Source organism: Marinimicrobium koreense (genome assembly GCF_003762925.1).
Taxonomy (GTDB): Bacteria; Pseudomonadota; Gammaproteobacteria; order Pseudomonadales; family Cellvibrionaceae; genus Marinimicrobium; species Marinimicrobium koreense.
Window position 1 is genome coordinate 747,253 of sequence record NZ_RJUK01000001.1, and the last position, 56,663, is coordinate 803,915.

General features: G+C 54.4%; 53 protein-coding genes and 1 tRNA gene (2 of these 54 only partly in view). 38 read left to right on the forward strand and 16 right to left on the reverse strand.

What is annotated here, in order from left to right; all coding sequences use genetic code 11:
* The 25 genes from EDC38_RS03160 to EDC38_RS03280 all read left to right on the forward strand — a co-directional run.
* Window positions 1–133, forward strand: the 3' end of a protein-coding gene (locus EDC38_RS03160) for a class I SAM-dependent methyltransferase (RefSeq protein ID WP_123637290.1). It extends 1,226 nt beyond the left edge of the window; only the last 133 of its 1,359 coding nucleotides appear in the window; its start codon lies beyond the left edge, outside the window; its stop codon occupies window positions 131–133.
* Between the two features lie 34 nt (window positions 134–167).
* Window positions 168–2,378, forward strand: coding sequence for a glycosyltransferase family 4 protein (locus EDC38_RS03165; protein ID WP_123637291.1), 2,211 nt, complete (start codon window positions 168–170; stop codon window positions 2,376–2,378).
* Between the two features lie 24 nt (window positions 2,379–2,402).
* Window positions 2,403–3,212: a glycosyltransferase family 2 protein gene (locus tag EDC38_RS03170; RefSeq protein ID WP_170162839.1), complete on the forward strand. Its 810-nt coding sequence runs from the start codon at window positions 2,403–2,405 to the stop codon at window positions 3,210–3,212.
* A gap of 15 nt (window positions 3,213–3,227) precedes the next feature.
* A complete protein-coding gene (locus tag EDC38_RS03175; RefSeq protein ID WP_123637293.1) occupies window positions 3,228–4,472 on the forward strand; it encodes a nucleotide sugar dehydrogenase in 1,245 nt (414 codons plus the stop codon).
* A gap of 41 nt (window positions 4,473–4,513) precedes the next feature.
* Window positions 4,514–5,296, forward strand: coding sequence for a sulfotransferase family 2 domain-containing protein (locus tag EDC38_RS03180; protein ID WP_123637294.1), 783 nt, complete (start codon window positions 4,514–4,516; stop codon window positions 5,294–5,296).
* 6 nt (window positions 5,297–5,302) lie between these two features.
* Window positions 5,303–6,013, forward strand: coding sequence for a hypothetical protein (locus EDC38_RS03185; protein WP_123637295.1), 711 nt, complete (start codon window positions 5,303–5,305; stop codon window positions 6,011–6,013).
* A gap of 71 nt (window positions 6,014–6,084) precedes the next feature.
* A complete protein-coding gene (locus tag EDC38_RS03190) occupies window positions 6,085–6,879 on the forward strand; it encodes a sulfotransferase family 2 domain-containing protein (protein WP_123637296.1) in 795 nt (264 codons plus the stop codon).
* A gap of 103 nt (window positions 6,880–6,982) precedes the next feature.
* Entirely contained in the window at window positions 6,983–7,996 is a 1,014-nt protein-coding gene (locus EDC38_RS03195) for an NAD-dependent epimerase (RefSeq protein ID WP_123637297.1), read from the forward strand.
* 48 nt (window positions 7,997–8,044) lie between these two features.
* Window positions 8,045–8,590, forward strand: a complete 546-nt coding sequence (gene rfbC / locus EDC38_RS03200; protein WP_123637298.1) for a dTDP-4-dehydrorhamnose 3,5-epimerase — start codon at window positions 8,045–8,047, stop codon at window positions 8,588–8,590.
* Window positions 8,591–8,611: 21 nt separating this feature from the next.
* Complete coding sequence (locus EDC38_RS03205) at window positions 8,612–8,956, forward strand: MarR family EPS-associated transcriptional regulator (protein WP_211331030.1); 345 nt, start codon at window positions 8,612–8,614, stop codon at window positions 8,954–8,956.
* Between the two features lie 41 nt (window positions 8,957–8,997).
* Window positions 8,998–10,362, forward strand: a complete 1,365-nt coding sequence (locus EDC38_RS03210) for a hypothetical protein (RefSeq protein ID WP_123637299.1) — start codon at window positions 8,998–9,000, stop codon at window positions 10,360–10,362.
* Between the two features lie 48 nt (window positions 10,363–10,410).
* Window positions 10,411–11,655, forward strand: coding sequence for a glycosyltransferase (locus EDC38_RS03215; RefSeq protein WP_170162840.1), 1,245 nt, complete (start codon window positions 10,411–10,413; stop codon window positions 11,653–11,655).
* Between the two features lie 15 nt (window positions 11,656–11,670).
* Entirely contained in the window at window positions 11,671–13,695 is a 2,025-nt protein-coding gene (locus tag EDC38_RS03220; protein WP_123637301.1) for a glycosyltransferase, read from the forward strand.
* Window positions 13,696–13,727: 32 nt separating this feature from the next.
* On the forward strand, window positions 13,728–14,657 hold the full coding sequence (locus EDC38_RS03225) for a hypothetical protein (RefSeq protein WP_123637302.1): 930 nt from the start codon (window positions 13,728–13,730) through the stop codon (window positions 14,655–14,657).
* A gap of 23 nt (window positions 14,658–14,680) precedes the next feature.
* Window positions 14,681–16,285, forward strand: coding sequence for an aldolase catalytic domain-containing protein (locus EDC38_RS03230; protein WP_123637303.1), 1,605 nt, complete (start codon window positions 14,681–14,683; stop codon window positions 16,283–16,285).
* Between the two features lie 10 nt (window positions 16,286–16,295).
* Window positions 16,296–16,976 (forward strand): acylneuraminate cytidylyltransferase family protein, encoded by a 681-nt coding sequence (locus EDC38_RS03235; RefSeq protein ID WP_211331031.1) that lies wholly within the window; start codon window positions 16,296–16,298, stop codon window positions 16,974–16,976.
* Window positions 16,973–17,620 (forward strand): HAD family hydrolase, encoded by a 648-nt coding sequence (locus tag EDC38_RS03240; RefSeq protein ID WP_211331032.1) that lies wholly within the window; start codon window positions 16,973–16,975, stop codon window positions 17,618–17,620. Before EDC38_RS03235 ends, EDC38_RS03240 begins: the two co-directional genes overlap by 4 nt.
* Entirely contained in the window at window positions 17,620–20,796 is a 3,177-nt protein-coding gene (locus EDC38_RS03245) for a glycosyltransferase (protein ID WP_123637305.1), read from the forward strand. The genes EDC38_RS03240 and EDC38_RS03245 overlap by 1 nt, the downstream gene beginning before the upstream one ends.
* A 27-nt stretch (window positions 20,797–20,823) precedes the next feature.
* The gene (locus EDC38_RS03250; protein WP_123637306.1) at window positions 20,824–21,774 is read left to right on the forward strand and encodes a sulfotransferase family 2 domain-containing protein; all 951 of its coding nucleotides are present in this window, start codon (window positions 20,824–20,826) and stop codon (window positions 21,772–21,774) included.
* 104 nt (window positions 21,775–21,878) lie between these two features.
* Window positions 21,879–23,693: a hypothetical protein gene (locus tag EDC38_RS03255; RefSeq protein WP_123637307.1), complete on the forward strand. Its 1,815-nt coding sequence runs from the start codon at window positions 21,879–21,881 to the stop codon at window positions 23,691–23,693.
* A gap of 89 nt (window positions 23,694–23,782) precedes the next feature.
* Window positions 23,783–25,714 carry a glycosyltransferase family 2 protein gene (locus tag EDC38_RS03260; protein WP_170162841.1) on the forward strand — a complete coding sequence of 644 codons (1,932 nt, stop codon included), beginning with the start codon at window positions 23,783–23,785 and terminating at the stop codon, window positions 25,712–25,714.
* Window positions 25,701–27,116, forward strand: a complete 1,416-nt coding sequence (locus EDC38_RS03265) for a glycosyltransferase family 4 protein (protein ID WP_123637309.1) — start codon at window positions 25,701–25,703, stop codon at window positions 27,114–27,116. Before EDC38_RS03260 ends, EDC38_RS03265 begins: the two co-directional genes overlap by 14 nt.
* Before the next feature lie 58 nt (window positions 27,117–27,174).
* Window positions 27,175–27,945 carry an ABC transporter permease gene (locus EDC38_RS03270; RefSeq protein WP_123637310.1) on the forward strand — a complete coding sequence of 257 codons (771 nt, stop codon included), beginning with the start codon at window positions 27,175–27,177 and terminating at the stop codon, window positions 27,943–27,945.
* Entirely contained in the window at window positions 27,942–28,682 is a 741-nt protein-coding gene (locus EDC38_RS03275) for an ABC transporter ATP-binding protein (protein WP_123637311.1), read from the forward strand. Before EDC38_RS03270 ends, EDC38_RS03275 begins: the two co-directional genes overlap by 4 nt.
* 53 nt (window positions 28,683–28,735) lie before the next feature.
* Entirely contained in the window at window positions 28,736–29,302 is a 567-nt protein-coding gene (locus tag EDC38_RS03280; protein ID WP_123637312.1) for a hypothetical protein, read from the forward strand.
* 159 nt (window positions 29,303–29,461) lie between these two features.
* Here EDC38_RS03280 and EDC38_RS03285 read toward each other — a convergent pair whose 3' ends face one another.
* Together EDC38_RS03285 and EDC38_RS03290 are read right to left on the reverse strand one after the other, a co-directional pair.
* Window positions 29,462–30,247 carry a glycosyltransferase gene (locus EDC38_RS03285; RefSeq protein ID WP_123637313.1) on the reverse strand — a complete coding sequence of 262 codons (786 nt, stop codon included), beginning with the start codon at window positions 30,245–30,247 and terminating at the stop codon, window positions 29,462–29,464.
* Window positions 30,244–31,206 carry a glycosyltransferase family 2 protein gene (locus EDC38_RS03290; protein WP_123637314.1) on the reverse strand — a complete coding sequence of 321 codons (963 nt, stop codon included), beginning with the start codon at window positions 31,204–31,206 and terminating at the stop codon, window positions 30,244–30,246. The genes EDC38_RS03285 and EDC38_RS03290 overlap by 4 nt, the downstream gene beginning before the upstream one ends.
* 226 nt (window positions 31,207–31,432) lie before the next feature.
* Here EDC38_RS03290 and EDC38_RS03295 point away from each other — a divergent pair, with 226 nt between their 5' ends.
* Window positions 31,433–32,356: an NAD-dependent epimerase/dehydratase family protein gene (locus tag EDC38_RS03295; protein WP_123637315.1), complete on the forward strand. Its 924-nt coding sequence runs from the start codon at window positions 31,433–31,435 to the stop codon at window positions 32,354–32,356.
* A 198-nt stretch (window positions 32,357–32,554) separates the two neighbouring features.
* On the opposite strand, the gene EDC38_RS03300 is transcribed toward EDC38_RS03295, so the two are convergent.
* From EDC38_RS03300 to EDC38_RS03310, 3 genes are all read right to left on the reverse strand, one after another.
* On the reverse strand, window positions 32,555–32,923 hold the full coding sequence (locus EDC38_RS03300; RefSeq protein ID WP_342769058.1) for a type II toxin-antitoxin system RelE/ParE family toxin: 369 nt from the start codon (window positions 32,921–32,923) through the stop codon (window positions 32,555–32,557).
* Window positions 32,835–33,077 (reverse strand): CopG family ribbon-helix-helix protein, encoded by a 243-nt coding sequence (locus EDC38_RS03305; protein ID WP_123637317.1) that lies wholly within the window; start codon window positions 33,075–33,077, stop codon window positions 32,835–32,837. The genes EDC38_RS03300 and EDC38_RS03305 overlap by 89 nt, the downstream gene beginning before the upstream one ends.
* 115 nt (window positions 33,078–33,192) lie before the next feature.
* Window positions 33,193–33,441, reverse strand: a complete 249-nt coding sequence (locus EDC38_RS03310; protein ID WP_123637318.1) for a type II toxin-antitoxin system ParD family antitoxin — start codon at window positions 33,439–33,441, stop codon at window positions 33,193–33,195.
* A gap of 196 nt (window positions 33,442–33,637) precedes the next feature.
* Between EDC38_RS03310 and EDC38_RS03315 the strand changes: the two genes are divergently transcribed.
* Complete coding sequence (locus tag EDC38_RS03315; protein WP_246004324.1) at window positions 33,638–34,654, forward strand: MraY family glycosyltransferase; 1,017 nt, start codon at window positions 33,638–33,640, stop codon at window positions 34,652–34,654.
* A gap of 115 nt (window positions 34,655–34,769) precedes the next feature.
* On the opposite strand, the gene EDC38_RS03320 is transcribed toward EDC38_RS03315, so the two are convergent.
* The 4 genes from EDC38_RS03320 to rlmKL form a co-directional block, all read right to left on the reverse strand.
* Entirely contained in the window at window positions 34,770–35,174 is a 405-nt protein-coding gene (locus EDC38_RS03320) for a type II toxin-antitoxin system VapC family toxin (RefSeq protein ID WP_211331033.1), read from the reverse strand.
* Window positions 35,137–35,367, reverse strand: a complete 231-nt coding sequence (locus EDC38_RS03325) for a hypothetical protein (RefSeq protein ID WP_123637321.1) — start codon at window positions 35,365–35,367, stop codon at window positions 35,137–35,139. Before EDC38_RS03325 ends, EDC38_RS03320 begins: the two co-directional genes overlap by 38 nt.
* A 207-nt stretch (window positions 35,368–35,574) precedes the next feature.
* The gene (locus tag EDC38_RS03330) at window positions 35,575–37,494 is read right to left on the reverse strand and encodes a polysaccharide biosynthesis protein (protein WP_123637322.1); all 1,920 of its coding nucleotides are present in this window, start codon (window positions 37,492–37,494) and stop codon (window positions 35,575–35,577) included.
* Window positions 37,495–37,773: 279 nt separating this feature from the next.
* Complete coding sequence (gene rlmKL / locus EDC38_RS03335) at window positions 37,774–39,963, reverse strand: bifunctional 23S rRNA (guanine(2069)-N(7))-methyltransferase RlmK/23S rRNA (guanine(2445)-N(2))-methyltransferase RlmL (RefSeq protein ID WP_211331034.1); 2,190 nt, start codon at window positions 39,961–39,963, stop codon at window positions 37,774–37,776.
* A gap of 459 nt (window positions 39,964–40,422) precedes the next feature.
* Here rlmKL and rmf point away from each other — a divergent pair, with 459 nt between their 5' ends.
* Window positions 40,423–40,635 (forward strand): ribosome modulation factor, encoded by a 213-nt coding sequence (gene rmf, locus EDC38_RS03340; protein ID WP_024460100.1) that lies wholly within the window; start codon window positions 40,423–40,425, stop codon window positions 40,633–40,635.
* A 284-nt stretch (window positions 40,636–40,919) separates the two neighbouring features.
* Here the strand turns inward: rmf and EDC38_RS03345 are convergent.
* Window positions 40,920–40,996, reverse strand: a tRNA-Val gene (locus EDC38_RS03345).
* Between the two features lie 196 nt (window positions 40,997–41,192).
* On the opposite strand from EDC38_RS03345, the gene EDC38_RS03350 reads away from it, so the two are divergent.
* From EDC38_RS03350 to EDC38_RS03365, 4 genes are all read left to right on the forward strand, one after another.
* Window positions 41,193–41,636 carry a hypothetical protein gene (locus EDC38_RS03350; protein WP_024460101.1) on the forward strand — a complete coding sequence of 148 codons (444 nt, stop codon included), beginning with the start codon at window positions 41,193–41,195 and terminating at the stop codon, window positions 41,634–41,636.
* A gap of 271 nt (window positions 41,637–41,907) precedes the next feature.
* Window positions 41,908–42,306, forward strand: coding sequence for a type VII toxin-antitoxin system MntA family adenylyltransferase antitoxin (mntA, locus tag EDC38_RS03355; protein ID WP_123637323.1), 399 nt, complete (start codon window positions 41,908–41,910; stop codon window positions 42,304–42,306).
* Window positions 42,291–42,704, forward strand: a complete 414-nt coding sequence (hepT, locus tag EDC38_RS03360; RefSeq protein ID WP_123637324.1) for a type VII toxin-antitoxin system HepT family RNase toxin — start codon at window positions 42,291–42,293, stop codon at window positions 42,702–42,704. The genes mntA and hepT overlap by 16 nt, the downstream gene beginning before the upstream one ends.
* Window positions 42,701–42,949 (forward strand): hypothetical protein, encoded by a 249-nt coding sequence (locus EDC38_RS03365; RefSeq protein WP_123637325.1) that lies wholly within the window; start codon window positions 42,701–42,703, stop codon window positions 42,947–42,949. The genes hepT and EDC38_RS03365 overlap by 4 nt, the downstream gene beginning before the upstream one ends.
* 109 nt (window positions 42,950–43,058) lie before the next feature.
* On the opposite strand, the gene EDC38_RS03370 is transcribed toward EDC38_RS03365, so the two are convergent.
* Window positions 43,059–44,888 carry an ABC transporter ATP-binding protein gene (locus tag EDC38_RS03370; protein ID WP_123637326.1) on the reverse strand — a complete coding sequence of 610 codons (1,830 nt, stop codon included), beginning with the start codon at window positions 44,886–44,888 and terminating at the stop codon, window positions 43,059–43,061.
* 244 nt (window positions 44,889–45,132) lie between these two features.
* Between EDC38_RS03370 and EDC38_RS03375 the strand changes: the two genes are divergently transcribed.
* Window positions 45,133–45,525, forward strand: a complete 393-nt coding sequence (locus EDC38_RS03375; RefSeq protein ID WP_024460106.1) for a hypothetical protein — start codon at window positions 45,133–45,135, stop codon at window positions 45,523–45,525.
* A 157-nt stretch (window positions 45,526–45,682) separates the two neighbouring features.
* On the opposite strand, the gene EDC38_RS03380 is transcribed toward EDC38_RS03375, so the two are convergent.
* A complete protein-coding gene (locus EDC38_RS03380; protein ID WP_123637327.1) occupies window positions 45,683–46,534 on the reverse strand; it encodes a pirin family protein in 852 nt (283 codons plus the stop codon).
* A 44-nt stretch (window positions 46,535–46,578) separates the two neighbouring features.
* Window positions 46,579–47,184 carry an FMN-dependent NADH-azoreductase gene (locus EDC38_RS03385; protein WP_123637328.1) on the reverse strand — a complete coding sequence of 202 codons (606 nt, stop codon included), beginning with the start codon at window positions 47,182–47,184 and terminating at the stop codon, window positions 46,579–46,581.
* 129 nt (window positions 47,185–47,313) lie between these two features.
* Here EDC38_RS03385 and EDC38_RS03390 point away from each other — a divergent pair, with 129 nt between their 5' ends.
* The gene (locus EDC38_RS03390) at window positions 47,314–48,201 is read left to right on the forward strand and encodes a LysR family transcriptional regulator (RefSeq protein WP_024460109.1); all 888 of its coding nucleotides are present in this window, start codon (window positions 47,314–47,316) and stop codon (window positions 48,199–48,201) included.
* A 221-nt stretch (window positions 48,202–48,422) separates the two neighbouring features.
* On the opposite strand, the gene EDC38_RS03395 is transcribed toward EDC38_RS03390, so the two are convergent.
* From EDC38_RS03395 to EDC38_RS03405, 3 genes are all read right to left on the reverse strand, one after another.
* Window positions 48,423–48,671: a DUF4282 domain-containing protein gene (locus EDC38_RS03395; RefSeq protein ID WP_123637329.1), complete on the reverse strand. Its 249-nt coding sequence runs from the start codon at window positions 48,669–48,671 to the stop codon at window positions 48,423–48,425.
* Between the two features lie 299 nt (window positions 48,672–48,970).
* Complete coding sequence (locus EDC38_RS03400) at window positions 48,971–50,353, reverse strand: class II fumarate hydratase (protein WP_123637330.1); 1,383 nt, start codon at window positions 50,351–50,353, stop codon at window positions 48,971–48,973.
* A 74-nt stretch (window positions 50,354–50,427) separates the two neighbouring features.
* Complete coding sequence (locus EDC38_RS03405) at window positions 50,428–51,276, reverse strand: fructosamine kinase family protein (RefSeq protein WP_123637331.1); 849 nt, start codon at window positions 51,274–51,276, stop codon at window positions 50,428–50,430.
* Between the two features lie 55 nt (window positions 51,277–51,331).
* On the opposite strand from EDC38_RS03405, the gene uvrB reads away from it, so the two are divergent.
* From uvrB to uvrC, 4 genes are all read left to right on the forward strand, one after another.
* The gene (gene uvrB / locus EDC38_RS03410) at window positions 51,332–53,335 is read left to right on the forward strand and encodes an excinuclease ABC subunit UvrB (protein ID WP_123637332.1); all 2,004 of its coding nucleotides are present in this window, start codon (window positions 51,332–51,334) and stop codon (window positions 53,333–53,335) included.
* Window position 53,336: 1 nt separating this feature from the next.
* Window positions 53,337–53,987 (forward strand): alpha-ketoglutarate-dependent dioxygenase AlkB family protein, encoded by a 651-nt coding sequence (locus tag EDC38_RS03415; RefSeq protein WP_123637333.1) that lies wholly within the window; start codon window positions 53,337–53,339, stop codon window positions 53,985–53,987.
* Window positions 53,988–54,168: 181 nt separating this feature from the next.
* Complete coding sequence (locus EDC38_RS03420) at window positions 54,169–54,822, forward strand: response regulator (protein ID WP_123637334.1); 654 nt, start codon at window positions 54,169–54,171, stop codon at window positions 54,820–54,822.
* A gap of 145 nt (window positions 54,823–54,967) precedes the next feature.
* Window positions 54,968–56,663 carry the 5' portion of an excinuclease ABC subunit UvrC gene (gene uvrC / locus EDC38_RS03425; protein WP_123637335.1) on the forward strand. Its footprint extends 134 nt past the window's final position, so only the first 1,696 of its 1,830 coding nucleotides appear in the window; it begins with the start codon at window positions 54,968–54,970; its stop codon lies off the right edge, out of view.

The following is a 56,663-nucleotide window of genomic DNA, read 5'->3' on the forward strand; positions in this document are numbered from 1 at the left end:
AGTTTCTGAATACAAAGATGTTGATTCTGTGCCCAAAGAATACTTGGAGCGGGCAGGGGCTATCACTGGGCGTGAGAGTGATGTGTTTAAAGAGCTAGCGCGTCTTTTTGGGAAATTAAAGACCAATAGTTAATTGCACTTTGAATCATTATTGTTGGAGGGGTTTGGTGAACTTAGTTGAAAGGGCGAACAAGAGTCTTCGGTCCGGAAGAATAGACGAAGCAAGAGTGCTTTATGCAGAGGCTGTCCAGGCTTATCCTGAAATCGCGGCGACGCTGCAGTACAACATGCGATCTTCTGGAATGGTAGCTAAGTATCGTTTTGATGATCAAGTGTTGTCCAATCTAACTGCTTCGTCTTATGTTTATGAAGACTCCATGGTTCGCCATTACCTTAAGTGGCTTGAGAGTTTGGAGTTTTGTAGTCATGAAGATTTTTGTACTAGATACGAAAGTAATGAAAGAAAAACACTTAAGGTTTTGGTGGGTACGCTTTATTCTGGTGAGAATGAAATAGAGGAGTGCAAGAGATCTGTTAAAAGGCAAAGCTATCCTGCTGTCTTGATGGACCATGTCGTCATTGAGTATCTGCCAAAAAAGGAGGCAATGGATACTCTGTATAGAACCTTTCTAGATAGTGAATATGATGTTCTGGTGAAGCTTGATGCCGATATGGTCCTTGTTGACCGAGAATTTGTTGATAAGGTGGTTCGGCTTTTTAAGCATAATGATTCTGTGAGTTTGCTTCAATGCTCATTAACTGATTTCTACTCTGGCGGAGAAATGCAAGGAATTAATGTCTATGATAAAGACATGATATGGGAGACTAGCTCTCAAGATAACCTCTTTACCGATAAGACGAAAACTCCAAAAAGAAATAGGAAGATTGAATGGAGCAAGTTTACAAGATCGGTATTCCATAGTCCGAATCCTTCTGGTTTTCAAGCATTTCATTTTGGGGTTCATAGGGCAATTAAGGTGCGAGAGGCAGCTCTAGCTGGTTCAGTGGACAGAGCTGAAGAGCAGTTGATGTATATTGAAAGGACTTTTCGACATTATGAAGTAAGGAAGGATATTAGGCTTCTCTATTCCGTTCTGGGTGCCGAATTGGCCATGCATGGCCACTTTGATGTTGAACACTTGAACTACACGGATCCTCACCTAGAAACGTTCTTTGTTAACGAGATTGAAGCTTTTGGTAGGCAAAAGCTGGAGCTTCGGCTTCGGCTTCTTAGGGTTGCCGATACGCCTTTTGTGAGTCTGAATGACATTAGAAGAAATCGTGATGGTGTGGGTGCGAGTTTTGACGTTGCGACGGTTCTTCTTATAGTTCCTCATGCAGGTATTTATGGTGGGATAAATAGGTTTTTGGAAATTGGAAAATCCCTATCCGAAAAAGGAATATTGGCGACAGTCGGTGTTAGAAGTTTGGATAAAGATTCCGTTGAATACAAGAAGATGCGTGACAGCTTTCCCGAGGTCAACGTCAGCCTTCTGGACGAGTGTGTGGGTGCAGAATGGGATTTAGCTGTTTGTGGTGATTTTTCATCTGGCGTTTTGCTCGCATTGGGCGAAGTTAAAGCTAAAGTGACGGCTGCTTATCTTCTAAATGGTTGGCAGCATAGAGAGAGGAATATAAAACAGATTGAGCTGGTTAAGCCTGACGTGATATTCGCAAACTCCTCGTATGCGGAAAGGTGCTATGAGGATTTGTGCCCGACACCGGCCCAAGGGGCAGTTGATTTCTCATTGTTCAATTCCTCAGGTCGTGTTCAAAGGCGGCATTCAGACCCACTAAAAATAGTAGTCCCAGGCGGTAGGTTGAAGCCAAGAAAGAGGGTGAAAGATGCCGTCAAGGCCGTGAATAATCTTGTGAGAATGGGGTGCTCTGTAGAGTTACATGTATTTAACGCCGAGAATGCAAGTATCGATTGTCTAGCGAAGACAAAAGTATGGGTGGCTTTGAATAGAGAGGAGGTGGCAAAGCTTATGAAGTCCTCTCATGTTGTCCTGTGCCCAGAAGAAGATGCGGGTTGGAATAATCCTGCGGCAGAAGCTTTGGCTTGTGGCATCCCATTAGTATGCACACAAGCGGGAACTACCGATTTTGCTGAGCATGGTGTAACCGCATTTGTGGTGCCTGCGCGAGATGTCGATGCGATTACTTCGTCTCTCAAGTATATTTACGACCATCCGGAGAGATCTTATGAGATGGCACATGAAGGTGTCTCTAGGGTTAGGCAGTTTACTTGGAGTAGCGTAACGGAAAAGATCTTGCACGCTGTTGAGAAATGCCGACCAGCTGACGCTAAGAAAATTGACGAAAAGCGTATGAGGTTTTTAAAGAAAATACGGAAAACTTTTGATTCGCTAGTTTAGTTGAGGTTGTTGGCAATGAGATCTGTGGTCGTAATTATTCCAGTCTATAATGGCTTTGATTGTGTGAAACGGCTCGCAAACTGCGAGGGGCTTCGGGAGGTCGAGCATGAGGTTCTATTTATTGATGATGCCAGCACTGATTCAGAAATATCGACTCTTCTGAATGAGGTGTGCTCTAGTAACCATAATTTTCATATGCTTAGTAATAATAGGAACTTAGGGTTTGTTGGAACAGTAAACAGGGGGATGTCTTTGTGCAACGATTCTGATGTCATTTTGTTGAACAGCGACACGGTAGTTCCTGTCGGCTGGGTTGATTCTTTAGTCAAGATAAGAAAAGCAGAATCAAGGGTTGCGACCATTTCTCCTTTGAGTAACGCAGCAGGTTTTTATTCTGTTCCTGTGCCCGGTGAAAATAACGCTATGCCAGAAGGATTTACAGTAGAGGAGTGTAGTAAAGCGTTAAAGAACTGCTCAGGTTTTGACTATGAGGAGTCGCTGACTACATGTGGATTCTGTCAATATATTACTAGAGAGGCGATTGACGTCGTCGGATACTTTGATGAAAGCATTTTTCATAAAGGTTATGGAGAAGAAACAGATTTTTGTTTAAGAGCGATAGATGCTGGATTTAAGAACTATATTTGCCTCTCCGAGTACGTGTACCATGAGCGAGAAGTCTCGTTTGGTGCTTCAAAATTGTCACTCAAGAAACAAAATTCTGCTTTTCTCAAGGCAATGCACCCGTCCTTCATTGATCAGCTCAAAGCATATGAGAAGGGTTCACGAGTTTCATCTGTAGCCGAAAGATTTAATCAATTCATAAAGTCTTAATTCAAAGGTTTTGGCATGTTAGATAATGTTTGTATTGGCGTGATTGGGCTAGGTTATGTTGGTCTTCCTTTGGCTGTTGAATTTTCAAAAAAGTATGAGGTCGTGGGATTTGACATTGATCGGTCTAGAGTTGAGCAGTTGGTGGATGGTGTTGACCGAACGGGGGAGGTTGCCGAGGACAGGCTAGATGAGATGTCTAGTGTCTGTTTTTCTAGTGATCCTCAGTCGCTGAAGCGCTGCAATGTTTATATAGTAACGGTCCCTACGCCGATTGACATGAATAGGCAGCCTGACTTGACGCCACTAATTAATGCATCGAAGCTTGTAGGGACAGTGATTAGTAGGGGAGATGTAGTTATTTATGAGTCAACTGTTTACCCGGGGGCGACAGAAGATGACTGTATACCTGTCGTTGAGGAGTTCTCTGGGTTGACGTTCAATGTAGATTTCTATGCTGGTTATAGCCCAGAAAGAATAAATCCAGGGGATAAGTTGAGGCCTTTAACAAAGATTGTGAAAGTTACTTCAGGGTCTACGGAGGAAGTTTCCAGGTTCGTTGATGAATTATATTCTAGTATTCTGGAAGTGGGAACATATAGAGCAAAAAGTATAAGGATTGCTGAAGCGTCAAAGGTTATTGAGAATACGCAGCGTGATGTCAATATTGCTTTGATTAATGAGCTTGCAATGATTTTTGATGAGCTTGATATAGATGTCAATGATGTTATTGAGGCGGCTTCAACAAAATGGAATTTTGTGAAATTAAAGCCGGGAATGGTCGGAGGTCATTGCATAGGGGTCGATCCTTACTATCTAGTTCATAAGTCAATGTCAGTTGGGCATGTTCCGGATATAATTAGAACGGCTAGAGAAATTAATGATGGTATGGCCAAGTACTTTTCATCGAAACTTATCAAGTTGATGGTCAGAGATGGAGGGTTGAAAAAAGGGGCTAGGGTGCTGGTCTTGGGTGTTACTTTTAAAGAGAATTGTCCCGATGTTAGAAATACTAAAGTTGTGGATTTTGTTAGAGAGTTGGAGACTTATAACTTGAATGTCGAGGTCTATGACCCAGTGGCATCGAGCAGTGAGGTTCGCGAAATTTTCGGTATTGAATTATTGTGCTCCCCAAAGCATAAGGCATACTCTGCTGTAGTGTGTGCGGTTCCTCATAAATGCTTTTCCGAGCTAAGTCCTAAAACCTTGTTGGTCGAAGGTTCCAACGTTCTGATGAATGTTAAAGAGCGAATCTTGTCGTAGTTATTGGGCCAAGTTAATTTTTTGTATGCAAGAGGGTAGGAATGACTAGACAGTGTTATGTAGATCACGGCAAGAAAATTGTTGTGTTTTGGGCTCCTAAATCAGGATGCACATCGATTGTTGATATTTTTGCGGAGGGTGTTTTAGAGGGTCGTTGGGAGCTTAAGGGGAAGGCTTACTCTAGGAAGGACTTGGTTTATTTTGGGTATCATCACAATTATAGGCAAGCATACCAACTTTTGCGCTCAGGAGAAGGCTATAAAAGTATAGCTGTATTAAGAGACCCTTATGATAGGGCTGTGAGTGGTTACATTGAAAAGTTCGTCAGGCATTCAAGTGGCAGACCAATTCTAACATGCGATGACATGGAGCCTTTCGCAAGAAAAACATATATGAATATTTGCGAACATCATGGTTTGGGTGTGGCGGACGGGATTACCTTCAGACAGTTTGTCGACTATATTTGTGATTGTGTGTCAAAAAGGATGGAGAGCTTGGATCATCATTTCAATAGTCAGGTTCCACACTTTTACAGAGAGGTAGGCTTCTCTTATGACTACTTGTATAGGCTATCAAGCTTTCCAGACTTTGTGGAAAAGCTGAGTGAGCTTTCTGGAAATGATATTGATGTAGTCCACAAGCGAACCAACAAGGCTGTAATAGATCAAGATCAGTCCGGAGAGGATTACTCCGGTGCTACGAACTTCAATTTGGCGGCTATTGATGGAGGGATCAATAGAAGGCAGTTTAACGATGTTGGCTGTATGGATAGAATGACTAAAGATTTCTCAGATGATTATTTCTATTTTGATAAGGGATGTTGATTGGTAATGAAAGAGTTCGCTAACGTTCATATTGATCGAGGATCTAGCGGCAGAGTTTTTTTGGTGTTTGCGGGATTGGCGCAAGAGTATGCGATGCCTCAGTTTGAGTTTTCGAAGGCTCTATCAGGAGGTGGTGACACTTTTGTGTTTTTGAGAGATCCGTCTAGATCGTGGTACCAACATGGTATTGAAGGTATAGGTCAAAACAGAGCAGAAACTCTACAAGAGATTAAAAATCTCCTAAGTGAACTGAATTGTAATAGAGTGGTTACGATTGGTTCCTCTGCTGGGGGGTATGGAGCTATTGATTACGGTTTATATCTCGGTGCCGATGATTGCTTGGCTTTTTCACCTCAGACCATACTGTCTTCCAGTGGAAGAGCAAAGATCGGAGATGATCGATGGGAGAAGTGGTTAGGCAAGCTGTCAGATGTGTATAGGCGGGATATAAATGGTTGTTGTTTTAATGGAGCTAGGACAAGATTGCACCTGTACTATGGCAACCAAGACTCTTTGGATCGGATTCACGCCGAGAAACTGGTGGACTCTGTTAATGTTAGCTTGTATGAGGTTGTTGGAGCGAGGCATAATGTTCCTGCTTTCTTTAAAAAGCGAGATGCTCTGCGAGAAATTATCTTAAATGTAGGATCAGCTGACTACGATCCTTGTTCTACTTATGATTTCGTCGAGAATCGTACAAAGAGTTTCGACTTATAAATATTGTTGTTTTGCCGGGTTACTTCTTTGAATTGGAATTACAGTTGTATTCGCCTTGGGAGCTGTGTTTGATGGCTTTATTTAAGTATGCCTCTAACTCTAATCAAGAGCTTTCAAAGAATAGGGCTCATCAATTTGCTCAAAATCATGCATTGATGGTGTACGGAGCCAATGCCGTTTATTCATTTATTCCCAAGAATGCCTGCTCAACTCTTCGTTATTCATTAGCGATTCATAATGGTTGCATTGATGCTGGTGATGATGTTAATTGGATTCACTCCAATAACACCACTTTCCAGGCTACGCTTCGGGAAGCTGTTCAGGCGAACTATCGATTTGTGGTTCTCAGGTGTCCGTTCAAACGCGTTGCCAGTGTTTTTTTGGATAAGTTTGTTAGCAAAGACAGGCCTTCATGGGCTTATCATACATTGATGGGGCGTGACGTTTCTTTGGACGAGTTAACTTTCCAAGACTTTATTTCAACTCTTCATAATCCAAAGATTTTGTCTGGAGATGTGCATTGGACCCCTCAGGTTAACTTCCTTTTGTATTGCGAGTACTCTGATGTATTTTCAGTTGAACGATTTCCTGAAGCGGAATCGGTATTGAGCGAGAAGCTAAACTTTTCACTTTATGATGCTAGATCGCTAACAAAGCATGGACTTGATCAAGTTTCAGTGGTCGACGAAGGGATGTGGCATGGTGTTCCGGTCAAAGAGCTATATGCCATGAAACAATCTGGAATGCTTCCCTCGTATCGGGCTCTTTATTCAAACCAGTTGTTCAGAGAGGTTAAGGCTATATACTCTCGCGATGTTGACTTATATGCTAGCTGGTGCAATAGCAAAGATTTGCTCACGTTATAGAAAAATAGCAAGTATTGCTTTGCAAAGGAGATTTCAGATTCTGGCTTGAAGTAAAGATCGAGAACTTTACCCTTATGTTGTTTTATTGATTTCTGAGTTTTTTATGACAGATGTTTTAGTTACTGGTTCCGCAGGGTTTATTGGGTCCGCTTTATGCCTTGAGTTAATTAGGCTTGGTTATTCCGTAGTTGGCATTGACAACCATAATGACTATTATGATCCTCAACTGAAAGAAGCACGCTTGGCTCGGCACAATGATCACATGTCCTATGAGCATATCCGCATGGATTTGTCGGAACGCTCGAAGATGGCAGAGGTGTTTTCAGGGTACAAGCCTAGAGTTGTTGTTAATTTGGCTGCGCAAGCAGGTGTTAGGTATTCGATTGATAACCCACTGGCATTTATTGACTCAAACGTTGTTGGATTTGCTAACGTTCTGGAAGGTTGTCGTCATAATGGTGTAGAGCACTTGGTCTACGCTAGTAGTTCAAGCGTTTATGGTGCCAATGAATCGATGCCATTCTCTATCCGGGACAGTGTTGATCATCCTTTGAGCCTTTATGCTGCGAGCAAAAAATCGAACGAGCTAATGGCTCACGCATATAGCCACCTTTATAATTTGCCAACGACAGGTTTGAGATTTTTTACGGTTTATGGTCCTTGGGGAAGGCCGGACATGGCTTTGTTTAAGTTTGCTGACGCGATAGTCAAGGGTAATCCTGTCCAGCTGTTTAACAACGGTCAACATCGCCGAGATTTTACTTACATTGATGATATAGTGGAGGGGATAGTTCGTGTTCTTGCGAGGCCAGCCGCGTCTGATAGTAGGTGGAATGGACTGAATCCTGATCCTGGCTCTAGTAAATCTCCTTGGCGTGTTTACAATATTGGCAACCAGAACCCGGTGGAGTTAATGGACTATATTGCGGCGCTGGAAGAAGCCTTTGGTTTAGAAGCAAAAAAAGAGCTTTTGCCTATACAGCCTGGAGATGTTTTAGATACCTATGCAGATGTGAGTGATTTGGTAGAGAATTTTGGTTATCGACCCACGACTACAGTACAAAGCGGTGTTGGGAGCTTTGTAAAGTGGTACAGGCATTATTATGAGTGTCAATAGCACGTTTTGAAGATCCGAGCGGCAAATTTTTTAAGCCAAGAGGTGGTGATGGAATATATCAAATTGAGTGTTAACGATGTTTTTCTGTTGACGCCGAGGGTTTTTGGTGATGAGCGCGGTTTTTTTATGGAGACGTTTCGTCAATCAGAGTTTGTTGAGCACTGCGGTGACTGCCAGTTTGTTCAGGATAATCACTCAAGTTCAAGTAAAGGGATTCTTCGCGGGCTTCATTATCAGCATAAACAGCCACAGGGAAAGCTCGTGCGTGTTACCCGTGGTGAGGTGTTTGATGTTGCTGTGGATATGCGCAAGAGTTCTCCGACCTTTGGCCAGTGGGTGGGGGCCTTTCTGAGTGAATCCAACAAGCAGATGCTTTGGGTGCCGCCGGGTTTCGCTCATGGGTTCTACGTCACCAGTGAGATGGCGGAGTTTCAGTACAAGTGTACGGACTATTACGCACCCGGCGATGAGTACAGCTTGCGCTGGGATGACCCCACTGTAGGCGTCAAGTGGCCAGTTCAGAATGGCGATGTCAAGCTTTCTGACAAGGATGCCAATGGACTGGCGTTTTCCGATTGTCCTTATTTTGACTAGTAATGTGGTAAATGGCCGATCATGATGGATGACGAATATCGGTATAAGGTGCTTAAGGTCCTGGAGGATCAGCCGGAAATTACCCAGCGGCAGTTGGCCAAATCTCTCGGTATTAGCCTGGGTAAGGTGAATTATTGCCTGAAAGCGCTGGCGGAGAAGGGGATGATAAAGGCTGCCAATTTCAGGAATAGTGAGAATAAAAAGGCCTATGCTTATCTGCTGACGCCTCGCGGTATTGAGGAAAAGGCCCGGATGACCGTTGATTTTCTCCGAATCAAATTGGCTGAACATGAAGCCCTGGCTCGTGAAATTGCCGAGCTGAGAAAAGACGTGTCTGAGCTTCAGGATAAGCGGCGTCCCTATTAGTTTCGTACTCATATTTTATTTTTATTGGGAGCAATGTCTACATGGCCCTGGTTGTTGGAGCTTTACCCCATAGTCAATGGCAGCGGCTGTCACCCCTGTTGGAGGCGATGGGCTGGGACGGCCGGTCGTCCGATGCCGAACGTTGGTACTTAGGTGAACGCTCACCGGATCGTTCGGGTGATGTCAGTTACGTGCTGCTTCACAGCCGTCCGGAGCGTTGCATAGCGCAGGCCTTGGCGGATGGAAACGATCTTAAATCGGCGGTTTCCACATGGGTTACCTCTGGCGAGGCGCTATTGGCCTTTTACCGCAATAACCGTTCTAAAGCGGTGCTGTTGGATATCGACGCGGTATGCGGGAATCCGGATGAGGTGCTGAACTGGCTCGCTCATAATCACAGTGCATTGAAAACGGCGGCTAGCTCGGCTCGACAACGTTCCATTCAAGTGGGGGCGATTCGGGATGGGCAGAGTCTGGATCAGAATCTTGATCTACTGGTCGCGATTCAGGCTGTGGACCAAAGTGCGGATGTGCAAGGTTTACTGCCGTATTTCGAGGCGGCCTCAGTCCCGTTGGGGCAAGAGACCTATGCCCGACCTTTGGTGGATCTGATGTCTACCGTTGCGAATATTGAGTCCGTTAAGCGCAATAGCAAGATAGCCAAGGAAAGTATCAATGTCAGCCAAGAACAGATTACGGCTCTGGAAAAACAAGTTGGGTCTCTTAAGGAAGAAAACGACTTGGTTGTAAGAGAGCTGTTTAAAGTTCAAGAAGAGCTCGAGCGCTACTACCTGAAAAATAAGGACAAGGATTCCGAACTTGAGCGCCTAAGAGCGGATAATAAGACAATAAATGTAGAGTTGACTTCTCTGAAGAGCAAACTCGAGTACACCACTTCTGAAGTGGAAAAATTCAGTCGGGACAAGCAGAAAGAAATTGCAGCTATTCGGAAGACGTTAAGTGAAAAAGAGCGGGCGCTCAGTAAAGCGACCAAGTGGGCGAAGAAACTGGAACGTGAGCGCGATGAACTGAATACCGCGTTGATGGCGGTGCAGGGCAGTCTGTTCTGGCGTTTGACTTTCCCACTGCGGTGGGTGCTGGGCAAAGTCAAGCGGGTTGGTGGTCTGTTTCGTCGCCGTGGTATCAAGAAAAATGTGAAAGTGCTTCAGCAGTCGGAGCTGTTTGATGGTCAATGGTATCTGGCGCAATACCCGGATGTCGTACAGTCGGGATTGAAGCCGGAGGAGCACTATGTGCGCCACGGTGCCTTTGAGGGACGCGATCCGAGCCCGTACTTTTCCAGCAAGAATTATCTGCGTGCGAATCCGGATGTGGCCAAGGCCGGGTTGAATCCGTTGGTACATTATGTGTTGCATGGAAAGGATGAGGGACGGCGTGTTGCGTAAGTCATGCCCACAGGAGGTGTTGTGAAGGTTGGGGTTTGTGGATGGGAGTTGTCCCATAATGCGGCGGGTCGGGCGGTTACACTGCTCGATCTATATCGGCGGGTGCCAGGGTGCGAGGCATCGCTGATTGGCTGTATTTTTCCCCACTGGGGACGTGAGCTCTGGAGCCCGTTGCAGGGAATGGGGCTGGATCCCGACGTGGTGCTTGTGGAAGACCCCGCTCGCTTTCTGGCGCAAGCCGAGGAGCTGGTTAAGCGTCAGCGCTTTGATGTCGTACACTTGTCCAAACCCAAGTTGCCCAATATTGTTATCGGCTTGTTGTATAAGCTGATCTGGCAGGCGCAGGTTATCGTCGATATCGATGATGAGGAGCTGGCCTTTGTGGGTGCCGATCACCCGGTGACCGCCCCCTCGGAACTGGAGGTTCCCGTCGATGATCTGACCGGCAAGGCGGCCACCCAACTGGCGGTCGGGCTGTCCCGCTACTTTGACGGCATAACCGTCTCTAATCCCGCGCTGCAGCGGGTGTATGGCGGTGAGGTGATCCCCCATGCGCGCGACGAGGTCTCGTTCAGCCCTTCTCTGGCCCGTCGACGGTTCAATCGGGCCCTGTTTGGCGTACCGGACGACTGCAAAGTGGTGCTGTTCAGCGGTACACCCCGTAAGCACAAGGGGATTTTTGATATCGCCGAGTCGCTTGCCACCCTTGGCCGGGGGGATGTGCGGTTTGTCCTGGTGGGGGACTTTCCGTTTTCGGACGTCAAGGAGGAGCTGCTGCGCATTCGGGGTGTGAACTTTCAGCTAGTTGCGGGTCAGTCCTACCGGGATACGGCGGATGTGGTGTCGATCGGGGATGTGGTGGTACTGCTGCAGGACGCGGAGTCCCGGGCGGCGGAGTTCCAGGTGCCTGCCAAGCTGACCGATGCACTGGCGATGGGGCTGACGGTGCTGGCTCAGGAGCTGCCCGCATTGAGTGATTTGGCGGCGGCGGGCGCTTTCCAGCCCGTTACCCGGCAGAACCTGACCTCCGCACTCGCGGCGGCGTTGGATGCGCCCATTGATCCGGTTCATTCACCCGCCAGAAACCTCTTCCTGGAGCGGTTGTCCATGCAGAGTGTGGCGCCCCGCCTGGAACGCTATATCGTTGGGTGTGGTCGCAAACGCTTGACGACAAAACCCACTGATCTGGAGCCTTTTCGGAATCAGTTGCTGGAAACCGATAGCGCTGGCCGGAGCCGGGTTTCCAACGATTTTCTGCGGTTGGTGTCCGATACGCTTTCGACACTTGCCTGACGCTTAATTCATTCAATGAGTCACGCTATTTTGGTCAATTCGTCTTCACCCTCCGTGTCTGACTACTTCGATAACATTTATCTGGTGAACCTGGAGCATGAGACCGAGAATCGCTTCAAGGTGGCTCACCATCTGCGCGCCCATGGCATCCGGTTTGAGCTGTTTGCAGCGGTGAATGGTTACCAGGGAGAGGCGTATGCCAAGTGGCAGGAATACTCGGCCCGGCCCCTTGGGGCTCTGCGGCGCTTCCCGGAGTTCAACGAAAAGGAAAAAAGCCGGGGCAAGCACTTTATCGAGTCTGCCGGAGCGATCGGCTATATCCACACCTACATTGCCATTCTGAAAGACGCCAGGCGGCGTAATTTCAAACGCATTCTCATTCTTGAGGATGATGTCATCCTCGCCAACGATTTCGGCGAGGCCTTCCAGCGCTTTCTGACGTCGGTGGGTGATGACTGGAAGGTGTTGCAATTGGGGGCGTCCCAGTACAAGTGGGGCGATGTGGACCTGGATGCGGCCAAGGCAAACGGCTATTACTATCCGCGTAGCCTGGCGACCTGTGGTTCCTTTGCGATTGCCTTTGATCACAGTGTGTTTGATGAGCTGATCGAGATCGAATCCAGCTTTGAGGCGCCCTTTGACCACATTACCCTGGGCGAGCTCTATGAGCGGCACTTTGGTAAGTGCTATGTGGCGTACCCAAACATCGTGATGCCGGATGTTGGCACCAGTACCATTCGCGGTGCCCGGAATCAGTTTGAGCACGGTAAACGCATGAAATGGGATGTCACCAATTTCAACTATCCCCTGAACAAGTTCAGCGTGGGGTTACTGGTGCGTCATCCCGCTCAGGCACGAAATCTGTTGGAGGCGGTAAAACGGAATGAATTGCCGGTAACGCTGGCGGTATTGGGTGTTTCGCCCGATGGGGTGCGTCCCATTCATAACGCGGAACTGACCACCGTTGAAGACTGGCAGGGCGCCCTCCCGGAAGACGCCTTGGGAGAGCTCTCGGCCTACGATTGCTATGCTTATACCGCGTCGACTGCTGATGTAGAGATAAGCGACATTGTTCGATTGGTGGAGTCCAGGCTTGCGTTGTCCTCGTCTGACAGCGGCCCTCTGATTCCCTTCCAGCCTCGAGCTCGAGCGTTGGTGGCGGGGCGGGTGAGTACCATCATTCCGTCCTACAAGCGCCCGGAGAACCTGCTGCGAGCGTTGACTTCTGTGGCTGGCCAAAGCTGGGCGGACAAGGAAGTGATCGTGGTGTCTGATAACGGTGAAGGTAGCCCGTACAACGAAGAAACCCGCGCGGTCGTTGAGAAGGTGCGACGCAAGTATCCCGATGTCGTCATTCACTATGTCGAACACAGTGTCAATCGCAATGGGGCGGCGGCCCGGAACACCGGGTTGCAGTACGCCTCCGGGGAGTTTGTCACCTTTCTCGATGATGACGACGAGTATTTGGGTGGTCGACTGGAAAAGTCCGTTCGGAAACTGCAGGTTTTGCCCAAGGCCGTGGGCGCGGTCTATTGTGGCTTTCTGGGGTGGAACTCTCCGGCCAACAACGAGTCCCGGTACCCGAAAGGTAATGTGTCGGAACACATTTTAACACTGGATTACAAAAAACATTATCTTCACACCAATACGGCGACCTACCGGCGCCCGTACCTTGATATGATTAATGGCTTTGACGAAAGCTATCCGCGTCATCAGGACCTGGAGTTTAACCTCCGGTACATGGCGGTTTCCGGGTTTGAGACCGTACCTGAATGCCTGGTTCGCCTGAACCCTCAACCTTCGACGGTCAGCAACAAGGTTTACGGCACGCGCTTTCTGGCCATCAAGCAGAAGTTCCTAAACGAATTCGCCTGGCTGATTGACCGCTTTGAGGCGCCACTGAGAAACCGGATTTATCACACGCACTGGGATGAGGTGTACCGGTATGTGGCGGACCGCGATGAGGTGTTGTCGGCGCTTCGCGGCCAAGTCACCAATGGCGAGCTGCAACTATTTTTAAGACTGACAGGCGAGGCTTGATACGCTTCGCTTTATATTTATATGGATGAATTATGATCGTTAACGTAGGTGGGTTTGGACACACCGGCAATACAGCACTGTTGGACTTTCTGATCGATACGGGTCACTTTGCCCCCTTGGCCAGGGATTTTGGTGAGTCTTCGATTCTGCGGGGCAAGTGGTGTCTTAATGGCATGTTCAAGAGCCTGAAACAGGCGCAGTGTGATGTTCCGGTTTCGTTCTACACGGACGCCTTTTTGGGGGTCATTCGCGATGAACATGAGCCGTTCGGCCCACCGGATATCAATGATTTCAAGCGAAATGCGCGGGTGTTGCACCTGCTGGGCGATGGGTATCGGACGTTGGTCAAGCGGCTGGTCGATGACTTTGAGCAGGCCCTGACCAGCCGATCCGGGGAAGCGGCATTTGTCAGTCAGACGGTTGCGCCGTTCTATCGCGAGCTGGAAGCGCTGGTCAAAAGCAAAACCCCCACGGGTGAGCCGGGGTACATGCTGACCCGAAATGACCCGGCGGGCTATGCTATCGCGCTGTTGGACAAGATAGAATTCGATTTTCACTTGTCCATCATTCGTAATCCGGTGGATGTGGCCTATGAGTGGTGCCAGTTTTACCATAAAACCGTTGATGAGCCGACGATCCGAAAGTTCGCAAACCAGTTCTGCAAGAAAATCGATCGGTTTACTCGTGAATTTGAGGCGCTGACGCCTCGAAGCCGTGAGAGGGTAGCCTTGATTGCGTTTGAGGATATTGTGTCTTCCGTGCCGGTTCGCGCCTCGCTGTGCGAGCGCCTGGCGATTCCGGTTCCCTCCCACGCAGTGCGTTTCGATGCATCGAAGTCAGTCAAGAACGTTGGTGTAGGGCAGGTCATGGATGAAGACCTCAAGGCCTTTGTCTCGAAAGTTTGCGGTAAAAAGTACGAAGAATTCTCGCGGCGTTATGAGTCATTGCTCATTTCGCCTTAGTACACAGATTGGATGGGTGAGTTATGAAGGTTTTGGATTGCACATTACGGGATGGCGGCTATTACAATAGCTGGAATTTTACGACCACCCTGGCGAACGCCTACCTGAAAGCAATGGTGGCAGCCCGGGTGGATATTGTTGAGCTGGGGCTACGCTCGTTCATCAACAAGGGCTTCAAGGGGCCCAATGCCTACACGACGGATGACTATCTGGAGTCTCTGGAGATTCCCGCCGGGCTGGATGTGGCGGTAATGGTCAATGCCTCCGAGCTGGTGGGGGAGGCGGTCCTTGAAGAAAAGCTGGGCCGGTTGTTTCCCAAAGCGGCGTCGGACTCCAAAGTGGATGTGGTGCGCATTGCCTGTCACGTCCATGAGTTCAAAGAGGCCTTGCCGGCGAGCCAGTGGCTGAAAGACAAAGGCTTTACCGTCGGATTCAACCTGATGCAGGTGGCGGATCGCTCTCCGGACGAGATTTCGGAATTGGCCAAGGAGGCCAGTCAATACCCGGTGGATGTCCTGTATTTTGCCGACAGCATGGGCAGTATGACGCCGACGGATACCCTGAATATTCTTGGTCACTTCAGAACGCACTGGAAGGGCCCCATGGGTATTCATACCCACGACAACAAAGGGTTAGCACTGCAGAACACCATGACGGCCCTGGAGCAAGGCGTGGAATGGCTGGACGCAACAGTTACCGGTATGGGGCGTGGCCCAGGCAATGCCCGTACCGAGGAGTTGGTCATCGAGGCGGCGGATATTCGCAACACGGAGCTGAATCTGGTGCCGCTAATGACGCTGATTCGGGAGTTCTTCCAGCCATTGAAGGCCAAGTGCGGCTGGGGCTCCAACCCTTATTATTACTTGTCCGGCAAGTACGGGATTCACCCGACCTATATTCAGGAAATGTTGGGCGACTCCCGCTATAGCGAAGAGGATGTACTGGCGACCATTGATCACCTGAAACAGGAAGGTGGCAAAAAGTTCAGCTTTAACACCCTCGACGCCACGCGTAACTTCTATGTCGGTAAGCCGAGAGGGAACTGGAAACCGTCCGACCGGTTTGCGGATCGCGAGGTCCTGTTATTAGGTACCGGACCCGGCGTGGCGGATCACCAGCAGGCGCTGGAAGCTTATATTGCCAAGCATAAGCCGGTCGTGGTCGCCATGAATACCCAGTCGGCGCTGGATCAATCACTGATTGATGTCCGTATCGCCTGTCATCCGGTACGTCTGCTGGCGGACCGTGACCACTACTCGGAGCTGCCTCAGCCCCTCATTACACCGGCCTCCATGCTGCGTGATGACGTCAAGGCGGCCTTTGAGGGTAAGGAGCTTCTGGATTACGGACTGTCCGTCGAGGAAGATACTTTCCGGTTTGATGATTATGCCTGTGTGTTGCCGTCTTCGTTGGTGGTCTGTTACGCACTGGCGGTGCTGACCGCCGGAAGTGCTCGCCGTATCCTGATGGCCGGGTTTGACGGCTATTCGGCCGATGATCCCCGTAACGCGGAAATGAACACCATCCTCAGTCTGTATCAGGATCATGACCAGTCACGGGAGATCCTGTCGATTACGGATACTCGCTACGAGATGCCCGCTAAAAGTGTTTACGGGATGATGGGGTAGAGCCATGGGAATGAACGTATTTTTGCCCTGCCGTCAAGGCAGTGAGCGAGTGCCTAGAAAAAACATCAAGCCGTTTGCGGATTATCCGAACGGCCTGCTGCAGCTGAAGCTGGAGCAACTGAGCGATGCAACCCGGGTGGACCGGATTTACCTTTCCACCAACGATCATGACATTATCGCTTACGCGGAATCCCTGGATAACCCGAAGCTGGTGGTGCACCGTCGTGACGACGCGCTCTGTACCAGTGCCACCAGTACGGATGAATTGATGGCCCACGTCGTGGACCTGATCCCGGGTGGCGATGTGTTGTGGACACATGTTACCTCGCCGTTTGTCGGCTCCGACACCTATGATCAGATCATTCAGGCTTATTACGACGGGCTAGAGCAGGGCTACGACTCATTGATGACAACGACCCTGATCCGTTCCTTCCTGTGGAATGATAACGGTCCGATCAACTATGACCGAGCGGTCGAGAAATGGCCCCGTACCCAAACCCTTCCCGCCGTCCATGAAGTCAACAGTGCGGCCTTTGTGAGCAGCCACGATAACTATCAGCGTTTTCAGGACCGGATTGGACAGAACCCGGTTCTGTTTCCGTTAGGTCATATTGTGGCCCATGATATCGACTGGGACGATGACTTTGTTCTGGCGGAGTCAATCGTGAAAGCGGGACTGGCCAACCTATGATGGATCAGTACCGAACAATCGTGTTTGATTGCGACGGGGTCATTCTGGACTCCAACAAGGTAAAAACAGAGGCGTTTTACCAGGCCGCCTTGCCTTACGGGGAAGAAGCGGCGAGGGCGTTGGTGCAATACCATGTGAGTAACGGTGGTATATCCCGTTACGTCAAATTTGAAGCCTTTCTCTCGGAGTTGGCGCCTGCGGGAACCCCAGGCCCTGGGCTCGATGAACTCCTCGAACGCTATGCCAGCTCGGTAAAACAGGGACTGCTGGAGTGTCGAGTCACCGAAGGACTTGATGAGCTGAGGGCGGCAACGCCCAAGGCGTCCTGGCTGGTAGCTTCGGGTGGAGACCAGAACGAGCTTAGGAGTGTTTTTGCGCAGCGAGAACTCGCCTCTTTGTTTGATGGCGGGATTTTTGGAAGTCCGGATGACAAGAAAGTGATTCTGCAGCGTGAATTGGCGGCTTTACCCGATGACAAACCCGCTCTGTTTATTGGTGACAGCCGCTACGATCATGAGGTGGCTCAGACATTTGGCCTGGACTTCGTGTTTGTCAGTCAGTGGACGGAGTTCAGCGGGTGGGAGGCCTATTGCCGCAGCCATGGCATTCCGGTGGTGGATGCACCGAGGGACCTGCTGAGCTGATGATGGACGAGCGCCGAGCCGCGAAGGAGATCGCTGCATCCGGGTGGTTTGATGAAACCTGGTACCGCGAAGTATACGGTGCTGATGACGCATCGAGCCTGGATCCGGTAACCCACTACCTCCGCTACGGGGCAGACTGTGAAAGGGACCCGAGCCCCTGGTTTTCCACGTCTGCTTATCGGGATCAGGTCGGGCCGTCTGTTTTGGCGGGTATCAATCCGCTCTGGCATTACATGCAGTTTGGGCGGCTGCAAGGGCGAAGAATTTCGCCTTCGACACTGGCGAATGATAGGAAGGTGACCGCCCGTCATGCGTTGGAGCTCAGCGCGAAAGCACTGGAAAGCAAGCTCTGGGGTGGCTTTTCAGAGGCCGCGTTGTCGGCCTTGCAGGCCAAGGTGTGTATGCCGACGGTAGACGATGCTGAGCGAGCATCGGCTTGCTGGGCGCTTGCCCGTTGGTTCTCTGCCCGGGGCGAGTCTCTCAGGGCGGTGCGCTATCTCGAGCAGCGGGCCGTTATTGATGCTGACGCCTCCACTTCTCGCGACCATCTCATTCTTCTGGTTAACAGTCTGGCGTTGGCCGGTAATGGCGAACGGGCCTGGGCTCTGTCAAGTAAAGCGAGGCGGCGTTTCAGGGGAGCGGTGGATGTTCAGCTGATCAGCGCCAATGCGCTCTGGGCTCTGGATGACCTTCAGTATGAGAGCGAGCGCCTGTCGACCATTAACAGCGTATTCCAGTCAATTGGTGCCAGTGCTGTAAAAAAAGCCGATGCCAGTCAGCCGTTGGCACTGGATAATTTACGCTGCGAGCCTGCACCTGAGGTGGATGCTTCAGGCGAGCTTATTACCATCATCATGCCGGTATTCAACGCGGGCGACTCGGTGGCCTTTGCGATCGAGAGTATCCTGGCTCAGAGCTGGTCCCATTTTGAGCTATTGGTGGTGGACGACTGCAGTGAGGATGACACCGTTGCCGTTGTTGCCCGTTATTGTGAACGGGACCAGCGGGTTCGACTGATCCGGAATCCCCTGAACGCCGGAGCCTACTATTGCCGTAATCTAGCGCTTGTGGAAGCCAAAGGTCGGTTGATCACGGTGCACGACAGTGATGACTGGTCTCATGCCGAGAAACTGGAACGCCAGGTAGCCGCGTTGCGGAGTGCTCCCTCTGCGATGGCTTCACTGACCGATTGGGTTCGGGCCCGGAAAGACCTGTTTTTTACTGGTACCTACCGGTTCGGCGGCACGCTGGTTTCTGAAAACCTGTCGTCACTGATGTTTCGCCGCTCAATTCTCGATGAATTGGGGAGTTGGGATCTTGTCCGCGCCGGGGCGGATACCGAGTTTCTGCAGCGGATAAAAGCCCGATATGGCAAATCCTCTGTGGTGAAAGTGAATCCTGGCACTCCGTTATCATTGTCGTTGGATCAGCCCAGGTCGCTTACACGTACCTCATTGACCCACACGCGAACCCAGTTTTACGGCCCGAGACGAGAATACCGGGAGAGCGCCGCTGCATGGCACCGAATGGCCGCACCAGATCAGCTGTTTGTCTCGCCGGAAGCCAGTAAACGACCGTTTCCCGCTCCGGATGTCATGCAGGTAACGCCAGGACATCCGCGCCGCTATGACCTGGTGGTGGTCGCTGATTTCAATATGAGCGGCGGAGCCTATGGTTCCACAATGCAGTACGTTGAAGCCGCATTGACCCTGGGGCTGAGCGTGGCGCTTTGTCAGTGGCGGCGCTTTGATCTGGATACAACCGCTCCCTTCAATGAGGGACTACGCCGCCGAGCCCTGAGTGGGGAATTTGACGTTCTTGCTCCGGGTGATGAGGCCACTGCTGAGACCGTGCTGATTGGCTATCCGGTCATTCTGAATCACAAGCCGGATCTGCTTCCCGTGCTGCGGACGGAGCGGCTGCTGATTCTCGTCAACCAGATGGCATCCCGACTGTATTCAGGAGGGGATGCTCAATACGATCCGGTCGAGGTCACGGCCAACATTCATTGCTGGTTTGGCGTTTACCCCACGTGGGTTCCCATATCGGGTCTCGTTCATCGCCTGATGATTCAGGATGGGCGTTACTCAAGGATCCATGATGACATTTGGACACCGTTGCAGCCCGTCAATCTGGATTCTGGGGAGCATGTGCGTTGGCGAGGCGGCGAACGGACAGTTCCGGTTATTGGTCGGCACTCCCGAGATCATTACACCAAGTGGTCCCAAAGTGCGGAGCGAATCAGTCAGGCCTACTGCGCTGGTCAGGCCTGCGAGGTGCGTTTGCTGGGCGGTGCCGATTGTGCACTGAGTATACTCGGGGAGAAGCCCCGTAACTGGGTGTTGCACCCTTTCACGGATGATACCGCAAGCTTCCTGAGGGACCTCGACTTCTACGTTCATTATCCCTACGAAGACTATATCGAGGAGTTTGGCCGAGCGGTTCTGGAGGCGATGAGTTACGGAATACCGGTAATATTACCGCCGGTTTTCCGCGATACCTTCGGCCCGGCGGCGACTTACGCAGAGCCAGACGAGGTTTGGCAGCGTGTCACTGAGCTGTGGCAAAGTGAACAGGCTTACCTGGAGGCGGGCCGTAGATCCTACGAGTTTGTCCGCCGGAACGCCGGCTATGATCAGCTCGCCAATCGATTGAACCGGGAAATGACCACGATGAGTACGCAAGAGCAAACCGAATTTGAACTTCGCCGGAAGGTGGAATCGATGAAAGTTCGACTTGAGCAAGCCGAACGTGAGTTGTCACAAAAACACCGGGAAGTGGCCGCCTTGACACGCCTTTTGGAAAATCGTGACCGGGGCCCCGAACGCTCCTTTCCGGTTCGCCCCTGGCATGAGCGCTTCTGGCGTACCGCCAGTAAAAAACTGCCTGGCCGGGCCGTCAGGGCCATTGCCAACTCCTCATGGTTTGACGCTCAGTGGTATCGGGACCACTATCCCGAAGTGCAGGGTAGTGCACTGTTCAAGCTATCTCCTGCACTGCATTACCTGAGGGTAGGGGGCTTTGAAGGCAAGGACCCGGGACCGGACTTCGATAGCGATTGGTACTTGAACACCAATCCGGATGTCAAGGCGGCCGGTGTCAACCCCTTGTACCACTACATTCTTTTTGGCCGGAGCGATGGACGTCGCCCCCACCCGGGGAAATCCGGACTCTAATCCGATTATTGATTACGACATGTCACGATGAAACCTATTTATTTTGTACATATTCCGAAAACCGCGGGCACCAGCTTCCGGGTAGCCTCTTTGAAGTATTACGGTAAGCGTTCCATTGTGTGCGACTATGGAGAATCGGCGCCTGAAACGAGCGATCTGGTTAAACAGTATGCTTACCAGAACCGGGACTACTGGAAGCTTTTTGAGCAGATCAAGCGCGATGGCTCAGCCATGCTGGGCGGACATGTTTCGATATTGAAATACGTCACCGGTCTGGGTGTTGCCAATACCGTCGTTTTCTTTCGAGACCCACTACAGAGAATGTACTCTGAGTATCAGCATCTTGTTCGACACAAGAAGATTGGAGGGACGTTCAGAGACTTTTTCAGCCGGTCAGTCTATGTGAATGTTTTCAGCCGAAAGTTGGAGAATGTTCCGGTTGAAGCCGTCGGCTTGCTCGGCTTGACAGAAGCGTACGGGGAGTCTCTGAGTGTGTTTAACCGTACCTTTGACTCTGACTTGAGGGAGCTGGAGGAGAATAAAGGGCGAAAAGCACTTGATCAAACTCATCAGATTAATCAGGACGATATTGAGTATTTTCTTGAGCTGAATGACAAGGATATCGCTTTTTACAGTCACGTCCGATCACTTTTTGAACAGAGATTGGCCTTCCACAACAGTAATCTGGCTTACGCACATGCAAAGCTTACAAGCGTGACGACCAAGAAGATATCGGGGTGGGCCTGGTGGGCAGGGGATCAAACAGATCCCGTGGATGTTGTGGTAAGAGTTAATGGCCACCCCGTTGATACGGTGAAGGCGACGGCTCTCAAACCACAGCTGCTTCGATTCAACCCTCCGAGAGCCGGATATGTCGGGTTTTCCTCGGATGTGTCTATTGAGGCGGGTGACAAGGTTGATTGTATTGTGAAGAAAACCGGACAGGTGTTTCCGCTTACACCGGAAGTGGTGTCGTAGCGAATGATTTTTATCAGATATATTTAAGGAATTTGAGGATGAAGTTTTTTGTCGGAAGTGAAAGATTCACTTCAAGATTCAGGGAAGGTGCGTCGTTGGCCAGTATGGAAAAACTGTTCTTCGGAAACGGTTTCGTCGTAGGACTGACGGGAGAGTACAAGACTTTCAAGTCGACCCATATGACGTTCGGCGGTGCCAGATTGACCGAGGACTCATTTCTGGCCCACTGGAACTTTCAGAAGGCCTCAGATGAAGAGGTATATAAGCACTACGAGAACAGGTTGACAGATTTCAGCCTTGGCGCCTTTGGTTTGTTGGCCTGGACGGAAAGTGAGTGGGAGGTGGCACTTGATCAATTGGCGCAGTACGCCGTTTTTATCTGGCGTGAAGGGGATGACTATCTGATCAGTAATTCGCTCGAACTGATGATTCAGGTGCTTAAGTTGCATCGAGTAGTAGTCAGAAAGTCACCTGAAAATGCGGTTGAGGCATTGCTTTATGGAACTTCTTTTGGTGGTGCAACGGGCTACGTTGGAGTACGCCTGTGTTGCACGACGAGTCTGGTGTATTCGGAAGGTCAGCTTCGGGGCGATGACTACGATTTCTTGAACAAACTGTATGCCAGTGATTCTCAAACGTATGATGAACTGCTGGACAAAACAGTGACATTCCTCAAGTCGGCCGCGCGGAATCTCAACCCTGATAAGGTTGGAGGGAAGATTCTCTCGGATTTGACAGGTGGCGTCGACAGCCGGATGGTGATGTCCCTGTTGATGTGCTCGTCATTGCCAACCGAAGAGCTGGAGGTTTTTTGCCTCGGTTCGGATGCGCGGGCTGACAAGATCGTTGCGGATTATCTGGTTGAGAAATATGGGTTTAAGCCCGGAGTATTCTACAATGCCAAGTCCCCGGAGGGCGTCAGCCCGGCCGATTCAATTGAACGGGGCGTTCGCCGCTTTCATGGCATGAAGCTGGCGGATTTTGGTGATTTCGGTGATGGAAGAATCATAGGTCAAACCAAGCTTACGGGATACTACGGTGAACTGACTCGTCTGTTTTACGATTTTGAACCTGGTGCCAATGAGGCGTTGGCAGACAGGCTGGTTTCCGCTGCCGGTGTTCAGCAGTATTTCACAAGGGAGGTCATGCATGGCTTCAAGCGGAAGGTGTGTGGCTTTCTTGAGCGTATTGATGCATTGGGGGTCGGCTTCGAGGATAAGCTGAACGCGCTGTATCTCTTGAATAGAAACAAGGTACACTTCGGCATGTCGGCTTACTTGGCGGACAATACAAGGCAAGCCTTCCATCCGTTGTGTTCATCATTGTTCACAAAGCTCTCGGGAAAGCTGTCCCGGGAAGATCGCTCTGTCAATCGCGTGGCTTTTGATGTAATTGACGGCCTGTCAAAGAATCTTCTGTGTGAACCTATGGCAGAGAAAGTCTGGGCCCAGGAGCTCTTTGACACTGAGTTTGACTATGGCGCTTATCGTCAATCAGCCTTTGTCAGGAATGGTGATGATCCACTGTCCGATCGACGTTACAAATATGGCCAGCGAAACCTCCTTCATGCGGCACAGCCAAAGAAGCTGGTTGATTCCGGGTTCTCCGACCGGATGAGGAAGTCCGGAGCCCAGTATCACTGGGCTCTGCTGCCCGACGTGGTCAGTCGACTACGGTTCTATATTAACCGGCTTGATCAGTCCGAAATGGCGGGATCATTAAGCCAGGTGCTTGAGGTGGATCGCGTAAAGGGCTTGCTGGCTCAAATCAATTTCGACGCTGCGTCACACAAGGATGCGGGATTGACGAATGGTGAAGCCAAGTTTTTGCTCAAACTGTTATCGACATTTTCCTGGGTCCTGGGCGATGACAGGCTGCTCAGCGTCGACTATACGTTCAATGTGGGAACCCTTAACTGATGCGTCGGCTTTTCGATAAAGCCCTTCGTTCTGTGAAGATGTTCAGGCACGCTGTCAGAGCGTTTATCCGACGAATCCTGGATCGGAGAATGGTTCGATCCAGTGGTCTGTTTGACGAGGACTATTATCGAACGCAAGTCGACGCTCAGGTTCTGGATAGTGCATTTGATTCAAGTCTCCTTGAACATTACCTGGAAGTTGGTGGTTTTAAAGGGCTTGATCCCGGCCCGTCGTTTCGGTCTGGCTGGTATTTACACCGATACCCGGACGTAGAGCAGTTGGGGGTTAACCCGCTAGTGCATTACCTTCGCTTTGGCAAGGCGGAGGGTCGCCTTCCGTTTCACGGAGCGACACCGGGCGAGCCTGTCCCTGAGGGTGAGTCCTGGGTTTCTCGCCAACACTCATTGCTCTGGGGCGGCTTTGAGCATCTTGCGATGCCAGCTTTGATACGCTGCATTGAGAAGAAGCGGGACATGGACGCCATGTTGACCGTGGCGGAGTGGCACTACGCCCACGGAGACCTTCACAAGGCGTCCAATCTTCTTGAAGGCTGCCTGAGTAATGCAAAACCACCGCACTTAAAGCGTTGTCTTGTAGGGTTGAGCAAGTGCTATAGCCTGTTGGCGGAACGTGAATCACTCGGGGAGCTGCTTTCGAAGGAAGAGAACCGCCTGGCACTATCTGATGATCTTCCGTTTGTGGAATCCAACAGTGTGGTTGGCCGGGCAGAAGGGCGGCTGGAGCCGATCAATCGTTTGTATCGCGCCCATGGGTTGGCTCCTGTGGCGCCCCAGGAGAGCAGTCGGCCGCTCTCACTGAAGAATCTCACGGGCCTCGTTGACGCAGAGGATGATTTCGAGTGCGCCGACCCGCTGATCAGTGTTGTTGTGCCTGCGTTTAATGCGGAAGAGGGTATAGGGATCGCTTTAGATAGCCTATTGTCTCAGACCTGGCGCAATCTGGAAGTGATTGTGGTCGACGACTGCAGTTCGGATGCGACGTGCCGCGTAGTAGAGGCGTATGCAGCAACGGACGCGCGGGTTCGTCTACTCAGAAATGAGCGGAATAGGGGAGCTTACCCCAGTCGCAACAGAGGGATGCAGTCTGCAAGCGGTCAGTTTGTCACGGTTCACGACAGTGATGACTGGTCTCACCCACAAAAGCTTGAGCGTCAAATGCAACCACTTCTCCAGAATGACCGGTTGATCGCCACCGTCAGCAGCTGGGCCAGAGTGACGCCGGATATGCGTTTTGTGGGCTCCTGGATGCTGACTCAGGGATTCATTGAAGACAATTTCTCTTCCTGGTTGATAAGGCGGGACGTTCTGGACAGAATCGGATTATGGGATGCTGTGAATGTGGCCGCAGACACGGAGTTTTTGTGGCGTATGGAGCATCATTACGGCTACCCGTCCCTGTGCCATGTTTGTAAGGGCGCGCCTTTATCGTTTGCGCTTTCGGATGGATCGACATTGACACAGACCAAAGCGACTCACGTCAAGACAGTGTATTACGGACTGCGCAGATTGTACCGGGAGGCGTCATCCTGGTGGCATCGGCAACGTGGTTTTGCGCCTGTTATGGAGGAGGTGCGCCCGTTTCCTGCCCCTACTGGGAATTTTAAAGACGCGTCTCGCTACTTTGATGTGGTCGTCATTGGCGATTTTGCAGAGGTTGGCACCGATTTCAGCTCCATATTCAGTCAGCTCGATACCCTGTTGTCGGATGGACAGGCGCTCTGCCTGGTTCATTGGCCGGACCCTGAAGGCTGGCTTGGTCGCCCTGTGCGAGATGACGTGTTTGATTTCTGTCAGTCCCGACATCTGACTCTGGGGCACAGTGGGGTTACCGTTGAAGCGAATACGTTAATGTTGCTTGACGGCTCCTTATGGAGGCGGCGACCGACCAGGACCATCGCTATTGAAAAGCTGGACACTGTCATCATCGTGAACGGATTGCAGCCCGATGATGCTGATGCAATAAAAGACTACTTTGCACACGGTGGTTATGATTATTCGTAAACTCACCAATGACCTGTTGGCCTTGATTTGCAGGTTGTCCCCAAAAGCGGAAGACTTTGATGCCGCGTGGTATTGCGCAAGGTATCGGGATGTCGCGGACAGTGGTATCGACCCACTATTGCACTACTGCCGGTTCGGGTATCGGGAAGGACGTGATCCTAACCCGATGACCAGTCTTTCGGGTGAGCGACTCACCGAGTCATCACGGTTTAGTGTGTCTCGCCTGGGTGATAGCGGCATCCTGGCGATTTCGGGTGATAGGGAGCTGATTGACAAGGCTCCAACGATTCTGTGTTGCGGGCACCAGGCCGGTCATGAGCTTTACGGAGCAGAAAGGAGTTTTCTGGATACCCTGGCAGTACTGGCGGAGCTCAAGGTCAATCTGGTGGTAACCTTGCCGGAAGCGTTCAATGAGGATTATCTGGCCGCCATTCGTCCTCATTGTTCCCGGTTGTTGATTCTCCCTTATGGCTGGTGGGCATTCGGTACAGAACCTCAACCAGTGGTTGTCGGACGATTCCAGTCGATCATTGAATCGTTCGGCATATCCGCCGTTTATGCGAATACAGTCGTTCTTTTCGAGCCACTGATCGCCGGACGGATAATGGCGGTTCCGGTATCTGTTCATGTACGTGAGCTGCCGTATCAGGATCCCTCGTTGTGTGCGTTGATGAGAGCAGACGCCGAAGCGGTGATCCAGCACCTTCGTGAGACATCGGACTTCCAGCTGGTCAACTCCCGATTTACCGGCGAGACGCTGAGGTTGGATGACGCCATTGTTATTCCGAACTCAGTCAATGCCGAGGATTTCAAGAGCATCTCGCCACCTGACTGCGAGAGTCACTCCTTGCGGGTTGGGATGATCAGCAGCAATTTGCCTAAGAAAGGGCTGGATGACTTTATCGCCTTGGCGGGCATTTTTGCCGACGAGGGCTCTCCAATACGCTTCAAACTGATTGGCCCCGAAAATGAGCATACACGTCTGATCGAAAGACGGCAGGCAGCGGGTGAAATCTCTGATAATATTGACATCCTCGGTTATATCGCCTCGCCACAGGCGGCCCTCAACGAGCTTGATGTCCTCCTGAATCTGTCTCATTTTGAAGAATCTTTTGGACGAACCGTGCTTGAAGCGATGGCGGCGGCACGTCCCGTTGTTGTTTATGACAGAGGGGCTTTAAGTGAGCTTGTGAGGCATGAGGAAACTGGGTATTTGGTCCGGTTTGGTCATGTTGAAGGTATCAAGCGCTGTATAGAGCGTTTTTTGACAGACCCTCAACTGCTGCGTGCACTGGGGCAGAACGGCAAGCGACGGGCTACCGAACAGTTTGGTGTTCTGTCGGTCAAAGCCGGGCTGGAGCACTGGTTGGATTTGGTTTACAGCCCCCGGAAAACCGGTTAGCATCGCGTTCAACGGATGAACGTATGCTTGCCTTAAGAATTTGGATGAAATTTAATCAATGAACCCGCTTCAATTTATCAGTTTGCTGGATCTCAAGGCCCGGATGGCTTTGAAGTCTGAGGCATCCAAGCTGTACCTCAGTTACCTCTGGTGGGTACTCGAGCCGATGCTTTGGGTAATGGCCTTTTACTTTGTTTTTACCATTTTGTTGGAAATGGGGCGGGATATTGCCTTTCTGATGTGCGGAAAAATCCCCTTTTTGTGGTTTAGCAAGTCTGTGACAACGGGGTCGAATAGCATTGTTGCCAGTAAAGGATTGATAAACCAGGTCAACATACCGAAAGCCTTTTTCCCTTATCAGTCTCTCCAGGAAGCGCTATACAAGCAATGGCTGGTTTTCCTTGTGTTATTCGCATTGCTGATATTCTATGGTTATAACGCGTCCTGGCATTGGCTTTGGGTATTACCCGTTATTGTAGCCAATTACCTGTTAATACTGCTGTGTACACTGGTGGGCGCCTTCCTCGTCAGCTATGTGCGCGATATCAGGATGTTGATTAATATGGGTGTCCTGTTTCTGATGTTTGCATCCGGTATTTTCTGGGACGTCAATGACATCGCCGACCCGGCTAAGCGGGAAGCGTTGCTGACCTGGAATCCGGTGGCGTTCATACTGGATGCCTACCGGGCGGTACTGATGAGGGGAGAGATGTTTGATCATCAGCACATGATTGTACTTTCTGCGATTATGTTGGGAGGGGTAGTGTTGATGCACCTCGTATACCGATTGTTCAGTCAGTCCATTGCGTCGAAGGTGATTAATTCATGAGCAGCGGTGATGTCTTGCTCCAGGCAAAGGAGTTGAGGTACAGCTACGCCAGTCGTCTGTGGGGCTTCAAGCGCTTTGAATTTGAGGTCCTGAAAGGGCTCAACTTTAACGTGTATCGTGGCGAAACACTGGGCATCATGGGACGCAATGGCTGTGGAAAAAGCTCGCTGCTTCGCATTCTGAACGGCATTGTGGCGCCCACGGAGGGTGAGCTTAAACAGTCCGGCCCGCTGACAAGAATATTGCTCACGCTTGGGCTGGGTTTTGACAAGGATCTGACCGGCCGTGACAATGCAATGTTAAGTGCGATGCTTCAAGGGTACTCACGAAGTCGTGCCAAGGAGGCGCTAGAAGATATCAAGGAGTTTTCAGAGCTGGGTGATTTTTTTGAGCGCCCGGTCAAAACCTACTCCTCAGGTATGCGTAGCCGCCTCGGCTTTTCTACTGCGCTGAAAACAGAAGTGGACCTGCTTCTGATTGATGAGACATTGAGTGTCGGTGATCAGCATTTCAGCCATAAGGCTGAAAAGGCAATGATGGAGAAAATCAATAGCGAACAAACTGTGATTTTTGTCAGTCACAGTGGTGGCCAGGTCAAGAAAGTGTGCAGCCGCGCGATTTGGCTGGAAGATGGGGTCATCCAGGCCGAGGGCGACACAAAGGAGGTGGCGGCCGAGTACAAGGCATTCATGGATGAGTTGGATCGGTCGGGCGGTAAGTCTGCCTGGGAGCGATAGTCCGCAAACGGTTCTGCTTTTGGCGAACTCAGGTTATGGTTTAGGCGATTACTATGAAACGATTTGATGATATTTTTAATGCTGCGTCACCCAGGCGCGCGAGTGGCTTTATCGATGGTAGTATGGCCGTCGCGATATTTGCGGTTCTTCTGGTGGTGTTCCTTGTTGTGTCGACGCTGTATGGGTATGGTGTCTTTGATGGCGAAGAACAGAAAAAAGTGAGCTACTTTGATTTGGATAAAAGCACACTGACCCGTTGGGATGCCCAGATGAGCTGTGGTCCCGCGGGTACGAGCCCGGAATTTGAGGTCAGTCGATCTCTTTGGGTGGGCGAGGATGTCGTCTTGCTTGAACGCGGCAGCTATAAGCGGTTTTTTGACGAGACCAACAACGCTATTGAGATTCCCGGAGAGCTTCCTTTCCGGTTTGAGTGGTGGTTTGGACACATCGAAAACGGGATGATCGAGGTTAGTGGTTGGTACAACGAAGGAAATGACGTGGTCAAAAAGGTATCTTTCTCCGGGCGGCGTATAGAGGACCAAGTATCATTCGTCGGCCGTCGGGGACCCCGTCGCTGCGAGGTAAAGGCAGTGCCCGCGGACGAGTCTGCAGACGAGTAGGGCGGAACGCTCCGAAGCGTCGGCTTGCTCCGGTCCACGAGTGGCTCCGGGTCCGCGGTCTGCGTAGGGCGGATAAGCCAGCGGCGCATCCGCCGTAAATACACGTGATACAGCCCCGTAGGGTGGATAAGCGAAGCGTCATCCACCATGGATCCACCACTATTTCAACGAATCCACCCCAAGCAACGCGGTTTTGGCCCGCACCCACGCAAAGCGCAATGCGCTGGTCAGGTGCCACCACAAATGCCGGTTGTTCAACGTATGACTGGCCCGCTTACCCCGGTGAACCATCTTGGCGCCGGGAACATAGTAGGTTTTCTCGCCCAGCAAATGCCTCGCCCGCCAGCAGAAGTCCACATCTTCATAATATAAAAAATACCGCTCATCAAACCCGCCCAGAGCTTTGAAGGTGCTGGCACTGAACGCCAGACAGGCACCGGATGCCCAATCCACTTCACACGCCCGATCCGTGCAGCGGTCCACTCCGGTCCGATTTTTCCGGAATAGGTAGGAAGTGACCAGCTCCCACAGGTAGGGAAAGCGACGCACAGATTCCTCATGCTCCTCGAACTTCCTGTCCTTAAAGATATTGGGCGCGCCGATTTTTGCGCCGGTTGCCCGCATGTCGTCGATCAGGTGCTCAATCGCTTCGCGGTCGCACTCCAGGTCCGGGTTGAGGATGATGAACCAATCGTTCTCAATATCCATGTCCAGCATGTGCTGGCAGTAGTGGAATACTTTGTTGTGGTTGGCTCCGAAGCCCTGAATTTTTTCATTGGCCAGATAAGTCAGATTGTGCTCCGAGGCGTAGGTTTTCAGCTCTTGGGCAGGGCAGTTGTCCAGGATGACGATCTGGTGCTCGGGCGATTTCAGCCGATGAGGCTGAAGGTCGTGAATGATTTCCAGCGTATCTTCATGAGAGACAACAGAAATGTAGACGGTCATTCCGGCTTGACTCCTTTCGCCAGTACGATGCTCGCCCAGAGAGTAATATGGTGACGCATGTCACGGTGTTTCGGCCAGTGCCGAAGTATGAATGTGCCGCGCTGAATGATGTTGCCACGGAGGGCTCGCCGATAATGCTTAAAGAATCCCTGGCAACTGAGGGGTAATCCATCACCATAGTGATCCGCGAAGGCAGCGGCTTGTCGGAGTATTCGGGTGGCGATCGCACGACGATGTGAAAGGCTTCGGTTTTTACGCCCCGCTTTGTTCTGACTTCCCACCTGGTTGTTATCGTGCTGGCGATACAGAAGCGTCGGCTCCCGGATGTAATCAATGTGGCCCGTGCCGCTGGCGATCAGCGCGAGCCACCAGTCGTGCATGACGATGTCCGGATGTTCGGCGGTGGGTTCCATGGCGGCGATCAAGGATCGGTTGACACACGCCGAGGCACCTTGCACTGTGTTGTGAAACGCGAGCCGTCGCGGGTCCCTGGCGTTATCCGGGCGCAGTTGGTCCAGTTCCCAGAAGGAATGTTTTTCCTCTCTGTCGGGGTGCCAGACCCAGGCGTCGGAAAAAATCAGGTGCGGCGAATGTTCGCTGTGCATTTTTTCGGCGAACAGTGCGACTTTGTTGTCCAGCCAGATGTCGTCCTGATCCGCCAGAAATACGTAGTCGGCGGTGGTTTTCGGTAGGGCGGTCAGCACGTTGCGGATAACGCCTCGGCCGGGTCCGTCGATGATTTCGATCGGTATGGGCGAGGATTGTGCAACCTGGTTTACAATGGCGCGGGTGTTATCGGCGGAGTGGTCGTCGCTGATCAGCACGCGCTTCGGGGCGGGCTGTTGGCGAAGGATGCTGTGGAGTTGCTCTTCGATGAATTCTGCGCCATTGTAGGTGCAGACGAGCACGTCGTAGTCGATCCCTGAGGCGGGTTGTGCCGGGTTGGGCGTGTTAGGCATAGGGTTAAATCAGTTTTATCCGTAATTGGGTGGAGTATACCTGAAAAGTGGGTTGGATTGGTCGGGTTTGGGTTACGGCGGATGCGGCCTTTGGCCTTATCCGCCCTACGCAAACCGTGGCAGCTCGCGTAGGGCGGATAAGCGCGAAGCGCGCATCCGCCGTTACCACACCCCGCCACATCCGCCGTTACCCAAATTGATTGATTTGAAATAACGGAATAATGTGATGACGATCTGGATTCCCGGTGCGACCGGTTTTGTGGGACGTGCTTTGATGGCCCGTTTGCGGGCCGATGGACAATCGGTGGAGCCCATTTCCCGCTCGGCGTCGACGGTGGAGGGGGTGACGGCGCATCGCATTTCGGCGTTGGGCTCCTTGCTGTCCGCCGGTGATACGGTGGTGTATTGCGGGGGTAGGGCGCACGTTGCTCTGACCGGCAGTGCGGAGGATGAGTTGGCGGCGCATCGCCGGGCCAATTGTGAGGAACCTCTGGCAGCCGCTCGACTGGCCTCGGCCCGGGGTGCGCGGCGGTTTGTGTTTGTCAGCAGTATCAAGGTTAATGGTGAGCGAACTGAGGGCGTTCCGTTCAGTGAGCGGGATACCCCGCAGCCAGAGGATGCTTACGGGCGTTCCAAGTGGGAAGGTGAGCAGGCGCTCTGGGAGCACGCTCAGCGGGCCGGAATGGAGTTGGTGATTGTCCGGCCCCCGCTGGTGTACGGGCCCGGCGTGCGCGCCAATATGGCGACGCTGATGCGGGCGGTGGGGCGCGGCTGGCCGTTGCCGCTGGCGTCGGTGCGCAATAAGCGCAGTCTGGTGTTTGTGGAAAACCTGGTGGATTTGCTGGCGCTGTGCTGCACGCACCCGGCGGCGGCCAATGAGGTGTTCCTGGTGTCCGACGGCCGCGATCTGTCCACGCCGGAGCTGGTGCGTTTGATGGCCGACGCTCAGGGGCGCACTGCGCGGTTATGGCCGTTTCCGGTGCCGTTGTTAAAACTTGGCGCGGGCTTCCTGGGGCGCCGCTCAATGGCGGACCGGCTGTGTGGTTCCCTTCAGGTCAGTACGGATAAAGTGAAAAACCGCCTGATCTGGCGGCCACCGTTTTCGGTGGAGGAGGGGCTGCGAAGAATGGTGGGTGACGCTGGGGGATGACGGCCTACGTGAACGATGGCACCTGGTAGGTCGGATTAGCGAAGCGTAATCCGACAAGTTTGGTGGTGTTTTTGTCGGATTACGCTTCGCTAATCCGACCTACTATTGACTGCGGTTGGGGTAGGGTTGCATAAGCGGCGCAGCCGCGTCATCCACCGGAATGGGGGCGTGGCGGCTTGAGTTGTCGTAGTTATGCTTTCACCATCTATTCGGTGGACGACGCGAAGAGTGAAAAATGCGCAGGATTTCAATTCGCCGCAGCCTAGGTCTTACGCGGTAGGGGACAATGTATCGCGTATCTACAACGATCAATTCTCGCGTACCTGGAATGCGCCCAGGACGGCCGAGAGTGGGTGTTTCCGGTAGTAGGCTGATCGAATTTACGATTCGCTGGACCACCGTCCTTGCTGCAGCAGGGTCTTTTTCTGCGATGTATTCGGCCTCTGCGTCAAGATTTTGAAGTGCTTTCTTGAGCCATTTAACCTGCATTCGCTCCCCATCGGGTGAGCGTTTTCCTGACAGCTTGCTCAGTGGCGAAGTCCCCTTCATCGGCTTCTTTGATTCCATTCTTGATTTCCTGCATTTGCCATTCACTCAGCTCCACGAAGTCCCGAACCGCTTCGGCGGCCAAAATGGCTTTTGAGCGGTGGGTGCTCTGGGCGAGGCGATTAAGCCGTTCTTCCAGTTCCGGGTCCAGGCGAATTGTCATGGCGGTAGACATATCAGTACCTCAGGTAATATTCGGGCTTTAGTTTAGCACAGCTTGCCGCTCTCCCCAGATGCCAACGCCGTACGTCCAGATGTCTTGGAGGTCATGCTTGGCTCGAGGGGTAATTTTAAGCGTTTTTGCGTTCTTTGAATTCATTCAGCATACCTTCCTTGGTCTGATTGATGAATTGTCCCGCATCGGCTTGATGTAAACCCTCAGCAAGATGTGTTTTTAACGCCAGCAAGGAACGCTCTTCTTCAAGGTGTCTTAAAGCGTCACGAATGACCTCGCTGGCAGAACCGTAACGACCACTGCTCACTTCTTCACGGATGAATGTCTCCCAGTGAGCACCCAGACTCAAGCTAGTCGTTGCCATGATTCACACCTCATTTATATTCATAATGAATAGTTGAGAATATAGCGCGTAGTGGGGCGTGGAACAATAGTATGCTGCCAGCTCGTGCGTCTGGCGTCGGCCGTTAGACATCGATATCGCCGCCTCTACGCGTATAATGCCGACAAATTTGTGATAGGTAGGTCTGATTTTCTAACGGATGGTGGATAGGTTGACGTTGATTCTGATTTTAGTGGTGGCGCTGGGGTTGGCCTGGGGACTGACCGGGGTGTTGCGGGGTTATGCGCTGCACAAAAAGCTGATGGATATTCCCAATGCGCGCAGTTCGCATTCCGTACCGACTCCGCGCGGGGGTGGGGTAGCGATTGTGGTGGTCTGCCTGCTGGCCTTGCCGGCCCTGGCCTGGTTGGGCCTGGTGGCGGATGCGGTAGTTTATGGCCTGGCCGGTGCCGGGTTGTCGGTGGCGCTGGTAGGCTGGTGGGACGACCATGGGCATGTGCCGGCGTTGGTTCGCCTGCTGGTGCATTTTTCGGCGGCGGCCTGGGGGCTTTATTGGTTGGGCGGACCTATGGCCTTGCCCTTGTTGGGCTGGACGCTTGAGGGAGTATGGTTGTGGGCGCCGTTGCTGTTGTACCTGGTGTGGGTGCTGAACCTGTATAACTTTATGGATGGCATCGACGGTATTGCGGGCGTGGAAGCCTTGACCGTTTGCGTGAGCGGGGCACTGCTGGCCTGGTGGGCTTTGCCGGAAGCCAATGTGGCGCTGTATGGGCTGTTAGCGGTGGCGAGCCTGGGCTTTCTGATCTGGAATTTTCCCCCGGCAAAGATCTTTATGGGCGATGCCGGCAGTGGCTTTGTGGGGCTCTGGCTGGGGTTATTGTCGGTGTACGCGGGGCATCAAGCGCCGGAGCTGTTTTGGGGCTGGGTGATTTTGTTGGCAATGTTTGTGGCGGATGCCACATTGACGCTGTTCTTTCGGTGGTGGCGCCGGGAGAATCTGTTTGAGGCGCATCGCAGTCATGCCTACCAGCACCGGGCGGTGAATTGGGGGCATAAGGCGACGACGCTGTTTTACGGCACCTTGAATGTGATCTGGTTGTTGCCCATGGCCTGGTGGGTGGTGTCCGGTGGGATTGATCCATTGTGGGGTGTGTTGTTGGCTTATGCGCCGGTGGTGTTTTTGGTGTATCAGTTTGGGGCCGGGGTCCGGCATGTTGAGTGGGATGATTATTAGCGGGTTGGTGCGGGATTTTGGTTTTGGTTACGGCGGATGCGCCTTCGGCTTATCCGCCCTACGGGTGGCACGGTAATTCGCGTAGGGCGGATAAGGGCTAAGCCCGCATCCGCCGTTACCTGAAATTGATCGCCTTTGGTATGGCGTTCAACAAAGCGGTGTCGGCGGTTAATAATGCCAAGTTATGCTGAATGGCGGTGGCGCCAATTATTGCGTCGGGGAGTTTGAGGCCGGTGTCTCTCCGAATGCGGATTACTGTGTCCATCAGCTCATTATCATTGGAGTGTAAGCCAAAGCTCTCTACCCGCCTCAGAAAAGCCTCAAATACGGAACTGTCCTCTGAGGACAGGCCTTTGAAGCACATAAATTCTAGGTGGGATACAACCGAAATGCCGACGAGCTCCGCACCAGAGAGTCTGGTTGCTAATTCTCCATCGCCCTTCAGAAGTGCGATGATGGCGTTGGTATCCAATAAGTAACGGTTAGCTCCACTCATCTCTAATTCGCCGTTGAGCCTCAACGGCGTCTCCTTCCCAGGTCAGCTTTCCAGATAAGTCCTTGAAGTCGTACTTATTTGCCGGTTCCTTGATGGCTGTGGGCGCATCGGGAATCAGGATAATTGCCTTTAAATGCGTTGATTCCAGCGCTTTGTACTCGTCAGGGAGCCTGATCTGGCCGTCGATGACGTCTGCCTCGAACTCAATAGCGTACATTTTCCGCCCTCTGCCAGTCGCTTAACGTTCTGATGGTACCTTGAATTGTGATTGTTGGGCAATGTGGGTTGGGGATAGTTTGGGTGCGTGCGTTGGGTTGGGTTACGGCGGATGCGCCTTCGGCTTATCCGCCCTACGCGACCAGCCGTGCCACCCGTAGACCCGTAGGGCGGATAAGCCGAAGGCGCATCCGCCGTCACTGAGCTGTCAGTTAACCACCCGTAACTTCCCGGTATTCTGCTTCTGCCGCCACACCGAATCGCTGATCAACATGCTGGCTTTGTAATCTGTGGGCGCTTCCACCAATAGCTGTTTGACGCGGTCGCATTGGTAGGCGTGGCAGGCTACGTCGAGGTCGTCCAGCAGGTTTTTGGTTTCTTCCCAGCTCAGGTGATGCTCTTCGGCGCGCAGGATGCCGGGGTGTTGGGTGCCGGAGACGTTGCTGCCGATTAGCAGTTCTTCGTACAGCTTCTCGCCTGGGCGTAGGCCGGTAAATTCGACTTCAATATCGCCGTTGGGGCGGTCTTCGTCTTTGATTTCCAGGCCCGAGAGGTGAATCATCCGGGTGGCGAGGTCCACGATTTTCACCGGCTCGCCCATATCCAGCACGAACACGTCGCCGCCGGTACCGATGGCGCCCGCCTGAATCACCAGTTTGGCGGCTTCGGGGATAGTCATGAAGTAGCGGACCATTTCCGGGTGGGTGACCGTTACCGGGCCACCGTTTTTGATCTGTTCCCGGAACAACGGGACCACCGAGCCGGATGAGCCCAGTACGTTACCGAAACGGACCATGCTGAAGATGGTGGTGTTCTGGCGCTTGGCCAGGCCCTGCAGTACCAGTTCTGCCAGTCGCTTGGAGGCACCCATGATGTTGGTGGGGCGCACGGCCTTGTCGGTAGAAACCAGCACGAAGGATTCCACCCCGGCGCGAATGGCGGCCTCGGCGGTGTACCAGGTGCCGTAGACGTTGTTGCGCACGCCTTCGACGATATTGTGTTCTACCAGCGGCACGTGCTTGTAGGCGGCGGCGTGATAAACCGTCTGCACACCAAAGCTGCGCATGATGGTTTCCACCCGGTGTTCTTTCTGAACCGAGCCCAGGATGCTGTAGAGGTTGATGTGGTTGGTGCGGAATTCAGAGGTTTCCTGCAGCTCACGCTCGATCTGGTAAAGGCTGAACTCGTTCAACTCAAACAGGACGATGGCGCGGGGGCGGTGCTGGATGATCTGGCGACACAGCTCACTGCCGATGGAACCGCCGGCACCGGTGACCATGACCACTTTGTCGGTGATGTTGGCGGCCATGAGCTCCGGCTGAGAGGAGACCGGGTCGCGACCCAGCAGGTCCTCAATCTCCACATCCTTGATGTGTTCGATACGGGCCTTGCCGCTCAAAATATCCGGAATGGCTGGCACGGTCTGAACCGAAATGGCCAGGGATTCCAGGCGCTTGATCACCTGAGCCCTTCGGGAGTTGGGCGTGCTGCCCAGCGCGAGCAGGACCTTGCTGACCCGGTGAGTCCGGATCAGGGCCTCGATCATTTTCGGGCTGTAGACCTTGATGTTGGCCACCACGGTGCGGTGCAGGGCCGGGTTGTCGTCCACAAAGGCAACGGGTTTGTACTGGGAACCCTGTAGCGCCAGAGTGAGTTGATGGCCAGTATAGCCGGCGCCGTAGACGATAACCGGCTCTTTCAGGTCCACACTGCGCCGGTTGAGCATCATGATGACGCTGCGCACCATCAGGCGCGGGGCACCAATGAGCAGCAGGGCGATGGTCAGGTAGATGAACGGAATGGAGCGGGGCAGTCGCGACTGGGTCAGGAAGCTGGCCGTGGCCAGTACCAGTGCGGAAATAAACACACAGCCAACAATGGTCAACATGGCCGGTGTGCTCATGTAGCGCAGGATGGCGCGGTACATGCCCATGCGAATAAAGACGGCGAGACTCACCACCAGGGTGATGGCGATGACGGTGACGTCTTTATCGAGAAACTGGGAGTTAAAGGTGCCCAACCGCAGGAAGGCGGCGGCGTAGAAGGCGGTAACAATAGCGACGGTGTCGTAAATCAGGGAAATAATGCGTTTGGTGGTCCGGGAGGACTCAAACAGGGCTTCCAGCATAGACCTCTAACTCCATTGATTGACCGAATCTTGCCTCTGGCCGATTGTGCTCCTTCATGGGGCAATAACCGCTGGAGTATAGCGCAAAATCGGGGCAATTGTTACGAAAACCTTACGGTTTTTGGGGTTAGATTGGATAGAGCAATTTGGGTGCCAAATAGTGGGTATCACGTGTATTTACGGCGGATGCGGAGGTTGATTCGGGTTGGGTTACGGCGGATGCGCGACTGCGGCGCTTATCCGCCCTACGCAACCTCCGCCGTTACCCCATGTTGGAAATTACCACCTGACCAACCAACACTGGTGAATCTTCGGGTTGCGCTGAAAATCCTTATCAATCGTCTGGCCGGTAATGTCCTCGAGCTGATACGCGCTCAACGCGTCCCGATCCATCGCAAACGTCCGCAAATTGGTGGAGAAAATCAGGGTTCCGCCTTTTGCCAAGGCCTTCATGGCGCCGTCGATCAGGGCCACATGGTCCCGCTGAATGTCCAGTACGCCGGGCATTTTCTTCGAGTTGGAGAAGCTCGGTGGATCGAGCAGAATCAAGTCAAACTCCTGCTCGTTGGTTTTCAGCCACTCCACGCAGTCGGCCTGTTCTGTGCGGTGCTTGGTGTCGCTGAGGCCATTTAACGCCAGGTTGTTGCGGGCCCACTTCAGGTAGGTGTTGGACATATCCACGCTGAGGGTGAACCGGGCGCCGCCCAGGGCGGCGTGAACGCTGGCGCTGGCGGTGTAGCAGAACAGGTTCAGAAAGCGTTTGTTGTTCGCCATTTCGGCGATTTTCAATCGCACCGGGCGATGATCGAGGAATAATCCGGTATCCAGATATTGCCAGAGGTTGACCTGAAGCCGCGCCTGGCCTTCGATGACGTTGATGATCTCGCCGTCGGGTCGCTCGGCGAGCTTCTGGTACTGACTGCCATCGGAATGCTTGTGACGGCGACGCTGCTTGTAGCTGACCCGGTCCGGGTGAATGTCCAGAGCGCGGGGGACCGCGGCCTGAATCTCCGCGAAGCGCTGTTCGGCCCGGGCTTCGTCCACGGATTTGGGGGCGGCGTATTCCTGAACGTGGGCGTAGAGATCGCCCTGTTCGGAGCGGTACAGGTCAATGGCCGCCGAGTACTCGGGCATATCCGCATCGTAGAGCCGATAAGCATTAATATTCTGCTTTTTCGCCCACTTCGCCAGCTGTTTCAGGTTCTTTTGCAGCCGGTTGGCCAGCATTTGTGCGCCGGAGGACAGCGGGGCGTCGGCTTCGAGCTCGGCCTTCAGGGGCTTGGGCGCGGCGCTGACGAACTGGCTTTCCTCGATGGAGAACATCAACAGCTCGGCGGGCAGGGTGCCGTTATAGAGGCGGTATTTCTTTTCCGCCCGTAGGCGCATCTGCTTGCCGAGCTCGGGGTTGCCGGTGAAGATGCCCGCGCGCCAGCCTTTGAATTCGGTTTTCAGTCGCTCACCAAGGTGTTGATACAGCAACTTCAGGGACTCGACATCACCCAGGCGCTCGCCGTAGGGCGGGTTGGTGATCACCAGGCCGGGTTCAAGCACCTTGTGGGTGGGCTGTTTGAGGTCGGCCAGCTCCTTGCGACTGACTCGCAGCCAGTCGTCCAGTTCGGCCTGGATGATGTTGTCTTCCGCCGCGCGGATGACGGACAGATTGGCGTCGTAGCCGCGGATTTCCGGGCGGGATTTGGCGAGGCCGGCGCGTTTGCGGGCAATGGCCTCCTCGCGCAGCTCCAGCCAGATGTCATTGCGGTGATTGAGCCACTGCTCAAACCCAAATCGGGCGCGGCCCAGGCCGGGCGCGATGTCCGCGGCGATCAGAGCGGCTTCCACCAGCAGGGTGCCGGAGCCGCACATGGGGTCGATCAATGCGCCGCCTCGGGCGGCGATTTTCGGCCAGCCGGCGCGGAGGAGGACACCGGCCGCCAGGTTTTCCTTCATCGGGGCGGTGCCCTGTTTGGTGCGGTAGCCCCGACGGTGCAGGCTTTCCCCGGACAGGTCCAGGCTGATGGTGACTTTGCCTTTATTCAGGCGGGCATTGATGCGCAGGTCCGGGTGCTGTTTGCTGACCGACGGGCGATCACCGGTGACGTCGCGGATGCGATCGACAATGGCGTCCTTGATTTTCAGGGCGCCAAACTGGGTGTTGCGAATGGCGCCGCTGCTGCCGATGAAATCCACCAGCAGGGTGCTCTGGGGACCCAGATGTTCTTCCCAGGGGATGTTTCTTGCGCCATTGTAAAGGGTGTTCTGGTCACCGACGGGAAATTCCGCCAGGGGCAGAAGGATCTTGTTGGCCAGGCGCGACCAGAGGCAGGCCCGGTAGGCGAGGGCAATGTCCCCTTCAAAGGCGACGCCGGCCACGGTTTCCTTGAGGTGTTGGGCGCCAATGGCGTCCAGTTCCTGGTACAACAGTCCTTCAAGGCCCTTGGGGCAGGTGGCAAACAGGTTCATAGATATCATCAGTTGTTTTTGGGACGGCGTGGTGCCGGTGTGTGCGTTGGGTTGTGGTTACGGCGGATGCGGGCTTTGCCCTTATCCGCCCTACGCATGGCTCCGGAGGTCGCGTAGGGCGGATAAGCGCCGCGAGGCGCGCATCCGCCGCAACCCAACGTCAGGTTTTACGCTGGAAAGCCCACCCCAACCACTTTGTCAAACCGGATTCTAGAGCAAAGTGCCATATGAAACACCTCTGCTATAAAAAAACAATCGTTCACAGCCGGGGGGCTTTTTGCTGTACTGAGCATTCGCCTCCACGGATCCACCACCGATTTTCCCGGGTGGCTGGCTAGAGGCGATGCAGTACCTCCCTACGCACAGTGCCGGGCATCCCCGCCCAGTGGGTGCGTTTCCCTAACAGGCCCAGCGCCACCCCGGCGCTGGGCTCTGCAAGATTAACGGCTACATAGAGGTGCATCACATATGAAACGTCAAAAGCGTAACCAGACAGCTCGCGCATTTGGTAAGGGTTATCAAGCCGGTATTGCGGGTCGGTCCCGCAGCCTGTGTCCGCACGAGAGCGGCACAGCGCGCCAGGAATGGCTCTCCGGTTGGCGCGAAGCGCGCACGGATCAGTGGGATGGTTACAACATGGCTGCTCAAGTACAAAAACTGAACAACTTGTCCCCTCACTGACTGGAGCCTTTTGACAACCTTATTTCTTGGCCATCATCTCCTCAAACTAGCCCGCTTTACGCGGGCATTTTTTTAAAAACCGCTTAACAGCTACCTGCGTTGCCGCTGCGGCGAAAAAAACACCCTCAGAATACTCATTTACTCCATGTAAACTCCGTTTCTTCGGGTATTTTTATCGCCACAGCGGCTGCCTCGCCGACGCTGTAAAGCGGTTTTTGGGCGCCTGAATGTCTGGGCATAAAAAAACGGCTTGGGGTCTGAACCTCAAGCCGTTTTTCGGTATTTGGTAGGACTAACCAGATTCGAACTGGTGACCTCTACCATGTCAAGGTAGCGCTCTAACCAACTGAGCTATAGTCCTGTCTCGTTTGAGGCGCGAACTTTACCAAAACTTCGGATTTTTGCAACCCCTTTTTTGCTCATGCCGGTTAGCTTAGGCCGTTACCCAACCCAACCCGACCGCATCCGCCGCAACCCAAGCTTCTGGCGCCACGGAACCCAAAGCCATGTGCTATAGTCTTTGCTACGTGGAATTCAACAACAAAGAGGAAAACGCTATGCGCATCAATCGCTTAAGCAAAGCCATCGCTTCCGGCCTGTGCGTGGGTCTGATTCTCCAGACCACCGCCTGCGGTACCGTGCTGTATCCCGAGCGGAAAGGGCAGACCGGTGGGCAGCTTGACCCGGCGGTGGTAGCTCTTAACGCAGTGGGTTTGCTGTTCTTCTTTGTGCCCGGGGTGATCGCTTTTGCGGTGGACTTCTCTAACGGCACCATCTACCTGCCCGGCGGCAGCGCCCAATTGACCGACGAGCAGATGGAGCGCATCACCCGTGCCGATGGTCAGGTGGATCAGGAGGCGTTGGAGCTGCTGGTCAAAGAAGAGCTGGGTATGGATGTGGACCTGCAGGCGAGCGGGGTCGAGGTGCGCAGCATGCAATCAGCCGAGCAGGTTCAGGCCCTGATCCAGTCCCGCCAGCCGACCACCTTGGCGGCGCTGTAAGACTGGAAGGTTTGTCGGGTTACGGCCTTTGGCCTAACCCGACCTACTGAATGTGCTGCGTAACGGCCTTTGGCCTAACCCGACCTACTGAATGTGCTGCGTAACGGCATTTGGCCTAACCCGACCTGCTGAATGCGCTGCGTGACGGTCGTGTAGGTCGGGTTAGCGCAACGCGCGTAACCCGACAAATTCCGCCGCAAGCCCAGTAGGTCGGATCGATCCGACGTCTGGGGGAGCAACGCGCGTAGTCCGCCCCCTCCAAGGAGACATTATGCCGGCTGAAGACACCATAAACTCGCTCAAGCTAGCGCTGGCGGATCGGACGGATATTCGCCTGGCAGTGCTCTTTGGTTCCATGGCTGAAGGTCGGGAGAAGGTGACAAGCGATCTCGATCTGGCTGTCGAGACAACCGCGCCGTTGACGACAGATCAAAAGATGGCGCTGATCGGGGAACTCGCGAGTCGTTTTGGCCGTGCCGTCGACATTATTGATATACGCCAAATCGGACAGCCCCTGCTCCATGAAATCGTCAGCAAGGGCGTTCTCGTCAAGGGTTCGGTGTCCGACAAAGGCGATCTTCTCTATCGAAGCATCATGATGGAAGAGGATTTTGGCCGTTATCAACGACGGATATTGGAGGGGAGGCGCAACCAGTGGATCGAGCCTTGATAGAAGAGAAGATCGAGTCACTCCGGCGCTGCATCCAGCGGGTTGAACAAAAACTCCCGGCGTCTTTGACGGAATTGCTGTCGGATGTGGATGCGCAAGATATCGTCGCGCTGAATCTGACTCGCGCCGTTCAGCTCTGTGTCGACATGTCCGCACACTGGCTGGCCGAACATTCCGATGCTCCCGCGCCAAAAACCATGGGGCAGGGCTTTGATGCCCTGGCGAAAGTGGGTGTCATTGAGCTCGCGTTAGCGGAGAGGATGAAAAAGGCCGTTGGTTTCAGAAATGTGATGGTTCACAGTTACGATGAAATTGACTGGGCCATTGTCTATGCGATTGGAAGTCGCCACCTGGATGACTTCAAGCTGTTCGCCCGAGCACTTTTGGCCGCCCAATGAAAATCAAAAATCCCATTACCGCCATCTGGCGCAGCGATGCGTCCCGTGGGTTGAAGATCATTGCCTACAGTCTGCTGTTGGTATTTGTCACCTCTTTGCCACTGATTGCGTATGTGATTTTTGGGCCCTCCGACGGGAATCCGATTGGGTTGGGGCTGTTATTTGCCGGTGGGGCGATGGTGGCGCATGTGGGTTTTTTTGTCGGGCTTTTGATGTTGATTTGGGATCATTATTTTCGGAAGTAGGGCGGGAAATTGGGTAACGGCGGATGCGGGCTTTGCCCTTATCCGCCCTACGCGAACTGCGCTGGTATCCGTAGGGCGGATAAGCCGAAGGCGCATCCGCCGTATTGAACTATTCCTCCCCCAAAAACCCGCCGGACTGATGCGACCACAACTGCGCATACAACCCACTCTGGGCAATCAACTCCGAATGGGTTCCCTGTTCGACAATCTTTCCCTGGTCCAACACGATCAACCGATCCAGCGCGGCAATGGTAGACAACCGGTGCGCGATGGCGATAACGGTTTTGCCTTCCATGAGGCGGCTCAGGTTGGTCTGGATGATACTTTCCACTTCCGAATCCAGGGCCGAGGTGGCCTCGTCCATGATCAGGATCGGGGCATCTTTCAGTAGCACCCGGGCGATTGCGATACGCTGGCGCTGGCCGCCGGACAGCTTCACGCCGCGTTCGCCCACGTGGGCGTCGTAACCGGTGCGTCCTTCGGCATCGCTCAGGCCGAGAATAAAGTCGTGGGCTTCGGCCTGCTTGGCCGCTTCGATCATTTCTTCTTCGGTCGCGCCTGGTTTACCATAGAGCAGGTTGTCCCGTACCGACCGGTGGAGCAGGGCGGTGTCCTGGGTGATCATGCCGATCTGGGCGCGCAGGGTTTCCTGCTGAACCTGGCTGATGTCCTGACCGTCGATCCGGATCTGCCCCTTCTCAATGTCGTAAAAGCGCAGCAGCAGGTTGACCAGGGTGGACTTACCGGCGCCGGAGCGGCCGACCAGGCCAATCTTCTCGCCGGGCTTGAGGTCCAGCGAAAAATTCTCCAGCACCCCTTCGCCTTTGTCGTAGTGGAAGGTCACCTGATCAAATTCAATCCCGCCGTCACGGACGTCCAAGGGTTGCGCCTGCTCTGCATCCCCGACTGCGCGCGGGTGAGAGAGGGTGTTGATGCCGTCTTTGGCGGTGCCGATGTTTTCAAACAGGGTGGACACTTCCCACATGATCCACTGGGACATACCGTTCAGACGCAACACCAGGCCCATGGCGGCGGCAATGGCGCCGACCGAAATAATATCGCCGCTCCACAGCCAGATGGACAGCGCGGCGCTACTGAAAATCAACAGGGCATTAATGCCCCAGACACCGCTGTTGAGCAGGGTGGCCAGGCGCATCTGCGGGTAGACGCTGTGCAGAAACCGCTCCATGCCATCCCGGGCGTAATCGGATTCGCGCCGGGAGTGGGAGAAGAGTTTGACCGTGGCAATGTTGGTGTAAGTATCCACGATTCGGCCGGTCATATCGGCCCGGGCATTGGCCTGCCGGGTGGCGACGGCGGACAGGCGCGGCAGGAAGTAGCGCAGCAGGGCGATGTAGGCAAGAAACCAGACGCCGAGCGGCACCATGAGTCGCCAGTCGAGTGAGCCCAGCAGCACCAGCATGCTGGTGAAATACACCAGCACATAGACGGTGATGTCCAGCAACTTCATGACCGTTTCGCGCACCGCCAGGGCGGTCTGCATGACTTTGGTGGCGATGCGCCCGGCGAATTCGTCCTGGAAGAAGGCCACGCTCTGACCGAGCAGGTAGCGGTGCGCCTGCCAGCGGATGATCATGGGGTAGTTGCCGAGCAGGGTCTGGTGAATCAGCGTGGAGTGAAAAAACACCGTGACCGGGATGGCGATCAGGACCACAAAGGCCATCAACCACAGTTCTGTACCGCGCTCGGCCCAGAGTTCGGTCGGGGTGTATTGGCCGAGCCAGTCGACGGTCAGCCCCAGGAACTGAAACAGGGCCACTTCCATGACGGCAATCAGTGCGGCCATGAACGACATGGTTAACAGGAATTTGCCGGCGCCTTTGGTATAGTGGCGGCAGAAGGCCACCAGGTTCTTGGGTGGCTGTTGCGGCTCTTCGACCGGGAAGGGTTTGAGCAGACTTTCGAAAAACGCGAACATAGTGGTCTACGGCTGGGGAAATGAGGGCGTAGTTTACCGGCTTTTGGTGGTCGGAACCATGTGGGGTTGTTAAGGGATGTAATGGGGCGGAACGTTGGGTTACGGCGGATGCGTTGACGTGTGGTTACGGCGGATGCGCCTTCGGCTTATCCGCCCTACGCGTACCTCGGTGTCAGGCGTAGGGCGGATAAGGGCGAAGCCCGCATCCGCCGTAACCAAAACCATTTTTACTTGGGGGAAAACAATGAAAAAACTGTTAATGGTCTTCGGCGCCGGCTCGCTCGGCGGTTTGGGCAACAGCCTGGTAGTGTGGCTGTTCGGGATGTACGGCATCAGCCAGTCGCTTGGGGTGTCCATTGCGCCGGGGTTATCGCCGGACTGGCTGTACCCGAGGATTGTCTGGGGTGGATTATGGGGCTTTCTGTTTCTGTTGCCGGTGCTGAACAATCGGCTATGGGCCCAGACGTTTGTGCTCAGCCTGTTCCCGACCATGATTCAGTTGTTTCTGGTGTTTCCGTATAAGACGCCGCATGGGATTGCGGGTTTGGGGTTGGGAACCCTGACGCCGTTGTTGGTGATTGTGTTCAATTGGGTTTGGGCCCTGGTGACGGCGGTGGCGTTGCGGATGGGGCGGTAGGTGAGGTCGGTTGCGTCGGGGGTGGTGACGGCGGATGCGTTAAGTTGGGCAACGGCGGATGCGCCTTTGGCTTATCCGCCCTACGCGAACTCTCGTGGTATCCGCCATTACCAAAACGCTGACGCATACGCCGTAACCGAACGTGATGCTACCGTAACTACCCGGCCAAACGCCCGGCCCGGTAATCATTGATCGCTTCCTCGATCTCCTCCGGGGTGTTCATCACGAAGGGTCCGTATTGTGCGATCGGCTCCTTGATGGGCTTGCCCGCGAGAACCAGGGTGCGCACGCCTTGCTCGCCCGCGGTGATGGTCAGCGACTCACCATCACTCAACACACCGGCGGCGCCGTTCTTCAGCTGCCGGGGTGGCTCGCCGATGGTCAGATCCCCTTCAAACACATATAGAAACGCATTCAACCCTTTCGGCAGCGCCTGCTCGAAGGTGGCACCCGCGGGCAACTGCACATCCCAGTAGCGCGGCTCGGTGCTCAGCCCCTGGATCGGGCCTTCCACCGTGGTTCCATCGGCCGTCACACTACCCGCAATTACCTTCACCCTGCCGCCATTGGCCAGTTCCAGGGTTGGGATGTCGCTGGCGGGGATATCCCGATAGGCCGCCGGCTTCATTTTCTCCGCCGCGGGCAGGTTCAGCCACATCTGGAAGCCGTGCATGCGACCTTCTTCCTGCTGGGGCATCTCCGAGTGAATGATGCCGCGCCCGGCGGTCATCCACTGCACGTCGCCACTTTTCAGGTCGCCCCGGTTGCCCATGTGGTCCTCGTGCAACATATGACCTTCAAGCATGTAGGTGACCGTTTCAAACCCGCGGTGCGGGTGAGACGGGAAACCGCCGATGTAGTCGTCTTTGCTCTCGGAGTTGAACTCGTCGAGCATCAGGAAGGGATCCAGGCGCGCCTGCTGGCTTTGCCCCAGGCTGCGCTTGATCCGCACACCGGCACCGTCGCTGGTGGCGAGGGCCGGAATCAGTTGTTGCAGTTGGCGTTGCATAGACACCTCCGACGGGTTATTGCCCGTTGATCTGGGCCGCTGTATCAGGCAGCGGCCAATTCGGTAATTTCCTGCTCGGCACTGGAAAGTGCCTTTTTCTGGTTGTCCTCACCCATGGCCAGACCTTCGGCGTAGACGAAGTGGGTCTTGGTCAGGCCGATGAAGCCCAGGAAGGTATTGAGGTAACCGGTCTGGGAGTCCGCATCGGTGCCTTGATAGATACCGCCCCGGGCCGCAAAGATATACACCGGCTTGTCTTCCAGAAGGCCTTCGGGGCCATTACTGGTATAGCGGAAGGTTTCGCCGGAGCGGGCAATGTGATCGAAATACGCTTTCAGCGTAGATGGCACGCCGAAGTTGTACATGGGCACACCGAAGACGATCACGTCCGCGCGCTTGAGCTCGTCGATCAACTGATCGGAATAGCTCACGATATCCTGCTGGGTGGCCGTTCGCTTCTCCGCCGGAGTAATAAAGGCGTGCAGACGTTCCGCGTCCAGGTGCGGAATCGGGTGGCGGGCCAGGTCGCGAACAATGACTTTACCGCCGGGGTTGTGCTCGCGCCAGCGCTGAACGAACTTGTTGCTGAGGGCGCTGGAATGGCCGTCGTCACCGGACAGGCTGCTGTTGATCTGAAGTAGTGTCGCCATGTGAATCTCTCCTTTAGAGACTGTTGACTCGATGTATCTATTAAATGATTTGACGAGCGAATAATAAATAGCGATATTTGGAAGGATTTGATCGAATTATTTGATAGTTTTTGTATTTAGGGGTGGTCTATGGAACCAAAAGTGAGCCTGGATCAGTGGCGGGCGTTTATGGCAGTGATCGATGCCGGTGGCTATGCCAAGGCCGCGGAGGCACTCGGCAAAAGCCAATCGGCGGTGTCCTATGCCATTTCCCAGCTGGAAACCGCGCTGGGCGTGGCGGTCTTCGAGCTCCAGGGCCGGCGGGCGGTACCCACGCCGGCGGGGGATGTGCTGTACCGGCGGGCCCGGCACCTACTGATGGAAGCCGAAAACCTGGAATCGGCCGCCACTCAGCTCTCCGCCAAGGTGGAGCCGCTGGTCAGTCTGGCCGGAGATGTGATTGTGCCGCCCGAGCAGGTATTGTGCTGCATTGCCTCCTTTGCCCGGGAGTTTCCGGATACCCGGGTGGAGTTGTACGAGTCCGTAATGAGCGGCACCGAGGATATGCTGATTCAGCATCAGGTGGATGTGGCGATCGCTGGGCGGGTGCCGGCCGGGTTCAATGGCGAGTACCTGATGTCGGTGACCTTTCGCGGGGTAACCAGCCCGGACCATCCGCTGCAGCACCTGGGGCGTCCGGTCAGTTATGACGATTTGCGCCACTACCGGCAGTCGATCGTGCGGGATTCGGGGATCCATCGACGGTACACCGAGGGATGGCAGGAGGCGGAGCAGCGGTTGACGGTGAGCCATATTCGAACGTCACTGCACGCGATTCGGCTAGGGTTGAGTTATGCCTGGTTGCCCGAGGCTTACCTGAAGGACGATCTGGAGGCGGGGACGCTGAAGCTGATTCCGATGGAGACCGAGAGTAAGCGGGTGCATGCGCTTTATCTGATTTTTGCCGACCGGGAGTTGGCCGGGCCGGCGACGCGGCATTTGGCGGAGGTGTTGAAGCGGCAGTTGCCGGCGCAGTAGGGGGGCGGGTTGAGTTATGGCGGATGCGTTATGTTGGGCAACGGCGGATGCGCCTTCGGCTCCGAGGCGTCGGACCGATCCGCCCTACGCGAACTGCGGTGTATGCGGATGGTTTGGTTACGGCGGATGCGCCTTCGGCTTATCCGCCCTACGGATACCGTGGAGCCCTGCGTAGGGCGGATAAGGGCGTAGCCCGCATCCGCCGTAACATGGCGTGACGATTATGGCTTATCGGCAATCGCCTTCAGGTTCTGATGAATCTTGAACAACACAATCAACAGCTCACACCAGATACGCACACCGAGGGTACCAAACACGATGATACCGAGACCGGCGAAAAACGATTGGCCAAACATCATGCCGATACCGCCCACCAGCACGCTGAGCAACAGCAGCCAGTAGACAACGGTAATGATGCTCGGGGTCAGCATACGATCGAAAAAGAACAAGTCCTTGCCTGACACACTCATTATGATTTTCTCCAGATTGTTTAATTTTTAGCCCAAAAAAGTGTCGCATTTTCCGACACTTAGGTGAGTATAGAGGGGAATTTTTGTTTGGCAAGGTGTGGTGTTGCGTTTTGGTTGGGTTGCGGCGGATGCGCCTTCGATTCCGGGGCATCGGACCGATCCGCCCAACGCGAATTTCGGTGGGTGCGGATGGTTGGGTTGCGGCGGATGCGGGCTTCGCCCTTATCCGCCCTACGCAGGGCTCCACGGTATCCGTAGGGCGGATAAGCGAAGCGCATCCGCCGTATCCCAAGGCCAAATTACCCCGGCAATCCGCCCTTGGTTAGCTTCGCCGGATCCAATAACTTCTCCAGCTCCTCCCGACCGAGATCCGTCTCCGCCTCCGCCACGTCAATAATGGGTCTCCCCTCGGCGTAAGCCTTCTTGGCAATGGCCGCCGCTTTGTTGTACCCGATAATGGGGTTGAGCGCCGTCACGAGAATCGGGTTGCGGGCCAGGGCGTGCTGAAGGTTGTCCTCGCGCACGGTGAAGCTGGCGATGGCGCGTTCGGCGAGCACTTCGCAGCTGTTGCCCATGAGTTTGATGCTGGAGAGCAGGTTGTGGGCCACCAGGGGCAACATGACGTTGAGCTCAAAATTGCCGGACTGACCCGCCACGGTAATGGCGGTATCGTTGCCCATTACCTGGGCGCAGGCCATGGCCACCGCTTCGGGAATCACCGGGTTGACCTTACCGGGCATGATGGACGACCCGGGCTGCAATGCCTCCAATTCAATCTCCCCCAGACCGGCCAGTGGACCGGAGTTCATCCAGCGCAGGTCATTGGCGATTTTCATCAGACTGACCGCCAGCGTTTTGAGCTGCCCGGAGGCGGCGACGGCAACATCCTGGCTCCCCTGGAGCGCAAAGAAGTTGTCCCCCGGCGCACAGACCAGGCCGATATTCTCACTCAGTTGGCGGGCGAAGAGGCCGGCGAACTCCGGGTGGGCGTTAACACCGGTGCCGACCGCGGTGCCGCCCTGGGGGAGGGCGCAAAGCTGGTCGAGGCTCTGGTGCAGGCGCTGTTCGCTGCTCTCGATCTGGCTGGCCCAGCCCCGCAGCACTTGCCCAAAGGTGACCGGCATGGCGTCCATCAGGTGGGTCCGACCGGTTTTCACTACCTGGTCCAGCTCATGGGCCCGGTCCAGCAGGGTGGTGTGCAGGAATTTCAGCTCCGGCAGGAGGTGGTTGTTCAGGGCCAGGGCGCCACTCAGGTGAATGGCGGTGGGGATGACGTCGTTGCTGCTCTGGCTCATATTGACGTGATCATTGGCTCCGACCGCTTTGCCGCTCCGCTCGCTGGCCAGGTGCGCAATGACCTCGTTGACGTTCATGTTGGTGCTGGTGCCGGAGCCTGTCTGGAAAACATCGACGGGAAACTGGTCGTCGTGGTGCCCTTTGATGACTTCGTCGGCGGCACTGATGATCGCCTCGGCAATGGGGTGTTCCAGAAGTCCCAGGGCGGTGTTGGCCTGTGCCGCGGCTTTCTTGATCTGTGCGACGGCGTGAATGAAGGCCGAGGGTAGGGGGGTACCGCTGATATGGAAGTTGTTGATGGCCCGCTGGGTCTGGGCGCCGTAGCGGGCGCTGACCGGGACCTGCACCTCGCCCATGCTGTCTTGTTCGGTACGGTACTGCTTCATACGGGGCCTCCTGTTAGCGGTGTCCCTGAGGGATACGTCGGATCGTGAAAATAATTCACTTTAAATAAACGACTTTAAGTGTATCGACTAACTATCTGATTTACTTGTGCGTGATAGCCGCCACCAAACAGATTCAGGTGGTTGAGCAGGTGGTACAGGTTGTACAGTGGCACCCGTTCCTGCCACCCGGAGTCGAGTGCATTCATCTGAGTATAGTGCTCGTAGAAGCCACCGGAGAAGCCGCCGAACAGTCGGGTCATCGCCAGCTCGGCTTCGGGCCAGCCCCAGTGGGTGGCGGGGTCGATCAATACCGGGTTCCCCGTTTCATCGCAGTGGATATTGCCGCCCCAGAGGTCACCGTGTATCAGGGCGGGCGCCTGCTCGGGGAGCAGTTCAGGCAGCTTTCGACAAAGGGTTTCCAGCTTGTTCAGCTCCCGGCTGGAGAGAAGCCCCGCCGCTTCCGCCAGCCGCCCCTGATACATCAGGCGCTGTTCAGCGAAGAACGCGTGGCCATCAGTGGTGGCGGGGTTGGGTTGCGGGGTGCGACCGCAATAGTTGTCCATGGTAAAGCCGAAGTGCGGCGCGGGTTGGCGGTGCAGGGCGGCCAGCCCTTCGCCCAGGTCCCGCCAGTAATTTGGACCGGGGCGCCCGGGCGCAATATATTCCAGGGCGATAAACGTGGGCTGTGCGGTGATCACCTCCGGCACCCGTAGCGTATCGGTTGCCCGGAGGGCTTCCAGACCGGCGGCCTCGGCAAGGAAAAAATCCGCCGGTGCGGTGGCCTGTTGTTTGATGCACAGGTCCCGTCCATCCGTGGTAGTGATGCGAACGGTATCGCAGATATCGCCGCCGGAGAGTGGCTCCGTACGGGCGACGTCGGTGTCCAGTTCAGTTTTTAACCAATGTTTAATGGCGTCCATCATTTACCACCAGGGTATGCGTTACAATGTTTCTTTTGATCGTACAAAAGGCGTCTCAATGTCCAAGCAGTTTGTGGTTCAGAGCGATTACCAGCCCGCGGGCGACCAGCCGGCGGCCATTGCCGGGCTGGCCAAAGGCATCGATGCTGGCCTCGCGCACCAGACGCTACTGGGTGTGACCGGTTCGGGCAAGACCTTCACCATGGCCAATGTGATCGCCCAGGCTCAGCGGCCGACCCTGATTATGGCACACAACAAAACCCTGGCCGCCCAGCTCTACGGGGAGTTCAAGGAGTTTTTCCCCAACAACGCGGTGGAGTACTTCGTCTCCTATTACGACTACTACCAGCCCGAAGCCTATGTGCCGTCTTCGGACACCTTCATCGAGAAAGACGCCTCGGTCAACGAGCACATCGAGCAGATGCGCCTGTCAGCCACCAAGGCGTTGATGGAGCGTAAGGACGCCATTGTGGTGGCGACGGTTTCAGCCATCTACGGTCTGGGTGACCCGGATTCCTACCTGAAAATGCTGCTGCATCTGGTACGGGGTGATCAGGTGGATCAGCGCCAGATTCTGCGCCGTCTCGCCGAGCTGCAGTACACCCGCAATGACATGGACTTCCAGCGCGGTACCTACCGGGTGCGGGGCGATGTGATCGACATTTTCCCGGCTGATTCCGAGTTCGACGCCTACCGGGTGGAGCTGTTTGACGAGGAGGTGGAGCAGATTTCCGTGTTCGACCCCCTGACCGGCGAGGTGCGGGGCAAGGTGGCGCGAGCCACCATCTACCCGAAATCCCACTACGTCACCCCGCGCAGCCGCATGTTGGAGGCCATTGACCAGATCAAGGTGGAGCTGGAAGAACGCCTGAAACAGCTGCGTGAGAACGACAAGCTGGTAGAGGCTCAGCGCCTGGAGCAGCGCACGCGCTATGATCTGGAGATGATGCAGGAGCTCGGCTACTGCAATGGCGTGGAGAACTACTCGCGCTACCTCTCCGGCCGGGACGCGGGCCTGCCGCCGCCGACGCTGTTTGACTATCTACCGAACGAGGCGCTGCTGATTGTGGATGAGTCCCATGTGACCATTCCCCAGATTGGCGCCATGTTCAAGGGTGACCGCTCTCGTAAAGAAACCCTGGTGGAGTACGGTTTCCGTCTGCCCTCGGCACTGGATAACCGACCCCTGCGGTTTGAAGAGTGGGAGCGGCTGGCACCGCAGATGATTTTTGTCTCGGCCACCCCGGGGCCCTACGAGGCGGAACACGCCGGGCAGGTGATGGAACAGGTGGTCCGGCCCACCGGTCTGGTGGATCCGGAAATTGAAGTGCGGCCAGCCACTACTCAGGTGGACGATGCCCTGTCCGAAATCCGTTTGAGGGTAGACCGGGACGAGCGGGTGTTGCTTACCGTACTGACCAAACGTATGGCCGAGGACCTGACCGAATACCTCGCCGAGCACGGGGTACGGGTCCGCTACCTGCATTCGGATATCGATACGGTGGAGAGGGTGGAGATCATTCGCGACCTGCGCCTGGGCGAGTTCGATGTATTGGTGGGCATCAACCTGCTTCGGGAAGGCCTGGATATGCCGGAAGTGTCCCTGGTGGCCATTCTGGACGCGGATAAGGAAGGTTTCCTGCGTTCCGAGCGTTCTCTGATCCAGACCATCGGCCGGGCCGCGCGGAACCTGCACGGCAAGGCGATTCTCTACGCCGACCGCGTCACCGGCTCCATGCAACGGGCGATCGACGAAACCGAGCGCCGACGGACCAAACAGTTGGCCCACAATGAGGAACACGGCATTACCCCGATGGGTATTCGCAAGAGTGTGACCGACATTATGGAGGCGGGGCCGGTACCCGGGTCCGGCGCCCGTCGTCAGCGCAAAGAGGCTGTCGCGGAGAAGCGAGCCCGCTACGAGGTTGAGCAGGAGGGCGATCCCCTCAAGGCGGTGGCCAAGCTGGAGCAGGCCATGTACCAGGCCGCCAAGAACCTGGAGTTCGAAGAGGCTGCCCGCCTGCGGGATCAGATCGAAAAGCTGAAACACCGGGCTCTGTAATATGGCGGCGCAACAAACCTCGTTATTTGGTGACGTGGCGGACCCTGAACCGGAGGTATTGATCCGGGAGGACGGCGATGTTCGCCTGTATCGCAACTGGTGGACCCCAGAGGAAACCCGCCGGTTGTTCGACCAACTGCGTACTGAATTGGCTTGGCAGCAGACCCACATTCAGATGCACGGAAAACGGATACCGGTGCCCCGTTTGGATGTCTGGTATGGTGACCCCGGTCATCCGTATCGTTATTCTGGCGTCCGGTTCGACCCCGAACCCTGGACCCCGACCCTTGAGGCGATAAAAAGCGAGCTTGAGAGGCGACAGGGCTTGACCTTTAACAGCGTCTTGGCCAATCTTTACAGAAATGGACAGGACAGTGTGGCCTGGCATGCCGACGATGAGCCGGAGCTGGGTCGCAACCCGGTAATTGCCTCACTCAGCCTGGGCTCGGAACGACGCTTCGCGCTCAGGCACAAAACCCGCAAGGATCTCGCGCCGGTTCGGCTGGATTTGCCCAGCGGTTCGCTGCTGGTCATGGCCGGAACCACCCAGCATTTCTGGCAGCACCAACTGGCGAAAACCGCCCGAGCCGTCGGACCAAGGATCAATCTGACCTTCCGAACGGTGTTTGGTGCGGGTGATGGCGGTTTATAATCGGTGGATGGATGTAATCGACAACAACTCTCGAGGGACCGAGCGTGAGACCGGTTCCCTCACGCCCCGCTAAAGTGCACCGGACGCCGGTGTCAGGAACCCCATAACAGACGTTTTGCCAAAAAAACGCCATAACAAAAATTGAATGTGTCAGGACCAAAAGCTGGATTGGGGGCTAACGTTGACAAAGATTCTGGTAGTAGACGACCACGACCTGGTTCGCATGGGCATTGTGCGCATGCTGGCCGACGTGGCCGGCTTTGATGTAGTAGGAGATGCCAAAAGCGGCGAGGAAGCCGTCACCAAGGCACGGGTACTGGTGCCCGACGTTGTGCTCATGGATGTGAAAATGCCCGGTATGGGCGGTCTGGAAGCCACCAAAAAACTGCGGCAGATCAATCCCGAAGTGAAGATCATCGCGGTCACCGCCTGCGATGACAGTCTGTATCCCACCCGACTGATGCAGGCCGGCGCGGTCGGCTACGTCACCAAGGGGGCCGAATTCACCGAAATTACCGACGCCATCAACAAGGTGATTCGCGGTGACCTTTATATGAGTAACGCCATCGCCCAGCAGTTGGCCCTGAAAAATTTTGCCGGAGAAGGGGACACGTCCTCGCCGTTTGAGAAACTCTCCCAGCGGGAGTTGCAGACCGCCATGCTGATTGCCAATGGCCAGAAGGTGCAGGATATTGCCGATATTTTCTGTGTCAGCCCGAAAACGGTGAACAGCTATCGGTATCGGATTTTCGAGAAGCTCGATATCAATAGCGATGTGGAGTTGACCTTGTTGGCGGTGAAGCACAATTTCCTGGATCCGGAGGCGGTGGTGTAGGTTGGGTTGGGATGCGGCGGATGCGCTTCGCTTATCCGCCCTACACGGATCACGGCAGTGTGCGTAGGGCGGATAAGCGCGAAGCGCGCATCCGCCGTAACCCAAACCACGACATCCCCGCCAACCGGTGGTATTCTTCCCGCCCATGAACACACCTGATGTATTCGACCACAAACAATTCCTAGCCAACACCACCAAACAACCGGGCATCTATCAGATGTACGACGGTGGCGGTGAGCTGCTCTACGTCGGTAAAGCCAAAAACCTGAAAAACCGGTTGTCCAGCTACTTCCGCAGCTCCGGCCTGTCTCCGAAAACCGTGGCCCTGGTGGCGAAAATTCGTCAGATCGATGTGACGGTCACCTCGAGCGAAACCGAAGCGCTGATTCTTGAGCAGAATCTGATCAAATCCCACCGGCCGCCCTATAACATTCTGTTGCGGGATGATAAGTCCTACCCCTACATTTTTCTCTCCAGTGGCGAGACCTTTCCGCGCATCAGTTTTCATCGGGGCTCCAAGAAAAAGCGCGGTCACTACTTCGGCCCTTACCCGAATGTTGGGGCGGTGAAAGACAGCCTGAATTTTCTGCAGAAAACCTTTCAGGTGCGTCAGTGCGAGGACAGTGTGTTCAAAAACCGCTCGCGCCCCTGTCTGCAATACCAGATCAAACGTTGCACCGCGCCCTGTGTGGATTACATCAGCCCGGAAGACTACGCCGACGATGTGCGCCACACCCGCATGTTTTTGAGCGGGGATAGTGACACCCTGATGAAGGAGCTGGCGGACCAGATGGACGCCGCGTCCCAGGCGCTGGAGTTTGAGCGGGCGGCGGCGCTGCGAGATCAGATCACCGCGCTGCGCTCCATTCAGTCCCAGAATCTGATTGAAGAGGGGTATGGCGATCTGGATGTGGTAGCCGCCGTGCTGCAGGCGGGGTTGATCTGCGTGCATGTGTTGTTTGTTCGCCAGGGGAGAATTCTGGGCAGTCGCAGCTACTATCCGCAGGCGACACTGGCGGATTCAGAATCCGATGTCCTGACCGAATTCCTGCCACAGTTTTATCTGGCGAGCGAGGGCCGGGAAATCCCCCGGGAAATTATCACCAGCCACCCGGTGGCGGAGGCTGAGCTGATTGCCCAGGCGCTCAAGAGTGCCTCGGGTCGCCAGGTGACGGTCACTGACAAGGTGCGCACCCATCGTTCCCAGTGGGTGCAAATGGCGACCACGGCGGCCCAGCAGAATCTCACGAGCCGGGTAAACAGCCGTAAGAACAGTATGGACCGCTTTATTGCCCTGCAGGATGCGTTGGGTCTGGACGAGATGCCCCAGCGATTGGAGTGTTTCGATATCAGTCACAGCAGCGGTGAGCTGACCCAGGCGTCCTGTGTGGTGTTCGATACCAACGGTCCGCTGAAGTCCGATTATCGCCGCTTCAATATTGACGGTATCACCCCCGGTGACGACTACGCGGCCATGGAGCAGGCGCTGCAGAGGCGCTATACCCGGTTGCAGAAAGGCGAGGGCAAGCTGCCGGATATTCTGATTATTGATGGCGGTAAAGGTCAGCTCGGTAAGGCCGAGGCAGTACTGGCGGAGCTGGGTGTGAACAATGTCCAGTTGCTGGGTGTGGCCAAAGGTACCACGCGCAAGGCGGGGTTCGAGACGCTGTATTGGGCGGAGAGCGGTAAAGAGATTGTGATGTCGAGCGATTCGCCGGCGCTGCATTTGCTACAGCATATTCGCGATGAGGCGCACCGGTTTGCGATTACCGGACATCGCCAGCGGCGGGACAAGAAGCGGCGCACGTCCAGTCTGGAGGGGGTGCCAGGGGTGGGTGCCG

What these genes read in the sequence shown, in the direction of transcription:
- EDC38_RS03195 (WP_123637297.1), top strand. Translation starts at nt 6,983, where the DNA reads ATGACAGATGTTTTAGTTACTGGTTCCGCAGGGTTTATTGGGTCCGCT.
- EDC38_RS03290 (WP_123637314.1), bottom strand. Translation starts at nt 31,206, where the DNA reads ATGCCTAACACGCCCAACCCGGCACAACCCGCCTCAGGGATCGACTAC.
- EDC38_RS03405 (WP_123637331.1), bottom strand. Translation starts at nt 51,276, where the DNA reads ATGATGGACGCCATTAAACATTGGTTAAAAACTGAACTGGACACCGAC.
- EDC38_RS03390 (WP_024460109.1), top strand. Translation starts at nt 47,314, where the DNA reads ATGGAACCAAAAGTGAGCCTGGATCAGTGGCGGGCGTTTATGGCAGTG.
- EDC38_RS03310 (WP_123637318.1), bottom strand. Translation starts at nt 33,441, where the DNA reads ATGGCAACGACTAGCTTGAGTCTGGGTGCTCACTGGGAGACATTCATC.
- rmf (WP_024460100.1), top strand. Translation starts at nt 40,423, where the DNA reads ATGAAACGTCAAAAGCGTAACCAGACAGCTCGCGCATTTGGTAAGGGT.
- EDC38_RS03385 (WP_123637328.1), bottom strand. Translation starts at nt 47,184, where the DNA reads ATGGCGACACTACTTCAGATCAACAGCAGCCTGTCCGGTGACGACGGC.
- EDC38_RS03280 (WP_123637312.1), top strand. Translation starts at nt 28,736, where the DNA reads ATGAAACGATTTGATGATATTTTTAATGCTGCGTCACCCAGGCGCGCG.
- uvrB (WP_123637332.1), top strand. Translation starts at nt 51,332, where the DNA reads ATGTCCAAGCAGTTTGTGGTTCAGAGCGATTACCAGCCCGCGGGCGAC.
- EDC38_RS03235 (WP_211331031.1), top strand. Translation starts at nt 16,296, where the DNA reads ATGAACGTATTTTTGCCCTGCCGTCAAGGCAGTGAGCGAGTGCCTAGA.
- EDC38_RS03300 (WP_342769058.1), bottom strand. Translation starts at nt 32,923, where the DNA reads ATGGAATCAAAGAAGCCGATGAAGGGGACTTCGCCACTGAGCAAGCTG.
- EDC38_RS03260 (WP_170162841.1), top strand. Translation starts at nt 23,783, where the DNA reads ATGGTTCGATCCAGTGGTCTGTTTGACGAGGACTATTATCGAACGCAA.
- EDC38_RS03185 (WP_123637295.1), top strand. Translation starts at nt 5,303, where the DNA reads ATGAAAGAGTTCGCTAACGTTCATATTGATCGAGGATCTAGCGGCAGA.
- EDC38_RS03375 (WP_024460106.1), top strand. Translation starts at nt 45,133, where the DNA reads ATGAAAAAACTGTTAATGGTCTTCGGCGCCGGCTCGCTCGGCGGTTTG.
- EDC38_RS03210 (WP_123637299.1), top strand. Translation starts at nt 8,998, where the DNA reads ATGGCCCTGGTTGTTGGAGCTTTACCCCATAGTCAATGGCAGCGGCTG.
- EDC38_RS03415 (WP_123637333.1), top strand. Translation starts at nt 53,337, where the DNA reads ATGGCGGCGCAACAAACCTCGTTATTTGGTGACGTGGCGGACCCTGAA.
- EDC38_RS03180 (WP_123637294.1), top strand. Translation starts at nt 4,514, where the DNA reads ATGACTAGACAGTGTTATGTAGATCACGGCAAGAAAATTGTTGTGTTT.
- EDC38_RS03365 (WP_123637325.1), top strand. Translation starts at nt 42,701, where the DNA reads ATGAAAATCAAAAATCCCATTACCGCCATCTGGCGCAGCGATGCGTCC.
- mntA (WP_123637323.1), top strand. Translation starts at nt 41,908, where the DNA reads ATGCCGGCTGAAGACACCATAAACTCGCTCAAGCTAGCGCTGGCGGAT.
- EDC38_RS03190 (WP_123637296.1), top strand. Translation starts at nt 6,085, where the DNA reads ATGGCTTTATTTAAGTATGCCTCTAACTCTAATCAAGAGCTTTCAAAG.
- EDC38_RS03395 (WP_123637329.1), bottom strand. Translation starts at nt 48,671, where the DNA reads ATGAGTGTGTCAGGCAAGGACTTGTTCTTTTTCGATCGTATGCTGACC.
- EDC38_RS03330 (WP_123637322.1), bottom strand. Translation starts at nt 37,494, where the DNA reads ATGCTGGAAGCCCTGTTTGAGTCCTCCCGGACCACCAAACGCATTATT.
- EDC38_RS03325 (WP_123637321.1), bottom strand. Translation starts at nt 35,367, where the DNA reads ATGTACGCTATTGAGTTCGAGGCAGACGTCATCGACGGCCAGATCAGG.
- EDC38_RS03175 (WP_123637293.1), top strand. Translation starts at nt 3,228, where the DNA reads ATGTTAGATAATGTTTGTATTGGCGTGATTGGGCTAGGTTATGTTGGT.
- EDC38_RS03255 (WP_123637307.1), top strand. Translation starts at nt 21,879, where the DNA reads ATGGAAAAACTGTTCTTCGGAAACGGTTTCGTCGTAGGACTGACGGGA.
- EDC38_RS03265 (WP_123637309.1), top strand. Translation starts at nt 25,701, where the DNA reads ATGATTATTCGTAAACTCACCAATGACCTGTTGGCCTTGATTTGCAGG.
- EDC38_RS03400 (WP_123637330.1), bottom strand. Translation starts at nt 50,353, where the DNA reads ATGAAGCAGTACCGTACCGAACAAGACAGCATGGGCGAGGTGCAGGTC.
- EDC38_RS03240 (WP_211331032.1), top strand. Translation starts at nt 16,973, where the DNA reads ATGATGGATCAGTACCGAACAATCGTGTTTGATTGCGACGGGGTCATT.
- EDC38_RS03305 (WP_123637317.1), bottom strand. Translation starts at nt 33,077, where the DNA reads ATGTCTACCGCCATGACAATTCGCCTGGACCCGGAACTGGAAGAACGG.
- EDC38_RS03230 (WP_123637303.1), top strand. Translation starts at nt 14,681, where the DNA reads ATGAAGGTTTTGGATTGCACATTACGGGATGGCGGCTATTACAATAGC.
- EDC38_RS03285 (WP_123637313.1), bottom strand. Translation starts at nt 30,247, where the DNA reads ATGACCGTCTACATTTCTGTTGTCTCTCATGAAGATACGCTGGAAATC.
- EDC38_RS03205 (WP_211331030.1), top strand. Translation starts at nt 8,612, where the DNA reads ATGATGGATGACGAATATCGGTATAAGGTGCTTAAGGTCCTGGAGGAT.
- EDC38_RS03220 (WP_123637301.1), top strand. Translation starts at nt 11,671, where the DNA reads ATGAGTCACGCTATTTTGGTCAATTCGTCTTCACCCTCCGTGTCTGAC.
- rfbC (WP_123637298.1), top strand. Translation starts at nt 8,045, where the DNA reads ATGGAATATATCAAATTGAGTGTTAACGATGTTTTTCTGTTGACGCCG.
- EDC38_RS03250 (WP_123637306.1), top strand. Translation starts at nt 20,824, where the DNA reads ATGAAACCTATTTATTTTGTACATATTCCGAAAACCGCGGGCACCAGC.
- rlmKL (WP_211331034.1), bottom strand. Translation starts at nt 39,963, where the DNA reads ATGATATCTATGAACCTGTTTGCCACCTGCCCCAAGGGCCTTGAAGGA.
- EDC38_RS03350 (WP_024460101.1), top strand. Translation starts at nt 41,193, where the DNA reads ATGCGCATCAATCGCTTAAGCAAAGCCATCGCTTCCGGCCTGTGCGTG.
- EDC38_RS03225 (WP_123637302.1), top strand. Translation starts at nt 13,728, where the DNA reads ATGATCGTTAACGTAGGTGGGTTTGGACACACCGGCAATACAGCACTG.
- EDC38_RS03370 (WP_123637326.1), bottom strand. Translation starts at nt 44,888, where the DNA reads ATGTTCGCGTTTTTCGAAAGTCTGCTCAAACCCTTCCCGGTCGAAGAG.
- EDC38_RS03270 (WP_123637310.1), top strand. Translation starts at nt 27,175, where the DNA reads ATGAACCCGCTTCAATTTATCAGTTTGCTGGATCTCAAGGCCCGGATG.
- EDC38_RS03245 (WP_123637305.1), top strand. Translation starts at nt 17,620, where the DNA reads ATGATGGACGAGCGCCGAGCCGCGAAGGAGATCGCTGCATCCGGGTGG.
- EDC38_RS03295 (WP_123637315.1), top strand. Translation starts at nt 31,433, where the DNA reads ATGACGATCTGGATTCCCGGTGCGACCGGTTTTGTGGGACGTGCTTTG.
- EDC38_RS03380 (WP_123637327.1), bottom strand. Translation starts at nt 46,534, where the DNA reads ATGCAACGCCAACTGCAACAACTGATTCCGGCCCTCGCCACCAGCGAC.
- EDC38_RS03275 (WP_123637311.1), top strand. Translation starts at nt 27,942, where the DNA reads ATGAGCAGCGGTGATGTCTTGCTCCAGGCAAAGGAGTTGAGGTACAGC.